We start from the raw sequence: 57,671 nt of genomic DNA on the forward strand, positions 1-57,671 counted from the left end.
CTATAGGCCCGATCAGTGATTGATCGATAACCGGTCATCCTTTGGCGGCTTGCCCTAGCTGTTTTCTGGAGATATATCCATGAGAATTAAAGTGCTTGGTGCGGCCGCCGGGGGTGGCTATCCTCAGTGGAACTGTAATCATCCTAATAGCCAGCGGGCTCGAAGCGAAGATACTGCTTCGACGCCTAGGACTCAGTCTTCGGTAGCGGTCAGTGTGGATGATAAAAATTGGTTTTTGTTCAATGCTTCGCCTGACCTGCGACAGCAAATTAATGATAATGAGATATTGCATCCGCGGGAAGGGCTGCGAGATAGTCCAATACAGGGTATTATTTTGACCAATGCCGATGTGGATCACATTGCCGGCTTATTAAATTTAAGAGAGTCGCAACCATTCACGTTATATGGGACTGGAAAAGTCCTGCAGGTTCTCGAAGCAAATACAGTTTTTAATGTCTTGAATCCTAAATTTGTCGATCGTTGCCCAATAACCCTAGAAGAGCCGATTGAGATGGTCTTAACGGATGGTGGCGTGAGTGGCCTGACGGTTACTCCTTTTTCGGTTCCTGGTAAGGTTGCTCTGTGGCTGGAAGACGAGAAGGAAAAATTGGACCTTGCTGCAGTCGGCGAGGACACCATTGCCTTAGAGGTGAGTTCGCAGGAAGGTGGAAGGTTTTTCTATATCCCAGCCTGTGCAAGGATGACAACAGAGCTATCAGAAAGGATTCAGGGTGCTGACCTTGTTTTTTTTGATGGGACCCTATGGCGTGATGATGAGATGATCCGGGATAATGTAGGCATCAAAACCGGGAAGAGGATGGGCCATATGAGCATTTCTGGGGAAGAAGGTTCTGTTGCGGCCCTGAGGTCGTTAGGAATCAAAAGAAAAGTATTTATACATATTAACACCACCAATCCCGTGTTACTTGACGATAGCTCCGAGAGAGATTTAGTTACTAAGGAGGGGTGGGAGGTGTCATTTGATGGTATGGAGATTAAATTATGACCCTAGCGAAGCCACCAAGTGGAGCCATTCAGGCTACGCAGTGGTATGATATTGAAGTCGAGGATCATAGTGTTTTAAGCACGAGTCAATTTAGAGCTGCGCTAGAGAAGGTGGGTCAGGAGCGCTATCATAGCCTCCACCCTTTCCATGAATTATTACACTCTGGGCAATTGAATCATGGACAGGTGCAAGCATGGGCTTTGAACCGGTATTACTATCAGGCTAGCATTCCTCGAAAGGACTTGACCCTTATGGCCAGGCTGACGTCGCCAGATCTTAGGTGCGCTTGGCGAAGCCGGGTACTGGATCACGATGGCTATGAGGTTGAGGATGGCGGTATCGCTCGCTATCTTCAACTCACGGATGCTCTAGGTCTGGACAGAGAGTATGTAGTATCCACAGTAGGGATTTTGCCGGCAACGCGTTTCGCGGTGGACGCCTATGTGAATTTTGTATCTACTCGATCAGAGCTGGAAATGATTGCATCTTCACTGACCGAGTTGTTTGCTCCAGCTATCCACAAGGCAAGGATATCAGGTCTGAGTAAGCATTATGACTGGGCCGACGAGAATGCGCTGGCCTATTTCAGGAAAAGACTATCCGAGGCCCCAAAAGATGCACAATTTGGTCGTGATTTTGTAATACGGGAGGCGAAAACACGAGCTCTGCAAGAGTCCGTCCTCAACGCTGTAAGGTTTAAGACGGACGTGTTGTGGGCCCAATTGGATGCTTTATTTGGGGCTTATGTGGAGCCTGCCAACATACCCCCTGGGGCATTTATTCCCGCTTAGTGAGTGAAGCTGATGACTGAGAGAACCATTGTCTCGAGCGAGATTATTTTGAAACTACCTCGGCACGCGAAACTCCGTTTTGATAAGGCTCGTGACAAATGGATTATTTTGGCACCGGAGCGCGTATTTGAGCTGGATGAGATTGCTTATGAAGTTATCTCTCGTTGTGATGGCGAGAGAACGGTGACGGATGTAGTAAATGAATTGTGTCTTAAATTTGATCAAGTAGAACGGGAAGTAATCATGAACGATGTGGTTGGGATGCTGCAAAATTTGGCAGATAAAGGCTTTGTCGTTTCATGAGTGAGGGGAAAAATATGGATGGAGTTAATGGAGGGAACAAGTCTGTTGACCGTGTAGTCCCCTATGCTGTTTTGGCAGAGTTATCGCATCGTTGTCCACTTCAGTGTCCGTATTGCTCAAACCCATTGGCGTTAGAAAAAGCCAGCAATGAATTAAGTACCGAAGATTGGACCCGAGTGATAGAACAGGCCGCCGATATGGGGATCCTGCACGTACATTTTTCTGGTGGGGAGCCAACCGTCCGGAAGGATCTGGAGATTTTGGTGGAGAAGGCGGCAGAGGTGGGTCTGTATAGTAACTTAATAACCTCTGCCGTGCTGCTAGATCGGGATCGGCTTGAGGGTCTGCGGGATTTAGGGTTGGATCATGTGCAAATTAGTTTTCAAGGTACGACGCCTGAGATTGCCGACCGAGTGGCTGGTTTCAAGGGGCATGAGAAAAAGCGTGTCGTGGCCCACTGGGTTAGGGAATTAGAAATGCCCCTCACTGTAAATGCCGTAATGCATCGGCAGAACTTGCACCAGTTGCCTGATATGATCGAGATGGCCGTCGACCTAGGGGCGGAACGCCTTGAGGTGGCACAAGTTCAATACTATGGTTGGGCGCTTAAGAATAGAGCGGCTTTTCTTCCGACCAGAAACCAGCTTGATGTGGCAACGGCCGAGGTTGAAGCGGCACGTGTTCGCTTAAAGGGAATACTAGCCATTGATTATGTGGTTCCAGATTACTACGCACGAAGACCTAAGTCCTGTATGGGTGGGTGGGGACGGCAATTCTTAAATATATCTCCAGCAGGTAAGGTCCTTCCTTGCCATGCAGCGGAGTCCATTGATGGGCTAACATTTGATTCTGTTAAGGAGAAAGACCTTGCCTGGATTTGGGAAAAGTCAGAGGCATTTAATTTATATAGAGGAACCAGTTGGATGCCTGAACCATGCCAATCCTGCGAGCGACGGGAGATTGATTGGGGTGGCTGCCGTTGTCAGGCGTTTGCCCTTACTGGGGACGCTGCAAACACAGACCCTGCCTGCCAATTTTCGCCTCATCGCGATGTATTAGAGATGCCCGTACAGGAGGCAGAGAATGAGGCTCCCGAGTTTATTTATCGTCGTATCGGTGGCTGATCCTGAGAGACCTGCTGCTGTTGAGTGTGCTTGTAACCTGGTTCCACTAGCCTTACCCTTCCCCCGGGACGATAAAAATCTGTCCAGGATAAATTAGGGCTGGATCTCTGATTTGGTCTTGGTTTGCCACAAAAATTGTTGTGTAGCGAATTCCCTGGCCATAAAGGCGCCGCGCTATGCGCCATAAACTGTTTCCAGGTTGGACCACTACCAGTCCCTCTCCTTCGCTTGGTTTTTCGAAGGAAGCCATAGAAAAAGGGCTTTCTAAACGGGATATAACGTTGCCTGCAAGGTCAACTTGGTCGATCCGAAGATTATATAAGCCGGCCTCTATTTGATCTTCAGGGGTGAGTTGCCAAGTGCCGTCTGGATTGACTTTTGCTATACCAATTAGTTGATTATTAATGTAGGCACGAATTTCTCTATCGGGCAACCCCTGACCTGAGAAATCAATTTGACCCCTTGCGTCGTAGTTAAGGATGTCTAGTGTCAACGCTCGTTCCGCTGTTAGTCCCTCAGCTATTTTCTTGCCCTGAAGAATTTGGTCGGGGCCTTGTCCATCACGGGCCATCAGAACAGCTACCGGAGTGGCTGCTTCATTTTCTGCACTGTCTTCAGCTAATGTAACTTTTTCAGGAACAATTGCTACTATTACCTTCGTAGAATGAACATCTTCTCCCGATGAGGTTTCGGCTACGAGATCAATTTCTTGCACCCCCTCAGCAAGACTGTCTTCGGGTACGAAGACCCATTCGCCATTTGCGTCAGCAGTCGTCGTGCCAATTATTTTTCCGTTTACCCTGATCTTTACTGTAGCTCCTGGCTCTGCCTGGCCGGCAAGAACGGCTTGGCCATTAGGATTGATAGTTACAACATCGAAGCTGGGTATGGTCGTTTCGTCATTGAGCTCCTCGGCTCGTTCTATCACTGCCACGCTGCTATCTTGTGTCTCGCTCTGGCTCAGTCGCGTGGTAGTTGTTGAGTCTTCTTGATTTCGTTCAGTGGGCGAAATATCAGATTCCACCGGTCTGTTTGGCGGAATTGCTGCTCTTTCTTCCGATGTGGGTTCAATTGGCGTTGGCCGATTATGAAGAAAGAGCCATCCAGCTCCTAACAGCAGCAACAAGCCTACCGCTATTCCCTTTTGGATAGCGGTTATACCTTGGGGGCCTGGCCCCCCGGTACTTTCCGGTAGTTTAGTTTCTGAATCTGACACGGCTACTAATTTATCCTGAGTTGAAGGAAGGTGCAATCGGCGTTGTTGAGCCTTAGTAATAAGGATCTTGAAGTTGACCTAATAGGAATGACAATAAATAGCATAGGATCAGATTCCCTAAACATATAACTAGAAGTACTATCCTATAAGTATTTGTTTTTAGGTAATTATTTCCCAATAATTTGGAGAACAGGTTGTCTGCAAATAGAATCGCAAATGCCGGTAATACCGAGAATCGCCAGGTGGCTTCATATAGTAATATTTGGCTCACAAGTAGTAATATTGGCCCGAAAAAGACGTAAAGTAATATCCAGGTTGGGCGAATTTGTCCCAGCACACCTGAGTAAATCAAAAGTGCTGCTGCGCAAGACCCGATTGCCAGCGATTGTTGGGCAATAGAAAGCGATCCGTTGGTGCCAGCCAATAGTGATACGGTCATGGCGATAAAAACACAGTACCACAAGCCAGATTTTTGCTCGTACGCTAGGTGTGCCAGCTTGGACGTGGCTATGTGCCAGAGTAGAAATACGCCGAGGGTCATTGGTATGAGAGTGATGGGTTCTTTTAGGACTCCTGGCATAGCGAGCAGGCATACACTTACTGTCCCAACTAGTTGGAATAGAGGCTTCGCTGATTTAAGGGGTAGGGAATCGCCGATGATGCCAGCTATTGTAAACGCTATGACTAGGAAAAAGAATTTTTGGTTGCTCGTCCTGGGGGGGAAGGGCGGAAAGTCGAATGTTAATAGGTAACTTCCTAGGATTCCTAATCCTACGACGACCGCGATATTGGCATTTCTCCAAGTTTGGTTGGGTAGTTTTAGGGCGAGAGGTGCCATCAATAATATGCCTAGAAAGGGAAGTGCTACGCTTTGTGCGAGGGGATGATAAAGTGCTGTCAACATGTTTCAGCCATTATAACAATGTTTTGTTGTCAATGAATGCGGTACCTTCCTCTATAGAAATTCAACCCTTGCTGAGACTAACTGTACTATAAAATGTATAGGTTACCATTAGATCATACCCACTAAAAACTTTTGGGAGGACCTTGTTGAAAAGGCTTGGAGTGTTTTGTGGTTCGCGTGACGGCGGCAGGGAATCCTATGGCTCCCTTGCCAGAGAACTAGGAAAGTCTCTGGCGTGCCGTGGGGTGGGCTTGGTCTATGGAGGCGGACGTGTGGGGTTAATGGGGATCTTGGCCAATAGTGTCCTTGAGAACAACGGGGATGTATTGGGGGTTATCCCGAACTTTCTCTGTCGTCCAGAGGTAGTTCATAAGGGGTTGACGAACCTCACCATTGTAAAAGATATGCACGAGCGGAAGAAGTTAATGTATGATTCAGCAGATGCCTTTGCTGTGTTACCGGGGGGCTTGGGAACTTTAGATGAGGCTGTGGAGATAATAAATTGGGCTCATCTTGGCCTTCATCAAAAACCTATTTGTTTGCTGGACGCTGATGGGTATTGGTCATCATTTTGCGAGTTTCTCTCAAACACTAGTAGAGAAGGATTTTCCGATCTGGAGTGCAAAGATCTATACTCAGTTGCGGAGGATCCTGGCCAAATGCTAGATTTGTTGTTATGAGAATTTGTGTTTAGGGATAATCAGGTACCCTATGTTGCTGGTGAGATGTTGGCAATGGCGTCAGGGACATAGGAGAAGCTCCTCTAAAAGCTATAGTGGGAATTTTTCTCGACCTGCCGCGGCGGATTGAGTTTGGTTGTAAGGAGAAGTGTGACACATGCAGAAAATTAAAGTGCTTAATCCAGTCGTTGAAGTGGATGGCGATGAGATGACGCGCGTAATTTGGAAGTTTATTAAGGAGAAGTTAATTCTTCCATATTTAGATATTGATATTAAGTATTTTGATCTTGGTATTGGTGAGAGAGATGCGACAGATGACCAGGTTACTGTAGCTGCGGCAAAGGCAATTAAGGAGCATCGGGTAGGGATTAAATGTGCCACTATTACGCCGGATGAGGTTCGGGTTGAGGAGTTTGGCTTAAAGCGTATGTATCGATCCCCAAATGGTACCATACGAAATATTCTTGGAGGGACGGTATTTAGACAGCCAATACTGTGTTCTAATATTCCTCGTCTTGTTCCCGGTTGGAAGAAACCTATCGTTATCGGTCGTCACGCCTTTGGCGATCAGTATAGGGCAACTGATATCCCTATTCCCGGGCCTGGTAAAGTGGTTATGCGATATGAGCCAGCCGATGGAGGCGAAGTAATGGAGCATGAGGTCTTTGATTTTGAGGGAAAAGGTATTGCTATGGCGATGTACAACCTAGACGAGTCCATCCGAGGGTTTGCCCGTGCCTCTCTGAATTATGGCCTTGAGTTAGGGTGGCCCGTATACATGTCCACGAAAAACACAATTCTTAAGGTGTATGATGGGCGATTCAGAGACATCTTTGAACAAGTCTATGAGGAAGAATTTAAAGACCATTTTGATGAACAAGGTCTCACTTATGAGCATAGGTTGATAGATGATATGGTAGCCGCTGCCCTCAAGTGGGAGGGAGGTTTTGTCTGGGCTTGCAAAAATTATGATGGCGATGTGCAGTCGGATACTGTAGCCCAGGGGTTCGGATCACTGGGACTAATGACTTCTGTGTTAATGACACCAGACGGAAATATTATAGAGGCGGAGGCGGCTCATGGGACTGTAACCCGACATTTTAGAGAACACCAAGCGGGTAGAGAGACTTCTACCAATCCAATTGCGTCTATTTTTGCCTGGACGAGAGGACTCTATCACAGGGGTCGATTTGATGAAACGCCACCAGTTCAGCATTTTGCAAATACACTAGAGGAGGTCTGTGTGCAAACTGTAGAATCAGGCTTAATGACAAAGGATTTAGCCTTACTTGTTGGACCTAGCCAGGAGTGGCTATCTACAAGTCAATTTTTGGATGCCTTAGACGATAGACTTCGGAATAAATTGACTTAGCGAAGATAGTGGAATTTCTGCCAATTCGTTTAGAGAGTTTTTAGCAGATCTTCCAGGGCTTCCAGTGTCTTGCCAGTTGCGTCGACATTGGGCCCCCCCGCCTGAGCTAAATCTCGCCTCCCACCACCCCCTTTACCTCCAAGAATGGCAGCGCCCTTCCGAACAAACTCTACCGCATCGTAACGTCCCGTAAGATCTTCTGTGACACCGATAACTAGCCCAACTTTTCCATCAGTGACAGATAAAAGGACGATTATGCCCGACCCTATTCTTTTCTTCATCTGATCTGCAAGTCCTCGTAGCTCTTTCGGAGGAATTCCGTCAATTTGTTGTGCTAAAAAATCAGTGTCACCGATCCGTTTGGGCTTACTTTCTGAATTGCGTCCAGACCCACTTCCCAGGCCAGCTTGCCTGGCGACGGCTAAGTTTTTCTCTAGTTTTCGTTTTTCGTCGAGTAATGTGTGGACCCGTTCATCAATATCAGCCGTGCCGACACGCAGTGCGTCAGCGGTGCGCCGCAGTAGTGCGTCTTTTTGTTGAAACAGCTCTATAGCCTCTAGCCCCGTAACGGCTTCGATTCTTCGTATGCCGGATCCCACAGCTGTTTCATTAAAAATAAACAGGGATCCAATATCGCCTGTACGTTCAACGTGGGTCCCGCCACAAAGCTCTCTTGAATAATGGTCCTCGTCCTCGTGCCCAATTGTTACTACTCTAACTTCTGCACCGTATTTTTCACCAAATAGGGCCAAGGCACCGCCAGAAATTGCTTGGGCAGGTGTCATCAAAAGTGTCTGAATAGGACTATTTCGCAGAATCTCGGTATTGATCTCTAGTTGTATTTCCTGCAACTCATCGGGGGTAATGGGTTTTGGGTGGCTAAGGTCAAATCTCAATCGTTCAGGACTTACTAGTGAACCCTTTTGAGACACATGATCTCCAAGATGGTTTCTCAGAGCAGTGTGTAAAAGGTGTGTTGCCGAGTGATTCCGTCGAGCAGCATTTCTTTTTTCAGAGTTCACCTGCAGATCGATAATGTTGCCAGGAGCTAAAGTGCCTGTTTTGATAGTCCCTATATGTATTATTAGGTCGTCGGCCTTTCTCACGGTTTTAGTGACATCAATATGGAGTCCGTATTGGTCTGATATGGTTCCTATATCTCCAACCTGTCCACCAGATTCCCCATAGAAAGGTGTTTGATTGACCAAAACCATGGCGGGCGCTCCGGCTTTTGCTGCTTCGACAATATTTTGGTTTGAAATTACGGCAAGTACAGTCGCTTCTGCCGAAGTAGTTGTATAGCCCAGAAATTCAGTGGCTCCATGCGCCTGTTTCAAGTCAAACCACATTTGCTCCGTTGCTTGGTCACCGGATCCTGACCAATTGCTTTTGGCAAGTGCGCGTTGTTGGTCCATTGCCTTATCAAACTCTACGCGATCGACTGTGCGGCCCTGTTGCCGAAGGACATCCTCCGTTAAATCTAAAGGGAAACCATAGGTATCGTAAAGTTGGAAAGCAACTTCGCCCGGAAGTTCTTGGTCGGAACGGAGTTTGCTTGTTGCTTCTTCCAGTAGGCGCATACCTTTTCCTAAAGTCTCTCTGAAACGGGTTTCTTCAAGCTTAAGTGTCTCTGAAATGAGCGACTGGGCCCGAAGAAGTTCTGGAAACGCCTCCGACATTTCTTGAACAAGGGTGGGCACTAATTTCCACATGAGCGGTTCAGGTACGTCCATTAGGTGGGCGTGCCGCATTGCTCTCCGCATTATTCGCCTCAGCACATATCCCCTTCCTTCATTAGACGGCATGACACCATCTGCTATGAGAAAGCTCGCAGCCCGGAGGTGGTCTGCAATTATCCTATGGGATGCAGAAAAGCTGTTCAGGCCCTGTGTTGAGCTTTTTTCCTTCGATTCATTAATCAAGCTCCGAAATAGGTCAGTTTCATAGTTATCGTGGACCCCTTGCAGTATGGCAGCTATTCTTTCCAGCCCCATACCAGTATCGATGGCAGGGTTTGGTAAATTAGTGCGTTTCCCATCGGACTTCTGATCAAATTGCATGAAAACTAGGTTCCAGATTTCTACGAACCTATCGCCATCTTGGTCGGGGCTTCCGGGAGGTCCCCCAGGTATATGATCACCATGATCATAAAAAATTTCCGAGCATGGGCCACATGGGCCAGTGTCTCCCATGGCCCAGAAATTGTCATTGGTATCTATTCGAATAATTCGTTCTGCGGGTAATCCTGAGATTGTTCTCCAGAGATTAAAGGCCTCATCATCTGTATGATAAATGGTAACTAGTAGGCGATCAGCCGGTAGTTCAAATATCCCGTTAACTAATTGCCAGGCGAGTAGGATAGCGTGCTCCTTAAAGTAATCCCCGAAAGAAAAATTACCCAGCATTTCAAAGAATGTATGGTGGCGTGCCGTGTAGCCGACATTATCTAAATCGTTATGCTTACCTCCTGCTCGGACACATTTTTGGCTGGTGGCGGCCCGGGATGTTATCCGCTCCTCGGTCCCTGTGAAGATATTTTTAAATTGAACCATTCCCGCATTAGTGAAGAGAAGTGTTGGATCATTGTGGGGGACTAAGGGGCTAGACGGGAGAATCGTATGGCCGTTTTCTTCAAAGAAATTCAAAAAAGTAGACCGTATATCTTTTGTACTTGGCATAATTTACACCCGCCTCCCGTCCGAATCTTGGTGGTTGGCCAGAGACGAACTTGGTGCCGTGCAGGCCTTTAATATAGCGTTCTATATGTCAACAGAGACTATATTTAACTGTTGAGAGGAGCGGTGTCTAGGCGAGGTGATGGGTGTCAGCTAATTTCAGTCTTAGATTATTTACAATTTACCCTTTGTTGAGGAGAAATGCTCCTCCAACATCCCAGTTATAAATTGATGGGTGAACGAGCTATTTTCCTGTTGTTCTGGCCCACATATATTCAGCCTTTTGATGCTTTAGTTTCGATAGTTTTTTCATCCACTTCTTCGATTGCTGCTCTACTATCTCCTAGGCCCGCACTAATACGGACGTTAGCTTCTATTTCGGCGGATACCTCAGGATGTTCCAATAGGTACTGCTTAGCATTTTCTCGGCCCTGTCCTATCCTCTGGTCTTTATAGGAGTACCATGATCCAGATTTTTCTATAGATCCATTCTTGGCGCCTATGTCTAAGAGTTCACCAACTTTTGAAATACCTTCGCCATACATGATATCAAATTCAACGGTCTTAAATCGTGGAGCTAACTTATTCTTGACAACTTTCACTCTTGTATGATTCCCAACAATTTCGTCTCTATCTTTTATGGCTCCGATTCTTCTTATGTCTAAACGAACAGACGAATAGAATTTAAGGGCATTGCCGCCTGTGGTGGTTTCTGGGTTGCCATACATCACCCCAATTTTCATGCGTATTTGGTTTATAAAAATAAGAGTGCAGCGGGATTTTGCTATTGAACCAGTCAGCTTACGCAGGGCCTGGCTCATTAGACGAGCTTGTAACCCCACATGATGATCACCCATCTCACCTTCTAATTCCGCTTTTGGAACTAGCGCAGCCACACTATCTACGACCAAAACATCTATGGCCCCTGATCTTACTAAAGTATCAGCGATTTCAAGTGCCTGTTCGCCGGCGTCAGGTTGGGATATCAGTAACTCATCTGTATCTACATTGAGCTTCCTGGCATAGACCGGGTCAAGTGCGTGTTCAGCGTCAACAAATGCACATGCCCCTCCTCTTTTCTGTGCTTCGGCTACTACATGGAGTGCCAGGGTAGTTTTCCCAGAGCTTTCTGGACCATAAATTTCAACAATCCGGCCACGAGGTAATCCTCCTATACCTAGTGCTATATCGAGTTCGATTGAGCCAGTCGGAATTACCTCAGTCTCAACCACCTGTTCATCTTGTCCGAGTTTCATGATTGAGCCTTTGCCAAACGCTCGCTCAATCTGGCTCAGGGCGGCATCAATTGCTTTTTCTTTATCCATTTTTTCTGGGTCAACAACGCGTAATGATGGATCAGACATCGGGTTAGTTTCCTTCTTATTTCATAGGCTCTGAGGCAATTCAATGGAAAGAAATGTACTCGTTTTGTTCTAATATGCAAGGTATTATTGTAAATATAAGGAAATAAAAAGAAATTAATGTATGTTCGTGATTTGTCTGCCAAATTTGGTCTATGGTATTAGTGAATGATAGGCTAGGCATGAGGGCGGTCTAAGTCCCCGAAAGAATTTGTAGCATTGTGATTCTTCTATTGTGTTGCTGGAGAATTTCCGGCAATTAGCATGCTTCGGGTTGTTTTTTTTGAGAGCGATAGAAATGGCTACTGAGTGGAAGTACCAAATTCGGTTAAGTTTAACAGATAACGCTGCAAAAGAGATTAGAGAAGCTCCCACGGGTCCAAAATTTTCAGAGTTGAATTTTATCTTGGATAAACACGGAGCAACACTCAAATGCCAATTTGATGCGTTTTCTGAATATGTGTCTGAAGCTGAAAGAGAAGGGCGGGAAAATTATGCTCTATATCAGTGGACTAAAGATACCATCGAGGATGTTGAGAAAAAATCCAAGTATTTAAGGTCTTTTACAGTGTATGTTTTAGAGGAGCAGGTTTACTCAGCTGCTTTAGCTGAGCCTTTAGAACGCGACCTCAAGTCTCTTAAAAGCAGTGAATTCATTTTGGGGATATCAAAATACGATACAAATCCAGCAAAAAATCCACAAATGCCGGCCAAGTATAGAACTTAAGAGAGGGGTAATCTGGAAATGCATCCGGGTATGCGTAGGGCTAAAAAAGCAAAAGAGCACCAAAAGGAAAAGTTATTCTCTTTAGTTTGATAGGCCTGTGGTGCTGTGAGGTGTCATGGTTATGCGCACCAACGAGCCAGTGATAGCTCTCGCCTCAATTTCAATGGTGGCAGCCCGATCTCCGCGAGTAAATGTTAATACGCTGGTTTCTGATTGGACACTGGCTATCGGCTTCCAACCAAACTCTGGCATCTCGACGGTATAGACCGCAAATGCGTCCGCCGGGTTTTTAGAAAGCGTAACTATCAGTCTGCCCGTCCATCCTTCGCCACTTCCAAGAATAAGCGAGTTTTGAACATCAAAATTAGTTCCTACAGGTATGGGGATGTCTGTGAATAGTTGAAAAGCTGTTGTTGGAGTTTTTGAGCCTTTCTCATTCGACGAGTTTTGTGTCAGTAGTCCAGGACCACTTTGGCAGGCGCTTATGAGGATTAAAAGGCATAACCCAAACGTTAGCTTCATCTTCTTAAACCATAAGAGATGGAGCCGCCTATCCTGGTCAGCCATTCGTATTTTAGGCATTATTAAACCCGATTATCGGCCGTATATATATCGCTACTTATAAATTAAAAGAGCCCGGAGGTCCACTTTTCTTCTCAACCGCCTGTTTCCGGAGGGAGAAGTTAGGAAGTAGTGCTATTTCCTGGAATATGGTAGCGGAGAGTGGACTCGAACCACCGACCTCCGGATTATGATTCCGCTGCTCTAACCAACTGAGCTACTCCGCCACTGCCTCGCCTATAAGACCCGTCTTNGGGGGTGTCAAGGCCCGCTCCAAAATAGGGCACTTTCGCTTGACTTGCTCTAAGGGTATTCTTCCATTAAGTCTCCTCAAGGAAGGTCAGATTCAGGGTAACTTAGACTCATGGAGAAAATCGCTGTTCTTGGATTAGGCTATGTTGGGTTGCCTGTTGTAACTGCTTTTGCTGAATTTCACGAAAGTGTGATTGCTTACGATATAAATACCTCCCGTATCGATGAGCTTCGGAAGGGTTTTGATCGCAATGGCGATATAACGCCAGAACTTTTAAGGATGCATAGCAAGATTTTCACGTCTAACTCGGACCGACTATCTGATGCTAGCTTTTATGTGATTGCTGTCCCAACCCCGATAACGGAGGAGCATGAACCTGATTTAGGGCCCGTTACGGCCGCCTGTAAAATTATTGGAAGTTATCTTGCCGAGGGAGATCTAGTTGTATTGGAGTCGACCGTATATCCAGGTGTTACGGAAGAGGTCTGTGGGCCAATATTACAAAATGTTTCAGGCTTAATTGCCGGCAAAGACTTCGCCCTTGGATATTCTCCGGAGAGAATAAATCCTGGGGATAAAGAACATAATTTTTCCAATATAACGAAAGTTGTGGCCAGTACGGACCAGCATTCTCTGGATCGTATGGCAGAGGTGTATGGTCCGGTAATCAAGGCCGGGCTGCATATTGCCCCAGATATTAAGACGGCTGAAGCTGCTAAGGTACTAGAAAATACTCAAAGAGACTTGAATGTGGCTCTAATGAATGAACTTTCGGTTATATGTGACAAATTAGGGATTGCGACAGCCGATGTCTTGGCGGCTGCACAGACCAAGTGGAACTTTATGCCATTTAGTCCAGGTCTCGTGGGTGGCCATTGTATCGGAGTAGATCCATATTATCTTACAGCGCGNGCACAGCAGTTGGGATATGTGCCACAGGTAATTCTTGCGGGAAGGCGGATCAATGATTCGATGGGCGCCCATGTTGCCAGTAAATTAGTGAGTTTACTTGAAGATAGGGGTAGGTGTGTAGATGAATGTCGGATCGGGATTTTTGGATTGTCATTTAAGGAGGATGTTTCCGACCTTCGAAACAGCAGGGTTGTGGATATAGCACGAGCATTAGTTCGTCAGGGTGCCGAGGTTATCGTAAACGATCCCTTTGCCCACCATGAGGAGGTTCGGGAGAAATTCGAGATTGATTTGACAGCTTTATCGAGCGTTGAGAACCTGGACGGACTAATTCTTGCCGTTCCTCACTCTCCATATCGTGCTATGCCAGTGGCCGATTTATGCAAATTTCTTGCACCCAAGGGGGTCTTGATAGATGTCAAGTCAGTNGTAAACAAAGCAGAAATTCCAGAGGGAATTAGCTACTGGGCTCTCTAACTTATTTGCAAATCCAACCTCCTCCTACAAGACGGGTGCCTTTGTAAAAGACGGCTGCCTGACCAGGAGCTACCGCACCCGGCGACCCTTCGAAAATAATTTCGGCACCATTGCGCAGACGGGGCTTAATTTTTGCCGGCACGCCTGGTGAGTTGGATCGAACTTTGACATTTAGGTGCAATTCTCCCTCTTCTCCGGCGGAGGAGTCAAGCCAGTTCACATTTTGCAACAATGTTGAGGTCTTTTCCAGAGAAGATCGTGGCCCAACAACTACATTTTTCTTTCCTGGGTCTAATTTGACTACATAAAGCGGTTCTTTCCAAGGGACTTGGAGGCCTTTTCTTTGACCAACTGTANATCGAATTACTCCTTCATGTGTTCCAATTATTGTTCCATCCTCTAGAATGATATTGCCGGGTTCGCCTGCGTTGGGTTGCAACATTTCCAAGGTACGAACATAGTCTCCATCGGGTACGAAACAGATATCTTGGCTATCGGGTTTCNCAGCTACTGGCAGGCCATGCTTCGANGCTATCAAGCGTGTTTCAGTTTTTGAAAGGTTTCCAAGTGGGAAGTTCAGGTAGCGCAGTTGTTCACACGTGGTGGCAAATAGGAAATAACTTTGGTCTTTGTCTTTGTCGGCAGCAGTATGCAGTTCCACGCCGTTTTTGGATTGGAGTTGACGCACATAGTGTCCCGTCACCAGAGATTCAGCCCCAAGTTCTCTTGCGGTTTTAAGTAAGTCACGAAATTTAATTCGTTCGTTGCAGCGGACGCAAGGTATAGGGGTAATTCCAGCAATGTAGGAATTCTTAAAGTCATCAATTACCTCTGATTTAAATTTCTTCTCATAATCAAGTACGTAATGGGGGATGTCCAGCGTATCTGCAACCTTTCTTGCGTCATAAATATCCTGTCCTGCACAGCAAGTGCGAGTTCGGGGTTCTGTGTGGTTGTGATTATATAATTGTAGGGTAAGTCCTATTACCTCGTAGCCTTCTTGGACCATCAGGGCGGCAGCGACTGAACTATCAACTCCTCCTGACATCGCAACCGCTACTTTGTTTTTTTTATTGTTCATAAAATTTGCATAGAAAATTATTTTGAATGTTCCAGGNTTAGGGGGTCTTTGCGAAGGTCAACAGGGTNATGGATCTCCAAATTTGTTTATAACNGCTGAATCCTTATGGTTCCACGCCATTTCCCAAAATTTTATCTCCATTCTAGTTGCTTGGTTAAAAATAGAACAAAGTGAGTTATAACGCGCGGAGCTGCTGCGATTTCTATAAAGAATGTCGAGTTGATTCGTAGCGTCTTTGGAAGCTTCCTGGTATTCGTTTCCACTATACATTTTTATCCAATTGCTGTAGGGGTTTTCAGTCTTAGATGAGGGTATTGAAGCCAGGTTGCGGCCAATTTCGGCGTATCCTACCACGCATGGCGCAAGAGCCGTCATTAGGTCGAGTAGGTCCCCCCTGTTTCCGCAGTCCAGGACAAACCGAGTATAGGCTGTGGTCGCAAGGTCTTCAGGTATTTTGGTGAGTTTGTCTAAGGGAATTCCCCATCCCTCGCAAAACTCAACATGCAACTGTATTTCAAAATTTATAATAGTGTTCATGGCAGCGGCAGCGGAACGCATCTCTTCCAGGCTTTCTGATTTATAGGCCGCTAATGCATAGGCACGGCCAAACTGAATAAGAAAGAGATAATCTTGTATTAAATAATATTTGAAGCTCTCTTTAGTTAGAGTTCCATATCCTATGTCTTTAACAAATGGATGATTGATATAGTCATTCCAAATTGTTCCCGAACTTTCGCGCAATTGATAGAAAATTGAATTTTCCATTCGTTAACAAATTTCCTCGTGTTTGACCCCGACTAAGGCACGGTGTCGCCTTAAGCACAATCGTGTGTTACACATGAAGTTATCCAAAAAGAGCATTTCGGTGTCCGGAGGGAACGCGAAGAATTAATCCATCTAGATGTTCCGTTATTACAATTTGACATCCTAGGCGCGAAGTGCTGGTTAATTCTGAAGCTAGGTCTAAAATATCTTTTTCATCTTCAGTGGGGGATCTTAAAAGACCAACATAGCTTTGGTCTACTATAACATGGCATGTGGAGCATGCCATTGAACCTTCACACGCGCCTTCCAAATTTATTCCATGATCTTGGGCAACTTCTAGGACAGTTGATCCAATGGGCGCCCGCACTGATAGCACTTTACCATCGGGATTGATAAAAGTTATGTTAGGCATGATTAATTGTCTGTTTTTGTCGACATTGTGAATAAGGCATACTTTGTGGAAAGGTTTTTGAACAAGACTAGATTGTGCTTTCTTATTTAGCCGATAGAGAGGTTATAACTGAAGTAATGCGTTTGACGGAGTAATCAATTTCATCAGCGGTGGTAAAACGGCCTAAACCAAAACGGATTGCACCCTGAGCTGCGTCATCAGGCGCGCCGAGGGCTTTTATAACATAGGATGGTTCGATGGAGTTAGATGTGCATGCGGACCCACTTGAGAATGCAATTTCGGGGATAGCTGACATTATTTGGTCACTGCTTATACCAGGGAAGCTGATATTAAGATTCCCTGGCAATCGTTGTTGCATATGGCCGTGCAGAAGAGTTGTTGGGATGGCCGACGTTATACCTTTGTAAAGGCGCTGTCTTAATTCTAGCATTCTCGCGGGCTCATGGTCCAAATTTTGATTTGCTATGTCACATGCTTCGCCTAGTCCCACACAAAGTGGGGTTGACAAGGTGCCAGATCTGAGACCTCGTTCCTGTCCTCCACCATCGATTAATGGGTTTATTCTGACTCGTGGTCGCCGACGTATGTAAAGTGCACCAATGCCCTTGGGTCCATAGATTTTGTGGCCGGATATACTCAGTAAATCTATATTCATGGACTGTACGTTCAGCCGAATTTTACCAATAGCCTGTGCGGCATCTGTATGAAATAGAGCTCCTCGTGTCTTACAAAGTTCGCCTATGGCAGCAATTTCCTGAAGTACGCCTATTTCATTGTGTGCAGCCATAATGGAAACTATTAAAGTATCCTCATTGAGTGAGGCATTTAGGGTTTCAAAATCCAGAATTCCAGTTTCTTTGACAGGTAAAAAAATAACTTCGTATCCGCTGGCTTCGAGCCGTTTGCAAGTTTCTATTACGCATTTGTGTTCGGTTTGTGCAGTTATAATTCTTTTCCGTTTTTTTCCATAGAAGCTTGCAGCCCCCTTCAGGGCTAAATTATTGGATTCGGTGGCTCCTGACGTAAAAATTACTTCACGGGGATCGGCCGCTATAATGGCTGCAACTTTTACTCGAGCAATTTCCACAGCTTCCATGGCTTCTCGACCATATTGATGTCCATCAGAATGAGGATTTCCAGGCTTGGCATTAAAAAATGGCAGCATGGTTTCTANAACCTGGGGATCAGTAGCAGTTGTGGATTGATTATCTAAGTAGATTGGGAAACTCAATTTTTCTGTTTCTGCTTCTTCAGAGTATGTGATCATGTGTCTTGATGCTCCCCTAGAAAATCGCCCAATAATGCTTTCTCTTGAAGCGCTATCCAGGCTTTTGTCGCACTTTCAATATCCTCATCCGTCGTTGCCCATCCAATGCTAATTCGAATGGCTTCGTTTGCAATAGTAGAAGATAGTCCCATAGCTTTTAGTACATGGCTGGGTGTTACCTTTCCAGAGCTGCAAGCGGACCCAGCGCTGACTGAAATTCCAGCTAAATCCAGTGCTATGACTTGGGTTTCGGCTGGTAGACCGCGCATTCGGATACATGTTGTGTTAATTAGGCGGGGACCGTTACATCCAAAAATTTCGACGTCTGGGAAAGCCTGCCTTAGTTTATTTTCCAAACTTGAACGCATTTTTGAAATCCGGCTAATTTCCTCTGGTTGTGCCTGGATATCGGCTAAGGTTGCTGCAAAACCCGAGATTGAAACGAAGTTCTCGGTTCCGGGCCGGAGAGTATATTCTTGACCACCTCCTACTAGCTGCGGGCCAAGTTTTACTCCATCGGCTATGATTAGAGCGCCAATGCCCTTTGGACCGCCGGTTTTGTGGGCTGAAAGTGATAATAAATCCACTCCTAAGTGGGACATATTGATATCCATCTTTCCAAGGGCTTGCACCGCGTCACAGTGGACAAGGCAGCCGTTATGGTGTGCTATGGAAGTGATTTCATGAAGGGGCTGAATCACGCCCGTCTCGTTATTGGCAAGCATAACTGAAATCAGTGTAGGGCTAGTCCGTAGAGACAACATTTCTTCAAATCGTTTTAGATCAACGATCCCGTCCGAATTCACGGGAATCCGGTTTTTGTCGTCTGCAGCAAACAGTACTGAGTCATGCTCGATGTCCGAAACCATGGTAGTCCCAATGCTGCGTCCATGTAATGCTAAGTTATTGGATTCAGTTCCTCCACTAGTAAATATGACCCTACTATTCTTGGCTCCAATGGTTTCCATCAGGATATCCCGCGCTTCAGTGAGGGTCTTGCTGACCTCCCGCCCATGTTTGTGGACTGATGAAGGGTTTCCTACAAGGTGCATCGCTTCTTGCATGGCTCTCATCACAATGGGCCGCATGGGTGCGCTTGCATTGTAATCTAGATAGCGATTGGTATTTACCTTTCTAGTCATTTGATTTTACAACCCTTAAACTGGGAAAGCACCTTATTGGGAAGCAGTCTGTAAGGCTCTTTGCATCAGGATTCGGGACCGTGAGGGTCTTTGTCTTTGCCGAAATCTGAAGTGCCCGACCTTTTCTCCAATATTTTGATTCGGGAATCTAGCTCCTGCACTTGCTGAAGAATTTTTTCAAGTGCTCGTGCGACTGGATCAGAGGTATTTTCCGGTGTTCCATATGCAAGAAAACCAGCCTGATTCGGCTGCGTTTTTGCTCGAACCGCTTTGGCCGGTACTCCGACCACTGTCGTTCCCGCTGCTACATCGGCAACGACCACGGCATTAGAGCCAATGCGGGCATTTTCTCCAATGGTAATTGGCCCTAAAACTTGTGCTCCTGCACCAACGATTACCCCGTTTTCCAGTGTTGGATGTCGTTTCGTGCCGCGCTCTAATGATGTTCCACCCAGTGTGACACCCTGGTACAGGGTTACGTCATTTCCTATTTCTGTAGTGGCGCCAATGACTACTCCCATCCCGTGGTCAATGAATAGGCGTTGCCCAATAATTGCGGCGGGATGAATTTCTATGCCTGTTAACACCCTGCCCAAGTGTGAAATAAACCTGCCTAGCCACTTAAAGTTGTTTCTCCAAGCCCGATTGCCGGCGCTATAGAAAACCATTGCGTGGAATCCTGGGTAGCAGAAAATTACCTCAAGGGCAGATCGAGCNGCTGGATCATGCTCTAAAATTACCGAAATTTGATTACGCATATTCTTGAAAATCATGATGCTTATTGTGATATGATGCGGGACTGAGGTAGAAAACGGCCTAAGTTTCGCCTCCAGTTCAGGAAGGTATAGTCGTGGATATAGGATTCTTGATTAACCCAGTCAAGAATTTGGTCTGTGTTTTTCCAGTGGGTAGGCCTTTTAGGTGGCCAGAAGTTTGGGATGTTGCAACCGTTGATTGAGGAGAAGGCGCTGTGCCAGAGGTGATATTAAATGGCCCTGACGGAAGATTAGAAGGCCGATACCAACATGGAAAGAGTGAAGATGCCCCTTTGGCTATAGTTCTGCACCCCCACCCAGAACATGGGGGAAATATGAACAATAAAGTTGTTTATCGTGTTTTCCAGACGTTTTCCTCAATGGGCTTTTCTACACTTAGGTTTAATTTCCGGGGGGTTGGACGAAGTCAAGGTGAATATGATTTTGGGCAAGGTGAGCTAAGTGATGCAGCTTCAGCCTTGGACTGGATGCAAAGTTTTAATGGGGATGCCCGTGCCTGTTGGGTGAGTGGCTTTTCCTTTGGGGCGTGGATATCGTTCCAACTTCTTATGAGACGTCCAGAGATAACAGGCTTTGTTAATATTGCTCCACCTGCAAATATCTACGATTTCTCGTTTCTTGCCCCTTGCCCTGTTTCAGGAATGGTGATTCAGGGGACATCCGATGAGATAGTGTCTGAACCGGATGTGGCTAAATTGGCCCAAAAACTATCNAACCAAAGGTTCGTTGATATTGATTATGTCAGGTTACGCGGAGCCGACCATTTTTTTGGTGAGTATTTAGATAAGATTTCAGACCGGACAGAAAAGTATGTTAGAAAGCGTATGAAGGAATTAGGCATTAATTGGTGAGACGAAACGAAAATGCTCAGCTAGACGGCCCGTGTGACTAGTTGTGAGGAGATGGGAACAATACGCCACCTTTCATAGGGAATGGTACTCCGGTCGTCAGTGGGTAGCTTAGCGGCAGGTTTCTGAGGGTTCTAACAGCTAAGAAACCCATTAATTGGGCTTCCAAAGAGTCGCCAGACCAACCCACAACTTCCACAGGGTCAACAGGGGCGGGAAGTAATTTCTGCAAGTAGTCCATCAGGGTCTTGTTTTTCCGGCCACCACCACTTACTAGCCATTTGCGGGGTGGTTTTGGNAGCTGCTTGGCTCCCATGGAAATAGCTTCAGATGTAAAAGCGGTTAGAGTGGCAGCACCATCTTGCAGGTTAAGACCCTCCACTGCGGCCCTGCTGAGTGTTTTGAAATGGTTCCTATCCAGAGACTTTGGTGCCGGTAAGGTAAAAAATGGGTCGTTTAGTAACTTCTCAAGGGTTTTTCTTGATACAGTCCCCGTCTCAGCAAGTGCCCCATGTTTATCCATTTTCATCTCGGTTTGTTCGGTCACCCAGTCGTCTAAGAGTGCGTTTCCTGGCCCTGTATCAAATGCAATCATTGAATGGTGATCAATCCAGGTAAGATTTGCGACGCCTCCTATATTCAGAATTGCTATGGGTTTTCTGAGGTTGCTAGAGAGTGCTCTATGGAATACCGGTGCAAGTGGAGCGCCTTCTCCGCCATGGGCGACGTCATTACTCCTAAAGTCTCCGACCACAGTAGTGTTGAACTCTGATGCCAGAGATCGAGGGTTACCGATTTGAATAGTTTGGCCTAAATTTGGAGCATGCATGATAGTTTGGCCATGAACTCCTATCACGTCGATGTTATCAATCGTTGTCGGATTGGTTTCCAGAAATGTCCTAATAGCACCTATGTATGCTTCAGTGACCATGTTTTCCGCTGACTCCAGGTATTTACTTTTCCCCAAGACAGCAAGAATTTGGTGGCGGGTTTCCTCGTTATACGGTATCGTGACCGATGGTCCCAGTTCTACTATTTTTTCGCCATCGGTGGTAATCTGCGCTATGTCGACACCATCTAGTGAGGTGCCGCTCATTAATCCTAGTGCACAAAGATTTGGGGCATCACTTTTTCCCGTCATTAGTTTCCTGTGTAGTTGATAGAAGGATTTATCCGCTTATGCTACTAAANTTAAGAAATTTTTGTCGGAAAAAGAAGTGTGGATAAGATCAATGGTCAAGCCAAAGTCCGAATTGCTCCAGACCTTCATTGAAAGAGGTTATTTGCATCAATGTACCGATATGCCTGGTTTGGATAAACTTGCTAGAACAGAGGCAATAGTTGGTTACATTGGTTTTGACTGTACAGCCGATAGCTTGCACGTGGGTAGTTTGATACCGATTATGTTGCTTCGCCACTTGCAACGTGCCGGGCACAAGCCAATTGTATTGCTGGGTGGGGGGACCACTAAAATAGGCGATCCTTCAGGGCGCGACCAGACGCGTAAATTGCTTGGTGAGGAAGAAATAACACAAAATATGCGGAGTTTGAGAAAGGTGTTTGAACGTTTTTTAACGTTTGGTGATGGCCCTACAGATGCGCTGATTGTGAACAACGCTGAGTGGCTGGAGGAGCTAAATTATGTGGAGTTTCTGAGAGAATATGGGCGACATTTTTCAATTAACAGAATGCTTGGATTTGACTCGGTCAAGCTAAGATTGGAAAGAGAGCAACCGCTAAGTTTTNTGGAATTTAATTATATGATTTTTCAGGCCTATGATTTTCTGGAATTGTCTAGGCGGCATGGTTGTTTATTGCAATTAGGAGGGTCTGATCAGTGGGGAAATATTGTCAATGGGGTCGAANTAACCAGACGGGTTGATGCCAAGAGCTTGTATGGGGTTACTTCGCCACTGCTTGAGACGGCTTCTGGCCAGAAAATGGGGAAGACAGCAGCAGGGGCTGTCTGGTTGAACGAAGAACGTTTGTCTAGTTACGACTATTGGCAATATTGGCGTAATGTTGAAGATGCGGATGTCGGCAGATTTCTGAGATTATTTACTGATATGCCCTTGAATGAGGTCGCCCGTTTCTCTGCACTAAGGGGAGCAGAAATTAACGATGCTAAAAAGATTCTGGCTGATAGAGCTACGGAGTTGTGCCACGGTCGTCAAGCATCAGAGAGGGCGGCATCAACTGCCTATGCAACTTTTGATTTGGGGGATATTGGGGCGGATCTCCCAACATTTGATATTGAGGCGGCTACCTTGCTAAAAGGCTTGACCTTGTTTGAAGCATATAAGGACGTGACGGGTTTGGCTAATTCGAAAGGAGAGGTTAGGCGATTGGTAGGCCAGGGCGGTGCTAGGATAAACGATGCTCCAATATCTTCGCTTGACTATTTGATCACAGATTCAGATGTGAATAGTCAGGGTTTTATAAAACTTTCCTCGGGGAAAAAACGACACTCCTTGCTGCGGCCGGTATAGGGCGGGAATCTTAATTATAGCGTTATATTTTGTTGTGGTGTTATTCGTTGGATTGTGTGTTATCCGGGGAAAACAAGTCAAATAGATCCCGCAATATTCCAGGGGCCAGTACTGTTAGCGGGTTTACGAAAATTTCTAGGTCATTTATAGGCCCTTTAGCGCTGTAATTAGCAGCAAAAATTCCTTCTTTTTCAGGTCCAGTTAATATATCGCCAATCACCGGCACTGTTCCTACTAGGTTATTTAGAAGATAGGCAGGTATAATTGTTCCCCGGATATCAGCGGAGTTGCTTGCGAGGTCCACCTCGCCATCGACGGTTATCCCCAGAGAAACGCCGCTTGCCCGCGCCTTAAGGAGTTGTAGGCTCGAGTTCTTGTAACGAAACGGCGCGTTAAGCCTTGCAAATGGCAGACCCTTTCCAGTCAGCAACTCGAAGACGTTGGTGGGGAGGGACATGGAGAGCAANTGAGCTATGATGGGGGTATTGGTTACGTGGAAATTTTCTATAATGCACTGGCCCTCGAGCATATTTTTATCGGAACTATTCTCGTAGCGGGCCACTAAATATAGCTGGCCGCCAACTAAATTTGACGTTATCCCTAGGATCTTTAGAAACTCGCCAGCATTTTCCGATGCAATTGTTATTTTTTGTTCGGCACCGGATCCTGAGATTTCGAGGCGAACTTTCTCTTGTTTATTAAAGTATGCTTCTATTCTGGCCCGGCTTAACTCATTGCCTTGAATAGAAACTTCTACCTGAATGTTATGAAGGCTTTCTCCATTTGAAGAATAGAGATTTTCTATCTTTCCAGAAAGATTTAGTGCTCCATCATCTGCTAAGTTTGTTTTTGTCTGGATGTCATCCAGAAGGTTAATCAAGGGTTGTGAAATAGTTAAGTCTTTTGAATCTACTAAGACATCAACTCCTTCTTTTGCAAGAGCATTGTATTGTATATTCGTGTTAGAGAAAGTGGCCGCTTCTCCAGTCGTTAGCCGGTCTACAGATAGATGCCCCTTTCGNAATTTTAGTTTTGGAACTTCTTTTCTTGATTCANACAAACCCAGATCTAGGAATTTTGTACGAAGGTTGATCTCGTAAATGTTGTCATTTTTAAATAATATGTCGGCAGTGATTTTTTCGTTTCTGTAGGATATGTCTTGTAAGGAAATTTTTGCGATATCATTGGTTTCGTTCAGTTCTACTGATACGGCCCCCTTTAAGTCTTTCCCGCCGAAATGGAATGTTATTGGAGAGGAAATTGCCCATGCATCAAGGTTAACGTGACTGGTGATATCAACTGATTCGCCAATCTTCTTATTAAAATTGATGCTTGGAAATGATGCTGCTAACTCTGCCGCATCTATATTTATAAGCGCGGTTTGACGGTCATCTGCAAACGCATTAAGGGTTATTTCTAATGCTGCTTCGCCATCTGCAAAGAGAAACAAGTCCTCTAGCCCGCCGCTAAATTTTTCAGTTAGTGTGGTGCGAATAACGGCGTTTCCTATTGGGCCGGATGATCCGTTATTTGGCGTCGTGGCCCACTCAACTGCTACTGGCATTTCGTTAACAGTAGCTCTAAAGTCTCCAGTTAGTTTGCGCTCATCAATAAAAACTCTTCCAATGCCACCCACAATATTAAGTTGGCGTCCACCAAGGACGTGCTCGTTTGTTTGTAATGCAAGTTGTCGAAAGGTGACCTCCCCTTTTGTGGTTAAGTCCCGGATCGTTAGGTCGCTGATCAAAGGGAAATAAATATGTAGGTTGGTCTTTGACACACCTTGGAGTGTCTGACTTTCTTTAGATCCCAGCCACGAAGTGAGCTTTTCGGAAAACCCAGGAAAAATAACAAGATCAGATAGAGGTCCGCTTGAGCGGAGATCCAAAAATCCAACCTCTTTCCCTGTGTAGACGTCAGAAAATTCTAGTCTGGTTGCGTTAATTTCTTGTTCAAGAATTTTTCCTGATTCAATGTCGATATGGAGATCAACTCCGTCAAACCACCCGTCCGCAAAAAGGTTTTCAGCGGGTGGAAGCCCATTCATATATTCAACCCTGGTGTCGTTTACTTGGAATGTCCCAAATACTTGATTACGTTCTAAATTGCTTTTTGCCAAATCATTAACTGAGAAATCTAGGTATGCAGTGATGTTCTCAATGGTTCCTCCCGAAATATTGTCTAAAACCCAGCTTCGTGTGCTTTTGGCAAGATTCCGAGGCCAAAGTGTCGAAAGTTGGTCAACTGGAATTTCATGCGTATCAAAGGCTGCATTGATGTGGGGGTTGGAGTAAAGGTTGGTTAGGGAAGCACTGCCATCTATTTTGAATCCATTAATCTTCCCTTCGAAGCTCTCAAGGAAGATTGATGGATTCTGATTATTGAAATAACCTAGCATACTTAGGTTTTCTACTTTGTGCTCACCCAAGAACATTGATTGGTCGCTAAAAATAGCTGAGCCATTTGAACAGAATAGCTCAAATCCGATCTTGTTTATGTCGGAAATTGTTTGAAAGCTTGTCACAAAACTTCCAGAAATAGTTGCATTAAGGTCAGTAAAATTTCCAAGATTTTCGGAAACTAATTGGAATTTGTTGGGATTAAAATCAGAAAAGGAAAGCGCAGTTTCCCAAATTCTATCATCTCCCGAGTAATTTGCCTTTAACGCTACGCTGACCTCCCCACCCCCGCCTCCCATATTGAGAGTAGATGCGATAAATATAATCATGTCCTTTTGTGATTGTGCTAAATACCATTTTTCACTAGTTGCTTCCCATATAGATAGATTGGAAGAGTCGAGTACGGCCAAATGGCTATTGGTGACATTTACTTCTTCTATCCGTGGAAGTTCCAACTCAGGGGCGATTCCAGTGATGGTGCGGGATAGGTGTTTTAAGGCAGGTTCCAGATAGTAATTAAAAGGAAATTTAGTATTGGTTTTTGGATCAGGCTTTATGACTGGTCTCACTATTTCAAGATTAAGTCCGGCTACATCTACTTTCGTAAATGTAATATTCCCACGCAATAAGGCAGGGACGCTAAGCCGAGCAGAAAATGCCTCAGCCATAGCCCTCACTTCACCCTCTGTTGTTTTTGCCGAAAGATTGTGGCCGGTGAAGATAACGTATGGAGCCCATCCCTGCCAGGAGGCTTGCAAACTTTCGAAAGTGATTTGGGTGCCAGAGCTCTCTATATTTAAGAGCTGCTCCAGGTGTGGACGTAGAAAGGTTAAGGATACCGGTCCATCTGACATCCGCCACACCAAGAATGTTAGGATGATAACCCCAAGTGCAAGGGTGCCGCCCAATATCTGCAGCACATTTCGAAGAATAGGAATAGCCAATTTGAGTGACTTATATCTATTATTAGAGTTTGAGCTCACGGGTTCCCTGAGTAGAGGCGGTAGATTAGGACTTTTATGAAATTCCACCCTAGTGTTATTTCTCATCCACAGCAATGGCCGGAGCCATCTGATGAGGCTCGCGCAGAGGAAGAATTGCGGCGTTGGAACCGACTTTTCGGACACAATACGGATAATTTAGGCCTGAGGTTCAATTATTTTGAGCGATTATTATTGATGATATTTGGCAATTCGCCATATCTGAGTTCTTGTGTGTTCAGTGAACCAGAATTTGTAAAAACCTTGGTTGGTAGGGATTTTGAGGAGAGTTATGAGGGCGTGTTGCGCGAGACAAGGCTTCTGACTGGCTTAGCCCGCCCGAATGAGGCCTTTTTGTCCTCTCTCTCTCGATCTTTGCGCATCCTTCGCCGTAAACAGTCGCTTTTGGTTGGTATAGCTGAGTTAATTGGTATGTGGGATACGAGGACAGCGGCCACTGCTCAGACAAAATTTGCTGAGGTGGTATTAGAGGTGTGTACCAAAAGTTTACTGACTTTGGCTTCTGCTGAGGAAGGTCTCCCCCTAGGGGATAAGTCGGATATTGCTCAAGGAAGTGGTCTAATTATTTTGGGTCTTGGGAAACTAGGCGGTGGAGAACTGAACTTTTCCAGTGATATAGATTTGATTGTCTTATATGACCCGAATGGGGGAAAGTCTGGCTCGAATGAACGTCTTTCCGCAATATTCTCTCGTCTGACCCAGAGGTTGGTAGAGTTATTGGAAACGCGGACTAGTGAAGGATATGTATTCCGGACAGATTTGAGGCTGCGTCCAGATCCGCTGTCGATGCCCTTGGCCGTCTCGACCGATGCTGCTGAGGTTTATTATGAAAGTGTGGGGCAAAATTGGGAACGCGCAGCGTTTATCAAAGCACGTCCGGTGGCAGGAGATGTCGTGGCCGGCGAATCATTCTTGCGAAAATTAGAGCCGTTTATTTGGCGTAAGACCCTCGATTTTGCGGCGCTAGCTGACATCCATTCAATAAAGAGTCAAATTGATTCCAACTTTAGTGCTGATGACTCAATACGTGGCCATAATCTAAAACTCGGCCGTGGAGGAATCAGGGAAATTGAATTCTTTGTCCAAAGTTTGCAGTTAATTTGGGGAGGAAGAATGCGTGAAGTGCGGCGACATTCGACGGATGATGCGCTGTGTGCGCTTTCAGAGGAGGGGCTGATAACAGAGAGCATTTGCGAAAAAATGACGAACGCATACTGGTTTTTACGCAGAGCGGAGAATCGTCTTCAAATGGTGGACGATAGACAAACGCATGTATTTCCCCATAGCGAAAGTTCTTTTAACAGGTTTTCTGTTTTTATGGGATACGAAAACCCTAACGATTTTGTTGCTTTAACGTCCGAGGTTCTCAATTTTGTATCTACAAATTATAAAGAGTTGTTCAAAACGCAAGTTTGCATGGATAGTTCTGCAGGAATACAGGGGAATTTAGTTTTTACAGGCATAGAGGATGATCCAGAAACTTTAATTACGTTAGAGGGGCTAGGATTTTCTCGTGCTTCGCATCTATCTTACGTTGTTCGAAAGTGGCACCGTGGTGAGCTAAAGGCTACTCGGAATGTGCGTGCACGGGAGATACTCACCCGGATTATGCCCAGCCTCTTGCTGGCGTTAGCCCAGACAAGTGATCCCGATACTGCATTTATAAAATTTGATGAATTCCTGCGAAATTTGCCTGCAGGAATCCAATTATTTTCGTTGTTTCAGGCATCTCCTAAGTTATTACGCGTGGTTGCCGAAATAATGGGAGCGGCACCGCGTTTGTCCGGTTACCTTGCACAACGGGGTTATCTTTTAGACGCGTTGATTGAGGAAGAGGTGAGTGCACCTGTTTTCGAAAAAGAGCAATTGCTGGGTAGTTTGGAAGAAAAAATCGAATTCGCCATAGATTTTCAGGATTTTTTGAATATTACGCGCAGATGGTCGGGGGATATCAAATTCCTAACTAGCGTTCGGCAGCTAAGAGGAGCACTTGATTGTCTGGATGCAGGTCAAATTCTTAGCAACGTTGCGGATCTCTTGATTGAGGCGACCCTGACCGCAGTCAGGCGCGAGTTTGAAAAGACTTATGGCGTTTTGAGAGGTGGAGAGCTGTGTGTTTTAGGATTTGGAAAGTTGGGCGGCGAAATTTTAACAAGAGGGTCAGATCTAGATTTAGTTTTTGTGTATAGAGCTGACAATGAATCGTTATCAAACGGCGATAGAAGGGTATCCCCATCCACTTATTATTCTAGACTATGCCAGAGGCTAATAACCGCTCTTTCGGCGCAGACAGGGCTTGGTCAGTTATACGAGATCGATATACGATTACGACCTATGGGATCGAGCGGTCCGCTGGTCGCAGATTTTTTGCGCCTTGAGCATTATTACAAAAAGGAGGCCTGGGTATGGGAACTCATGGCATTAACAAAGGCTCGTGTTGTGGCAGGTCCCAAAGCATTAACACGGAGAATTGAGGTTCTTATTGGCAATGTCTTGTGTCAGGCTTCTACCCTGCAAAATCTCCAGTTTGACATCTTAGCCATGCGCCAAAAGGTTTGGCGTGAACGACCGCCAGCGGGATTTTGGGATATTAAGTATTCTTTGGGGGGATTATTTGATTTGGACTTTCTGGTCCAATATTTACAACTTCTTAATGGTGGACAGGAATCCTCTGTTTTGGATTCAAATACTTTCAGGTTTTTTGGAAAGCTGTCTAAATCCGGGCGCTTGGATAGATGTATATTAACAGAGCTTTCCGGGGCATTAGAATTCTTCTTGCAAATCCAGTCTCTTAGTAGAATCTGTCTCACAGGGGTATTGGATGAGGATTCGGCACCAAGTGGTTTACGGGAAGTTTTGGTTCGCAATTGCAGAGCTGTTGACTTTAATGCTCTTAAAGACAAACTAAGGGTGCATCAAGTTTCCACACGAGGGCACTTTGTACGGTTAATTGGTGATTATACGGCGGTGTAAAAAATCCATTTTTTAGGAGAATGCTACGATGAAAGAAGTAATAATGGTTGGTGACAAAGCGCCAGAATTTAATCTGCCTTCGTCTAATGGCAAGGATATCAGCCTAAAATCATGTAGAGGAAAGGCTGTGGTGTTATATTTTTATCCTAAGGACGATACGCCAGGTTGCACTAAAGAGGCCATTGCTTTCAGCGAATTGAGCAAGAGCTTTGATAAGAAGAATGCTCTTGTGCTTGGGGTTTCTAAAGATGACATGGCCAGGCATATGAAATTTATAGCTAAGCATTCTTTAAGGGTGGAGTTGTTATCGGATATCGATGGGATTGTCTGTGATGCTTACGGTGTTTGGGTTGAGAAAAGTATGTATGGCAGAAAATACATGGGGATAGAACGTTCAACTTTTCTTATTGACCAGAAAGGCCGTCTCAAGGAAATTTGGCGCAAGGTAAAAGTGCCGGGCCACGCAGAAAAAGTATTAGAAGCTCTGTGTAATATTTGACTTTTATATTGGGGAAGGAAACCCAAGCAGCTCAGGCTAGTTTTTAGGGTCTTCCGATGGTGGCTGAACGTGTAAAAATAATTCCTTGAGCTGCCGCGTGGTAACTTCGCTGGGTGCACTCATCAATAAGTCTTGGGCTTGTTGATTCATTGGAAAGAGTGTCACTTCTCGGATATTGGGTTCATTGGCAATGAGCATCACTATTCGGTCTATTCCTGGGGCGAGGCCGCCGTGAGGTGGTGCACCAAACTGGAATGCTCGCAGCATTCCACCGAATTTTTCTACGACGGCTTGCTCAGAATAGCCGGCGATTTGGAAAGCTTTTATCATGGTGTCAGCTTGATGATTCCTAATTGCCCCAGAGGATAATTCTACTCCATTACAAACAATGTCGTATTGGTATGCAAGAACATCTAATGGATCCTCTGAATCAAGAGCATCCTTGCCTCCCTGCGGCATGGAGAACGGGTTATGGCTAAACTTAATGTTTCCAGATTCGGGATCTCTCTCGTACATTGGGAAGTCAATGGTCCAGCACATCTTAAAGACGTCTTTTTCCAGCAAATCAAGCTCAGTCCCAAGTTTGGTACGGACAGTACCGGCAAAGGCTGCGGCTACATGAGGCTCGTCGCAGACGAAGAAAGCGGTATCCCCGGCTCCAATGTTCATGGTTTTCTTGATTTTTTCTTGGATTTCCCGGGGGATGAATTTTGCGATTGGGCCCTTTCCTGCCCCAGTTTCGTCAAACGTCACGTACCCTAGGCCCGGTGCGCCCTGAGTTTTAGCCCATTCGTTCAGTTTGTCAAAAAAGCTTCTCGGGCGGTTGTTTGTTGCGGGCCCTGGAATTGCCCTAACAACGGCACCTTTCTCAATTTGAGTTCGGAATGCCTTAAAGGTGACATCGGGTATCACAAAGTATTCAGTCACGTCTGATATAATTAGTGGATTTCGAAGATCCGGTTTGTCGGTCCCATATAGGCGTATGGCGTCACGGAAGGGTATCCGTGGGAATGGAGGCTCAGTTACCTTCGACGAGCTGAATTTGGTGAAGATTTCATATAAAACAGGTTCGATAGCGTCAAAAATATCATCTTGTGTGGCAAAGGCCATTTCCATGTCTAGTTGGTAAAATTCTCCTGGGCTTCTATCGGCTCTTGCATCTTCATCTCTGAAGCACGGCGCAATTTGGAAATAGCGGTCAAAGCCAGAAACCATAATTAGTTGTTTGAATTGCTGCGGAGCTTGTGGGAGCGCGTAAAATTTTCCTGGATGTACACGGCTGGGAACCAAATAGTCGCGAGCTCCTTCTGGACTCGAGGAAGTTAAAATTGGGGTTTGAAACTCCATAAACCCCTGTTCAGTCATGAGCTCTCTGATATTGCTAATCACGTTGTTGCGAAGTTGAATATTTTGTTGCATTTGTTTGCGACGCAGGTCGAGGAAACGATATTTAAGTCGTATGTCTTCCCCTGGAACTTGGCCTCCCGAAACTTGCATGGGGAGGGTCGCAGCTGCTGATTCAATCTTTAAGTCGGTGATGGTGATCTCAACTTGGCCCGTTGGCAACTTATTATTTATAGTTTCGGCAGATCGTTCGACTACTGTGCCCGTAACAGTTATTACGCTTTCTACTCTGACACCCTCGGCCAGCTCAAACATATTTGACTCGGTCTCTATAACTGATTGTGTGAGTCCGTACTGATCTCTTAGATCTATGAATAGCAAGTTTCCGTGGTCTCGTTTGCTATTNACCCACCCTGATAGGCGAACTTCTTGGCCTATTTGATCGCGGCGAAGCTCGCCACAGTTATGAGATCTATATGGGTGCATTAATTTGTAAACCGGTGGAAAGGTGCGTGCTGTTGGACTCTAAAGTGGCCCTTTCTATATCAAACTAAGCTTTTTGTCGAAACCCTTTATGAACAGCCGCTAGTGGAGCCGCAAGTGTTGCATTTTAAGCAGGTTCCATTCCGAACGAGTGTGAAGTTACCGCATTCTGAACATGGATCTCCCTCATAGCCTTTAATCNTAGCTTCGCGAGATCGTGAGAGTTGGGCTTCGGCTCCTCCTCCGATGACGGCTGCGCCAACGGACACAGCCCCTTGGGCTGCCCCTGACGAAGCAGGCAATGCCATAGTTGAGNCGTCTTGGTTTTGCGTCTGGGAAGCATCTTCTGCGGCCTGTGGGATCGCGCCGCCCTCTAGAACTCGCAAACGGCCGCGGACATATCCTGGACTAACTAGCGATTGTATATCTGAGGACGGGGCGTGTTCACTATTTTCATGGTGTTCTAGGCCTCCATGGTCTCCTTGTCCAACACTGTCAGGCAACAAATCATCGCTTTCGACATGGGATAAGTCATTTCTGTCAAGATATGAAATGGCGAGTTCTCGAAAAACATAATCCAATATGGATGTAGACATTTTGATGGAGTCATTTCCACTTACCAATCCACTAGGCTCGAACCGAGTAAAAGTAAAGGCGTCTACATATTCTTCCAAAGGAACGCCGTACTGTAGCCCTATGGATATTGCAATTGCAAAATTATTCATTAGACTCCTGAAGGCGGCTCCCTCCTTGTGCATATCTATAAAGATTTCCCCTAGTTCGCCATTTTCGTATTCGCCGGTGCGCAGGTAAACTTTATGGCCTCCTACCATGGCTTTCTGGGTATAACCTTTCCTTCTGTGAGGAAGTTTCTCTCTTGCTTGCCGTTCTTGTTGGAGGGCATGGGCGACTATGCGTTCTGGAACNGTAGCATCCTCCTGTCGCAAGTCTGCGTCTGAATCAATTTTAGAGCTCTGTTCATCTTGGTCATCCACCAAGGCAGACAGCGGTTGGCTTAATTTTGAGCCGTCGCGGTATAGGGCATTAGCCTTCACACCCATTTTCCAGGACATCAGGTATGCTGCGGAGCAATCTTCTACCGTCGATTTATTCGGCATATTAATAGTTTTTGAAATAGCCCCCGAAATAAAGCTTTGGGCGCTAGCAATCATTTTAATGTGGCTCTGCCATGATAGAGCACGAGTGCCCACCCTGCCGCACGGATTAGCGCAATCAAATACTGGCAGGTGATCTGCTTTAAGGTATGGCGCTCCCTCTAGTGTCATTGCTCCACAGCAATAGAGGTTTGCTTCCTCAATTTCATTTTTGCTAAATCCGAGCCAGTCCAGCATGTCGAACTGTGTCGAGTTTAACTGTTGCTCCGATAGGCCCAGTTGCTTAGCACAAAACCCCTCTCCTAAGGTCCATTTGTTGAACACAAAGCGAATGTCAAAGGCGTCTGAAATTACTTCTTCGACTTTTTGAAGCGCTTCCTTGGTAAAGCCTTTTCCAGTGAGAGCATCATGATCGATTGTTGGACATCCATTTAATGTTCCATGGCCAACGGCATAATTGCTAATCTCTTTAATTTCAGTTTCTTCGTAGCCTAGTGAGGCCAATGCTTCCGGCACAATTCGGTTGATAATCTTAAAATATCCGCCACCCGCCAATTTTTTGAATTTAACCAATGCAAAATCGGGTTCTATCCCTGTTGTGTCACAATCCATGACAAGCCCGATAGTGCCAGTCGGAGCTATAACGGTAGCTTGCGCATTGCGGTAGCCGTGGGCTTTCCCCATTTCCACTGCCTCNTCCCAGCTTTTTTGTGCAGCGTCAACAAGGTCAGGAATTGGGCAATTTTCGATGTCAAGCGCCACCGGAAGGATTGTCAGGTCCTCGTATCCTTGGGTGAGACCATGGGCCGCCCGTTGATGATTTCTCATTACTTTAAGCATGGCTTCGGCGTTATCCTGAAAGCCTGGAAAACTTCCAAGCTCCTCGGACATTTCAGCGGATGTTCGGTAAGATGTTCCCGTCATTACAGCGGTGAGTGCTCCAGCAAGCGCCCTTCCCTCAGCGCTGTCATAGGGAAGGCCCGATGCCATCAAGAGTCCCCCCAAGTTGGCATAACCTAGCCCAAGGGTCCGGTATCGGTATGATTTTTTTGCTATTTCCTCAGAAGGAAATTGGGCCATTAGGACGGAAATTTCCAGGACTATCGTCCATAGCCGTACGGCGTGCTGATATTCGTCAATGCGGAAGTCACCATTGGCACTTCTAAAAGCCAGCAAATTTAAGGAGGCAAGGTTGCAGGCGGTGTCGTCCAGGAACATATATTCAGAACAGGGGTTGGAAGCTCGAATTCGCCCAGACTCTGGGCATGTGTGCCACTCATTTATGGTTGTATCAAATTGCACTCCCGGATCTGCTGATTGCCATGCCGCCAGTCCCATTTGATTCCACAGGCTTTTTGCAGGTATGGTGCGGTGAGTTGATTGATCGGTGCGACAGCGGAGAGACCAATCAGAACCCTTTTCGACAGCTGTCATAAAATTATTGCTAACCCGAACGGTATTGTTGGCATTTTGGCCAGAAACGGTTCTATAGGCTTCCGAGTCCCAGTCGGTGTCGTAGGAACAAAACTCAATTTCTACAATTCCTTGACGCGCTAGCTCTATCACTCTCTGGATACTGTTTTCGGGGATGTGGGCGTTTCTTGCTGCCGAGCACGCGCTTTTCAAATGGGGGTTATCCGAAACTTCGAATCGTCCTTTGCCTCCANTTTGGCAGGCAGCCAATACCGCTTTAAGATGTTCTGCCATTGATCTTGAACCGGCAACCAGTGCGGCAACCTTTTGTTCCTCGGCCGCCTTCCAATTGATGAAATCCTCGATATCAGGATGATCAACGTCTACGACGACCATTTTCGCTGCACGTCTGGTAGTGCCACCAGATTTTATTGCACCAGCTGCCCGATCCCCGATTTTGAGAAAACTTAACAAACCAGAAGAATGTCCACCTCCCGATAAGGGCTCGTTTTCGCCGCGAATGTCAGAAAAATTTGACCCCGTGCCTGAACCATATTTGAATAAGCGAGCTTCTCTGACCCATAAATCCATTATGCCTTGCTCGCCTACTAGGTCATCTTTGACCCCCTGGATGAAGCACGCATGTGGTTGCGGGTGCTCGTAAGCTGATCCAGAGGCCTCCAACTCACCATTCGTGTAATTCATGAAAAAATGCCCTTGGGGCGGGCCATCAATTCCATATGNCCAATGGAGCCCTGTATTAAACCATTGCGGACTATTGGGCGCTGCTGCTTGGATGGCCAGCATGTAGCAGAGTTCGTCGTGGAAGGCGAGTGCATCGGATTCTGTATCAAAGAATCCCGCTTTCCAACCCCAGTAGGTCCATGTTCCGGCCATACGATCAAACACTTGGGTTGCGCTTGTCTCGCCACCAAAACGCTCTTCCTCATTAAGCTTATTTAGAGCGGCCTCATCAGCCTCTTTAGGGAGCAGCCAATCTGGGACGCCCTTTTCCTTTTTTGGCCGGGTTATGGTGGGAACCCCGGCTTTCCTAAAATATTTTTGGGCAAGCACGTCAATTGCAACTTGGGACCAGTCTTTAGGGACCTCAATATCGCTCGCACTGAAAACGATAGATCCGTCTGGGTTGCGAATCTCACTGTTAGCGGTTTGGAAGGCTATACTACTGTAGGGGGACTGGTTCTCCTCAGTATAACAACGAAAAACTCTCATTACTCCCCCCGATTCTAGCACCTGTTGCAGTTATTAATCCGGCAACAGCCCTGTTAGACGATATGCGTCCAATTATTGACCCCAATATACGAGATATCGTTATCAATTCACAAGACCATACCATATGTAGGGTGCAGGTGTATGGTGCGTCAACCTAAAATTAGACTTCTTGGGGCCTCCCGTCCTAGCAGGGGTGCCACGTAGGCAATCACACCCGGGCAGGGTGACGAGCCCGTGAGGCCAGTATGCTGGTCACGCCGCTAATGCCAACGCGGCACTATTTTGGTTCGTAATGGTTTGCAACCAAACGATTAAGGAGGCGAACGCCAAACCCTGTCCCACCTTTGGGGACGAGTCTTTTGGTTTTTTTGGACCAAGTCACGCCCGCTATGTCGAGGTGGGCCCAGGGTGTGGTGTCCACAAAACGCTCGATGAATTTAGCCGCTGTTACACTACCAGCACCTCTTCCGGACCCAATGTTTTGAACGTCGGCGATGTCTGAGTCCATGTCTTTATCGTATTCATCGTCCATCGGCATGGGCCACACTTTTTCATCTACCCAATTGCCTGCTTCCAGTAACTGGTTCGTCAGAGCATCACTGTTGCTAAATAACCCGGCCCGTTCATGTCCTAGGGATACAATGATTGCACCTGTGAGGGTCGCCAAATCCACCGTTAGTCTTGGCTTAAAACGTTTTTGTGTATACCAAATGGCGTCGGCCAGTACCAACCGACCTTCTGCATCAGTATTTAACACCTCAATGGTTTGGCCTGACATGGAGGTAACTATATCTCCTGGCCTTTGCGCGTTTCCTGATGGCATATTTTCAACTAGCCCAACAACGCCAACTACATTGACTTTAGCTTTCCGTTGGGCAAGAGCGCGCATTAGCCCAATCACNACGCCCGCGCCTCCCATGTCCCATTTCATGTCTCCCATTCCTGCAGATGGTTTTATAGAAATGCCTCCCGTATCAAATGTTACGCCTTTGCCAACAAATGCCAGGGGGCTCTGCTCAGCATTTTGTTCAGCACCATCCCAACGCATGACCACTAACCTAGGTTCCTGAACACTACCCTGGGCCACGCCAAGTAGCGCACCCATTCCAAGTTGCTTCATTTTCGATGGCCCGAGAATTTCCACTTTTACGCCGTCATCAGATAGAGACTGTGCGCGAGCCGCGAGTTCGGTAGGGAACAAGACGTTGGCAGGTTCTGATACAAGGTCTCGGGTCAAAAATACCCCATTTGCTACAGCCGCAAGGGGTTTGTAGCGTGAACGCATTTTTGACGGCTCATTCCCCATTATGGTCAGTTTTCTAACCACAACTCGGTTGGGAAGTGTCTTTTTTACCTTGTATCGTTCGAACCGGTAACTAGCAAGGGAAGCTCCAAAAGCAATGTGGGCACCACAATCCACTGCGTTAAGGGCTGTCTGGCTACCAACATCAATATTAACCACTGCTTGTTTTATCCCGTGAGAATTAAGCTTAGATAATATCTGACCGCCTACAGATTGGGCCCCCCGCGCATCAAAATCCTTAATCTTGCCTGCTCCGATTAGAATTATCCTTTCGGCTCGGAGCCCTGTGGGGGTTAATAAGGTTAGTGTGGTGCCGTTTCTTCCGGTAAAATTTTCGGATGCCATCGCCCGCTTCAAGGTTCCCCGGGTTTTACGATTAAGCACTTCAACCATTCGATTTGCTGACGTCTCCTCCCAGGCGAGTGCTACGTAAGCCCCTGTTTGAGGATAGGAGGGTTTGGCAAAAGTGATATTCATGTTTTTCGTCCCTTGCTTGATGTTAGTATGTGCGGCGAGAGGGAGTAGATTCCCGAGGTAAATGCAGTATTCTCGCAGGTGGTTGTTCTCATGGCAACCTCGGCATGTGGAGAAAGAACCTTGGCAGGGTGAGTTGAAGGAGATTCGCCCGTGATTTGTGCACGTAGCGGCTCGAAAAAGGGGAAAGGAAAGATGACCCGGTTTTCTCTTTATATAATGAAGCAAATAAGCGGGCCGTTGATATTGCTCACGTTCAGTTTTTCGGGTGTCATATGGTTAACCCAGTCCCTGAGGTTTGTTGATCTAATACTTAATAAAGGTCTGTCTCTTGGTTTGTTTCTTTATATGACCTTGCTTCTCTTGCCATCTCTTTTGGCGATCATTCTTCCAATCTCTCTGTTTGTGGCTGTTCTTTTTACTTATCATCAGTTGATCAGTGACAGGGAAATTGTTGTCCTCAAAGCCGCGAGTGTGTCGCATGCGATGCTTGCGGGCCCTGCTATGATAGTAGCATTTATTGTGATGGGGGTAGTGTACGTGATCAACATGGCGTTGATGCCTGTGGGATTTCATGAATTTAAGAATATTCAATCACAGGCTCGTGATTCATACGCCTCTCTTCTGCTAAGGGAGGGAGTGTTTAATACGCCCGTGAATGGTCTGACTATCTATGTGCGAGAGCGTAAGCCTAACGGCGAANTAATGGGAATACTGGTGCATCAGGAAAACGGGGAGGACACCCCGTCAACTGTAATGGCGGAGAGTGGAGTGCTTTTGGAGACGCCGGATGGTCTGCGCCTTGTTATGTCAAATGGTAATCGACAAGAGGTCAATGTGAGTGATGGGGAGTTATCGCTGCTTTACTTTGACCAATATGCTTTTGAGTTTGCTGAAAATTCCGGGCTCGACTTCTCAAGATTTAAAGAGGCCAAAGAAAGAACGCTTCCAGATTTGCTCTGGCCTAAAGATGTTGTGGAGGAAAGGCATAAGAGGGAGTTTAGAGCAGAGGCTCATCGTCGCTTATTGACGCCTTGGATATCAGCTATATTCGTGTTTATCGCCTTAGGGGCTCTATTTTCGGGGGATTTTGACCGCAGGGGCTCTAACTGGCGCCTTTTTTATGCTGTTATGTTAGGCTTGTTGGTCCAAGCCGCCGCTCTCGGTGNCCCGGGTTTGATGACTAAAACGCCTCATTTGATACCGCTTATGTATTTGGCCACCCTTGTCATGCTAGGTTCGGCGGGTTATGTGGCTGTGGTGGACCCATTACGGAGAGCATTAATCTCTGTTGGGCGCCATAGATATCGAAATAGCAAGGGGNAAAATTAGAGTGAGGCTTTCATCAACCCTTTCAATGTATATTGGGCGTCAACTAATCACAGGCATAGCTATAGCTTTGATCGCATTGTGTGTCCTGATTTTCCTTTTTGACGTTGTTGAGCTTAGTAGACGTTCGGCCAGTAAGCCTCAAGTGTCAATGGGGATTGTTCTGCAACTGGCATTGCTGCATTTGCCGTATATGGTGCAAAGGGTAGTTCCTTATGCTGTTCTAATTGGGGTTATGTTAGTATTGGCTAGATTTGGGAGGACCAGTGAACTGGTAGTTACCAGGGCATCTGGCACTTCAGTGTGGCAGTTTCTATTCCCGGGAATAGGCCTTAGCTTAGTCGGCGGAGTTGTGTTGGTGACGGTATTTAATCCACTTGCGGCTGCTCTCCTTTGGCGTTATGAGCAGTTGGAATCGCGCTATTTGGAGGGACGTGTATCAAACCTTGCTGTCTCAACCTCAGGCCTATGGCTNCGGCAGGCTGATGATTATGGAGAGTCGGTAATTCACGCTCAACGTATAACTGAGCCCGAGCTCACCTTGCATGAAGTTGTTATATTTCGGTATCAGGGCAGAACGGAATTTGTTCAGAGGTTTGATGCTTCCACTGCAGTCCTGAAGGATGGCCACTGGTTGTTGAGGGACGTGATATCCACTGGACCCTACCGCACTGCAGAACGAAAGGATCAATATAGGATCCCCACCGACCTAACAATAAGCCAAATTCAAGAAAATTTTGCTTCGCCGGAAACATTATCCTTTTGGGAGATTCCTAAGTTTATTTCGTTGCTGGAGAGAGCGGGTTTCTCTGCGTTGAAACATCGTGTTCATCTGCATTCGGTNTTGGCTATTCCGTTTTTGCTGACGGGAATGGTTTTAATTGGAGCAGCTTTTACCCTTCGATTGTCATCTCGGGTAAAAGGGGCAGGGCGTTTAATTGCTTTTGGGATAGCCGCCGGCTTGTTGCTCTATACCTTTTCTGATGTTGTGCTGGCCTTAGGTATTTCTTCAAGAATTCCAGCAATCTTTGCTGGATGGGCGCCGGCACTTATGGCGCTTTCCTTAGGTAGTGCACTACTTCTCCATATTGAAGATAGTTAGATGGGTGCCGTTGGGAGTANACTGCAAGTTTTGGTAAGGTGTTTGCCCATTGTACCCATTGTCTTAGTGTTGCCATTCTTGTTCGTGCCATTGGTTCAAGCCGAGGAAAGCGTTCCTGAAATTTTGCAGAAAAATGTTCTGCTTGAAGCCGAATCAATTTCTTATGATGAAGAAATGTTGGAGGTTGTGGCGACTGGTGATGTCTCAATTAGTATGGGAGATAGCACCGTTTTGGCGGATAAAGTTACCTACAATCGCCGCGCAGACAAGGTCTCCGCACAGGGGAACGTTGTATTGCTATCCCCTGATGGCAATGTCACATTTTCCCAAGCTATGGAGTTAACGGGTGACCTCAAAAGTGGGGCTATAGAGGCCATAAAAATCTTATTTGTTGATGGCTCGAGGCTTGCTGCCAATGGGGGCACAATGAGGCGGAACGGAAGAAGTGAGATTAGCAAGGCTGTTTACAGTCCTTGTTCAATTTGTCCAGATTCAGCAACTAGGATGCCTTTATGGCAAATAAAGGCCCTGAATGTTGTGCATGACAGGTCTCTGCGGCGCATTTTTTATAAAGACGCAATTCTTGAGGTGGTTGGCTTTCCCGTAATCTACGTTCCTTTTTTTACTCACCCGGATCCCTCTGTTGAGAGGAAAACCGGCTTTCTCGTCCCATCGGTAATTAGCAATTCTTTGCTTGGGTTGAGTTTTAAGCAGCCGTTTTTCTTTAATATTACGGATAATCAAGACGCAACTGTCGCGCCCATTTTCAGTCGCACAGCTGGACTGGTTTTAACTGGTGAGTACAGAAGACAGTTACAAAAGGGTTCTTTAGAAGTCAGTGGGAGTGCTACCAGAGCTGGGGAGATTGAGGAAATAGAACCTGAAGTGGTGAGGGGAGAGGAAAAAACGAGAGGCCATTTATTCGCCAAGGGGGTGTATTCTCTTGATAATAATTGGTTGGCTGGAATGGATATTAAACGTGCTACCGACCATTATTATCTCAGCGATTTTGGGTTTTCTGCCGGCTATGATTCTGCGGATATGGTTACTCGCTACAGAGGGCAGTCGCACTTAACCAGCCAAGTGTTTTTAGAGCGGACGGCTGGAAGAAACTACACCAATGTTTCGGCTGTAGCTTTTCAGAGACTCACCCCTACCATCGATTCCGAAGCTCTCCCCTATCTCTGGCCAGTTGGGACTTTTAGCTATCGGGGCGAACCTGGTCTATCGGGAGATTATTGGCTTTTCGACGCTAACTTGCGGCTTCTCGGTCGTGAACAGGGCACGCAAAGTAGGAGATTAATTGTTAAGGGTGGTTGGCGAATACCATATACCTCAGCCTATGGTGCCAAATATTCTTTTAATTTGGGTCTGCGAGCGGACGGTTATCATCTTTCTGATCTTCCAGACTCCAGACAGCCAGGGGTTACGACCGATGGGTTTGAAAGTCGATTGTTGCCCGAGGTTTACGTCAACTGGAAGTTACCCTTGGCGAGGCCGTTAGGCTCTGGTCTCCTGATCGTCGAACCAATTAGCCAAATAGTGTGGAGGCCAAATGGAGGGGACAGCAACAAGGTCCCTAATGAGGATAGTCTCGCATTTGAGTTNGATGACCTAAACCTTTTTAGTGTGGACAGGTTTCCAGGTTTGGATCGTTACGAAGGTGGGGCCCGTTTGAATTATGGTTTGCGCTCAGAGATCAATTCCACGTTTTTGCCGGATAGTGAGATGTTGTTGGGTCAAGTAGTAAGAGCCAGAGTAGATGAAACATACAGTGACGGGACCGGCTTAAACCAAAAGCTCTCAGATTTTGTTGGTAGGTTTACTATAGCGCCGAGCCGGCTAATCAGTTTAGTTCACAGATTTCGGCTTGACCGCAGTAACTTGGCAACCCGAAGCTCTTCCTTTCAGGCGACGNTCGGCCCTAGCCGTTTGAACAGCTCGGTTCATTATATGAAATTGAGTGACGACCCGACCGATGGTCTTCCGGTTTCTGTCGAACAAGTCAATCTATCGTTAAACGNCCAATTCCCGGAGAACTGGCGTTGGAGTTTTTCTCACCAAAGGGGCTTAGGCGATGGGGGCGGAGCTCTTTCCACTAGTCTGGGTCTGAGGTATGAGCATGATTGTGTGACACTTGAGGCTTTCGCAAGTCGGCATTATACAAGAGGATTATTGTTAGCGCCCGATACAGTTTTAGGGATTCAAATTTCACTTAAGAACCTCGGTCAGTCGATAGGTCACCAAGTGAATCTTCTAGGGGATAACCCGTGAGGAAGTTTTTTTCGGTACTTTTGGGTGTTTTTTTGTTGGCTCAGCTAGCAGTCGGCAAGGAGCTGGTGGGAATAGTCGCCGTCGTAAATGATAGTGCTATTTCAGTCTTGGATTTAATGGCCCGAACTAAAATGGTGGTCCTGTCTAGTGGGCTCGATGANACACCCGAGTTAAGAGCGCAATTAGCCAAGCCAGTTTTGGAAAATTTGATCGAGGAAAAGCTGCAGGCCCAGGAAGCAGAGCGCCGGGGCATCTCGGTGAGTGACCGGGAACTGGCAGCCGCTTTAACTATTGTGGAGCGCCAAAACGGGATTCGAGAAGGGCAGCTTAATAGTTGGTTGGCTGATATTGGCTTGCCCGCGGTCTTTTTTGAAGATCAGATCAGGGCTCAACTTCTCTGGGCCAAGGTTGTCTCTACTAACCTTCGTCCACTGGTCGATGTAAGCGAGGAGGAGGTAGAACATGAATTAGCCCGATTAGAGGCAAACCGCGGCTTGCCCGAATATCTTGTGTCCCAAATCGATTTTTATGCGGGGCCCTCAAAGCCTCTGGATGATCTGATGGAAGTGGCTGGTAAGCTTCTTGTTGAAATTAATGCAGGGGCGAACTTCGGGTCTATAGCGGAACAATTTAGTGATAACGCATTGGGGAATTTGGGGGGCGATATGGGTTGGGTCAGTCCAACCCAACTGCTTCCAGAATTGAGTGATGCTCTATCTAAGATGAGACCTGGCGAGGTTTCGGCACCGATAGTCAGCGCTGTGGGAGTGCATCTTGTAAGATTAAGAGATCAGCGGCGGGTGATGGAGCCAGATATTCGCGAGATTCGTGTTGATCTTGTCCAAATAGTTCTTCCCGGCATCACAGGTGACTCAATGACTTTCGAGGAGAAGGGCGTTCTGGAACAAATTAGCGATACAGTTCGTGGTTGTGCGGCCATGGAAGCAATGGCAAAAAAGTTAGGCGGTGGTTCAGGAAGTGTTGGTTGGATTTTGTTAAAAGATCTTCCAGAGCAATTTAGGTTGATCCTTTCACAACTGGATATAGGGCAGCCTAGCCAGCCGCTTTTCACTGGAAGTGGTGCTCATGTGATGATGGTGTGTGAAAGGGAGAATCCGGCGGAAGATATCAATTATGAACAGCTAGTTAGAGATCGCCTAGAACGATCGAGGTTGGACACCTTGGCTCGAAGATTACTGAGAGATCTTCGCCGGTCAGCCCTTGTAGATGTCCGCCTCTAAGAGTTTTGGCAGGGAGTTGGGGGACCTGCCTACTGTTAGCCAAGTAATTTTGGATAATGAATTGTCAGCGCGTAAATCGCTGGGTCAACACTTTCTCCTTGATGGACGCGTAATAGCTAGGATAGTCAATTCAGCGGGGATTGAAGCGGGCGTTCAAGTTCTTGAAATTGGGCCAGGCCCTGGTGGTCTGACACGGGCCCTGCTTGCAACTCCCGCCAAAGCTGTTGTTGCCATTGAAAGAGACGATCGAAGTGTGGAGGCGTTGCGTGACCTTGTTCGCGTTGTTGGTTCCCGGTTTCATTTAATAGCGGGCGACGCATTAGCAGTCGACTTGGATAGCCTTTGTGTTCAGCCTTTTCAGATTGTGGCTAATTTGCCCTATAACATTGGAACTAGGCTGGTACTGGACTTCTTGCATATGTCGCATAAACCAAAAAAGATGACGTTGATGCTGCAAAAAGAAGTGGCGCAACGTATGGTTGCCTCACCGGGCGGAAAGCACTATGGCCGCCTATCCATAATTGTTCAGTGGCTTGCCCGGGCTAGGGTGTTATTTGATGTGCCGGCCCGGGCGTTTAAGCCTGAGCCAAAGGTCGTTTCTTCAGTTATAGAGCTCATCCCAAGGCCTTGGCCTTTAGCAGAGGCAGAGCCGGATATATTGGAACTAGTTACCCAAAAGGCTTTTGGCCAGCGTCGGAAAATGATGCGGGTTAGTCTAAAGACATTACACCCTGATATAGTTAATCTTTTGCAAAGGGTTGGGGTTTCGCCAACTAGGCGCCCGCAAGACGTAACAATTCGGGAGTTTTGTTCTATTGCTCGAGAGCTTCATTCTTGGTCCAAATAAAAGCTCGATAGTTGGAGCAAGAATAGTGTTTACGGAGTATCTTTTGTCAGTTTCTCTACAAATTTGCTCAGTCCTGTTCTGCGGTGGCGACGTAGCCGCTCGGCACTGAGGATATTGCTGATTTGGTCAGTGGCAATGTCTAGATCTTCATTGACAATCACATAATCATACTCGGGCCAGTGGGTGATTTCATCTGTCGCTTTTGCCATGCGTTCTGATAACACTCTTTCTGGGTCTTGAGCGCGCGTCCTCAACCGGCGGGCCAATTCACCTGTTGAGGGAGGCAGGACAAATATTTTTACGACGTCACTTCTGGCATGCTCAGTTATTTGTTGTGCTCCCTGCCAGTCAATATCAAATAGAATATCGCTCCCGTTAGACAGTGATTCGTTGACTGTTTGAATGGGGGTTCCATATAAATGTCCAAACACTCGTGCGTGTTCTAAAAACTGTCCTGCGTCTGCCATAGAGCGAAAAACATCCTCATTAACAAAGTGATAATCCTTGCCGTTCGCTTCGTTTTGGCGTGGTGGGCGGGTTGTGACGGAGATAGAAATGCGCANATTCTCATCAATCTCTACTAGTCGTCTGGCTAGCGTGGTCTTCCCGGCGCCGGATGGCGACGAAAGGACTAACATTAGTCCACGTCTTTGAAGCTTGTTTTTATGACCCATATTATAAGGTTTATAATTCTAGCATGCTCCGCAGTCTAGTTCTTGCTTTCGATGTTTTTTCCATAACTTAACGTTTTTATTATGTTCGGCTAGCGTTTCGGCAAAATTGTGACCGCCCTGACCGTCAGCAACAAAATATAGGTCGGGTGTTTCTAATGGGGATAGAGCAGCTAGCAAGGAAGCCTTTCCTGGGTTAGAGATCGGTCCAGGTGGAAGGCCGAGGTGGCGATAAGTATTATAAAGGTTATCCTTATCGCGGAGATCATGGAGCCTTAAGGGCCGACCTAGTGGTTGTTTTCCTTGCGTTATTCCGTAAACCACAGTCGGGTCAGATTGAAGAAGCATCCCGAGCCGTAATCTATTGATAAATACACCAGAAATTCTAGGACGTTCCTGTGGCAGAGAAGTTTCTTTCTCAATAATTGATGCAAGGATAACCGCCTCAAAAGGCGTCTCAAGGGGTAAATTCGGATCACGCTCTATCCATAGCTGCTCGAGTGTATCGTTCATTAAAGTTTCCATATTTTGGAGAAGAGCATTTCTGTCATATCCACGGGAGTAGTGGTACGTGTTTGGTAGCAGGGAGCCTTCGCTAAAGCGCGTGTTAATCGTTCCNCTCAAAGTTGGGGTCTTGGTTACTAGAGCGTACACTTGGGACACAGACAGGCCCTCAGGCACTGTAACTTTGTGGATCACGGTTTTACCTAATATTAGGTCGTCAATTATGGATTCGGGTGTCGCTCCGGGAGCAAGTTGATATTCTCCTGCTTTAAGAAATTTGTCGCCCCTCCTTAGACTGACGGCAACACGGAATAGTGTTGGTTGATGTATTGCGCCAATTGAAACCAACCTATCCGCTATAGCTTGGACCCCTAGACCTGGCGATAGGATAATTGTTTCGTGGGTTCTCAAGGGGCCGGGTTTCTGTAACCAACCATTGAAAAACCAGGCAGTTGAAGTTAAGCAGATTAATCCTGCCGAAAAGATTGCTATCAGCCGAACGGAAAATTTAGCCATCGTGTTACATTTTTATAAGGGATGGGCTGATTCTGTTGGTTAGGCCATTTATTGTTGCTCATGGCTTCGGATTACTAAGCTGGCATTTGTTCCCCCAAATCCAAAGCTGTTTGACAGTGCAACAGAAATCGAAGCTTTTCGTGGTTTTAGGGGGACTAGGTCCAAGCTACATCCGACAGAGGGTTTCTCAAGATTTAATGTCGGGGGGGCGATTCCATCTTTAATGGCAAGAGTTGTAAAAATAGCTTCGACAGCCCCCGCTGCGCCCAATAGGTGCCCAATAGAAGACTTTGTGGAGGACATAAGCAGTTTTTGAGAGTTTTTGCCAAATAGCCTTTTTACGGCTCCATGCTCAATTTCATCGCCGAGAGGTGTCGACGTGCCATGAGCGTTTATATAATCGACGTGTACGGGATCTATTTTAGCGCGACCTAAGGCAGCTTTCATAGAGCGAAACCCGCCGTCCCCATTCTCGGGAGGGGCTGTTACATGATGCGCATCGCCTGACATTCCATAGCCTGCAATTTCCCCGTAGATTGTAGCGCCTCTTCGAATTGCGTGATTGTACTCCTCTAGAACTAACACTCCCGCGCCCTCGCCCATAACGAATCCATCTCGGTCGCGATCCCAGGGTCTTGAAGCTTCCGTTGGTGCGTCATTAAAGTTTGTTGATAGGGCACGGGCAGCACAAAAGCCGGCTAAGCCCAAGCGAGTTACAGGACTTTCTGNGCCCCCGGCTATCATTACGTCTGCATCATTTAGCATGATGATCCGCGCAGCGTCTCCAATGGCGTGGGCCCCTGTGGAGCAAGCTGTAACTACGGAGTGATTGGGGCCCTTAAATCCGAAGCGGATGGATATTTGGCCTGAGGCGAGATTAATGAGGCAAGATGGAATAAAAAACGGGCTCAGTCTGCGAGGCCCTTTTTCTGCTAGTGTTAAAGNACCTTCTTCTATTGTTCTGAGTCCGCCTATTCCCGATCCTACCATTACGCCGGTTCGTTCAAAGTCCACTGTTTTCTGGGGTTTCCAGCCTGAGTCTTCTATCNCTTCTGTCGCTGCTGCCAGAGCAAAGTGGATGAATTCATCCATCCTTCTTTGTTCCTTTGGGTCCAGGTAGTCATCAGGATTGAAGGAGTGGGTTTCATTATTCTTGGGGACCAGGCCGGCTATGGTAGATGGTAAATCCGATGTGTCGAAAGTAGTTATCTGACGGATTCCCGATTGGCCGGCTAAAAGCTTCTCCCAGGAGTACGCTACCCCGCACCCTAATGGGGTGACTAGGCCCATTCCCGTGACAACAACCCTCCTCAAATCAGCCATGCTGCTTTGAAGTTGGTTATTTGATCAATTTTGCGTGTCAATAAAATTGATTGCATCTTTGACGGTTACAATTTTTTCTGCCGCGTCATCTGGTATTTCGCAGCTAAACTCTTCCTCAAATGCCATGACCAGCTCGACAGTATCGAGACTGTCTGCTCCTAAGTCATCTATAAAGCTAGCATTTTCAGTGACCTTTTCTTCTTCTATCCCTAGATGTTCGACAACGATTTTTTTTACCCGGTCCGCTACGTCACTCATAGATAAAATCTCCTTTGCATCTCAGACTGCTCACACTCAAAAATCGAAATTTTGTATCAACTTTNAATNCATATCCCTATTCATAGAGATTCGGTAGGTAGCACACTTATCAGACCTTGGCCANAAGTCGCAAGAGAAGTTCCTTGGGNCCGGTCAAATAATCTACAGCATGGCCATGCCGCCATTGATGTGAAGGGTTTGCCCGGTAATATATGAGGCTTCTTGAGAAGCCAAATATAGGGCGGCTACAGCAATGTCTTCTGGGGCTCCAAGGGAGTTCATGGGTATTTTATTGCGTAACGCCTCTTTTTGCTTATCGCTGAGACCCCGCGTCATTTTTGTATCTATCATGCCGGGAGCAATAGCGTTGACAGTTATGCCGCGGCGGGCTGTTTCAACCGCAAGTGACTTGGTGAGCCCTGTGAGTCCGGCCTTTGAGGCCGCATAATTTGCTTGCCCCGCGTTGCCTGTGAAAGCTACGACTGAGGTTATGTTTATAATTCTTCCCCAGCGCTGTTTTACCATAAATTTAAGTGCTGCCTGGCAGAGCTTAAAGGTGGTAGTGAGATTAAGAGACATTACTTCGGCCCATTCTTCGTCTCTCATTCGGAGGGAGAGATTATCCCTGGTAATTCCAGCNTTATTTACCAGAATGTCCGGTCCTGAGATATCTTCTCCCAGTTGTTCCAGCAGCTTTGCGGCGTTGGAGGGATTGGAGAGGTCCGTGGGTACAACCTTGCATCGTGGACCAAGGTTTCTGGCCACTTTTTGCAACGCATCTTCCCGGGTTCCTGTCAAAATAACAAGACAACCTTGATTGTGAAGTGTCTGAGCAATTGATGCCCCTATATCCCCTGATGCCCCTGTCACAAGCGCAGTTCGATTAGCTAAGTTGAACATGTTTGGTATCTCCAGTTTTATACTTGGATTTTTGGCTAAAGGCTTTTCAATAAGTTTTCTATATCTGAAGGGTTTTCTATGGAGCTGCTTAACAACCCTTTCCTAATTCGTTTATTCATGTTTGTTAAAATTTTGCCCGTTCCAATTTCAAAAAATGCCTCTCCGCCCAGCGCTTGTATCTCTTCGATAATTTCACGCCACCGCACTCGCTGTGTGACCTGTTTAATTAGCAAGGCGCGTATCAGGTTTGGATCATTCGTTACAGTTGCAGAAACATTTGATACTAGTGGTGGGCGAGGAGAGGAGATGACAATTTCATTCAGTGCTATGGACATGGCTTCAGCCGCTGGCTCGAGNAAGCTNCAATGGAAGGGTGCACTAACGTCAAGAGATATTGCTCTCTTAGCCCCGGCCTCTTTTGCCAACTCGATCGCCCGGTCTATGGCCTCAGCCATGCCGCTCAGCACTACTTGGCCGGGAGCATTATCATTCGCCACATCACACACTCCGTGGATAGAAGCAGATGCAGAGACCTCTTCTACTTTGTCTAGTTCTAGGCCAATAATTGCTGCCATTTTACCCTTGCCAACGGGCACGGCTTGCTGCATTGCTGTGCCACGTGTTCGCAAAAGCCGAGCAGTATCTGTCAGGGTCACAGCGCCTCCTGCTGCCAGGGCTGAGTACTCGCCGAGCGAATGTCCAGCCACGTGCGTTGCAAAATCAGAAATTTTTATGCTGCCCTGTACTTCAAGAACTCTGACTATAGCCATGGAGCTAGTCATAAGGGCCGGTTGGGCATTTTCTGTAAGCGTAAGCTCTTCTTCAGGTCCTTCAAACATAAGTCGAGATAAATTTTGGTTGAGGGCATCATTAACTTCTTCAAAAACCAGCCGGGCTTCGGGGAAAGCGTCAAATATTGCTTTTCCCATACCTATCTNTTGGGAACCTTGCCCAGGAAAGATCAGCACGCGCTTCATCTCAGGTCTCCTATTGGGTGGATAAACTAGTCCAGTCAGGGATTGCCTTGTGGCTGGTTTTGTGTCAAGCGCAGACTTCGGAAAAGATGTTTACGTCCTAGAGGCTTGCGCCAAATACGGATTCCTCTATAGTGCGCGCCCACGGACGGCGGAGAAAGAGGTCAGTTGGCCAAATCTGAGACCCGGCCTGATTTACCGTTAACAGTAAGGGGAACTGGAGCATGGCGCTCTATGAGACTGTTTTTATTGCTCGCCAAGATATCCCGGCTCAGGAGGTTGAGGAGCTTGTAGCGAAGTTTAGAAGTATTGTTGCCGATAATGGTGGCATGGTTGGTCGACATGAATATTGGGGCCTCAGGAATTTGGCCTACCGGATCAAGAAAAACCGCAAGGGGCACTATACCATGCTCCATATTGATGCATCTCCCGAAGCGATTGGGGAGATGGAGCGAAACATGCGGATTGATGAGGACATTTTGCGATACCTCACAATTAGGTCTGATGCTCTCGAGGAAGGACCATCGGTGATGATGCAAAGTCGTGCTCCGCGTGATGTGGGGCCCGAAAGGGGGCCTAAGGAACAAAAGGCTGAATCTGTTGACAAACTGGATGGGGCCAACGAGGCTCCGGGTGAAAGTCCTCAGGAGGTCAACAAATCTGGTGCGGTAGAGGCAGATGAGGAGACAGCTCAATGAACGCGGAATACGGGGCGAGTAGGAGCCAGGGGCAACAAAAACGGCCTTTCTTCAGGCGGCAGAAATCCTGCCCTTTGACTGGAAATAATGCTCCCAAGATCGATTATAAGGATGTGAAGTTACTGCAAAGGTTNATTTCTGAACGAGGCAAAATTGTGCCGAGCCGTATAACTGCTGTTTCGGCAAAAAAGCAGCGGGAGTTAGCGCGAGCCATTAAACGGGCACGATTCCTGGCTTTAGTCTCATATGTTGTGAAGTAGTTGGCAGGGTAATTACAAAAAAGGTGTCTTTCAGGATGCCAATCAAACAAGCTTTGTGGCTTGGTGCAGGTGGTTTAGTGACTGCAGCCCTCTACCTGTCAGTGCTAGCAGGGCCGGCTTTTTTTCTGCTGCAGTANCTGACCCAGCTACCATTGTTGTGTGTGGGGTTGGCCTATGGGCTTTTCTCATTAATCGCTGCTTCATTAATTTCTATTCTATTTACGATTGTTGCTGATCCAGGGCTGACAATAGTATTTGTTCTTGGTTATATCGGACCGGTGCTATTCATTGTCCACAGAGTGTCTTTACGTCGGAAGTTGCCGACAGGGGAAGAGGAGTGGTATCCAGCGGGCCGGATTCTGGCGGGTTTAACGACTTATGTGTTGGTAATCTTTGNTTTTGCTCTGGCCTGGTTCTCCGGGCGTGAAGGCGGGTTACCAGGTCTTATTGAAAGGTCTTTATTAGAGGTTTTAGGGGCTATGGGGCATAATCTGCCTCACGTTTCTGAGGCTACATTGAGAGCCTACTTATTTGTTGTGCCGGGGCTTTTGGGAATGTCTTGGTTAATAATGGTGGTGGTCAATGGGGCTCTGGCACAGGGCCTAATGGCGGGGTTTCATGGAATTCGTCGGCCGCGACTGGTTCTTGGAGATGTGACTTTGCCTAATTGGCTGGCTTGTTTGCTGGTCCCGTCGATGGTAATGGTTACCATCGGTAATAGNGGGATAGCTTTTTTTGGCGGCGCAGCGANACTAGTTTTGCTCACTCCGTTTTTGTTCCAGGGATTAGGAGTCGTGCATCTTTGGGTCGGAGGCACAAAAATCCCAGGCCTGCTGCTGACAGGGTTTTATTTAGCTATGCTATTGTTTCAGTGGCCTATTCTGTTAACCATTGGCATCGGATTGGTTGACCAGTGGTTGGATTTTAGAGGACTGCGAACGGGCTCGAGGTAATGTTGTCTGCTACAGGGGTGAAGAGGGTTAGATATGGACGTTATATTGTTAGAACGGATTGAAAGGTTAGGTCAGCTTGGTGATGTTGTTCGGGTTAAGGATGGGTTTGCCCGAAACCATCTGCTTCCCCAGAGGAGAGCTGTTCGGGCAACTAAGGAAGCGAGAGACAGTTTCGAGGCGCAGAGGGNAGCTATAGAGAAGGAAAACTCGTCCCGACGTGAGAACGCTTCGCTAGAGGCAGCGAGGATGAAGGGGGTGGAGGTGATAATAGTTCAGCAGGCAGGGGATAGCGGCCAGCTCTATGGAGCGGTGCGCGCTCGCGATGTTGCGATTGCCCTTACGGCGGCTGGTTTCCCGACTGACCGAAAACAAGTTGTTCTAAAATCAGTTGTTAAATCATTAGGTGTTTATGCAGTTGACGTCTGGCTTCATGCTGAAGAGAAGGTAGAGATTTCGGTGAATGTGGCNCGATCTGAGGAAGAGGCTAAGCTTCAGGCATCAGGGGTCGATGTTNTTGGTGATCAAGTTGAAGCCCAGCCGGAGGTAGAGGCCTTGTTTGAACAGGTTCCAGAAGATCCGGAACTCGGCACTGAGCAAGAACTTGGGTCGGACAGTCTCGCAGAAGATTAAGGCGTTCGGAAAAGGTTTGGCAGATAAGTTCTCTGGGGTTACCATAATTGTTACTTTTTTCAGCCATAAATCGCATTATCGTTAATGGCCGTCTGGATATCGTGGATGTGGCNGGAAAACGGACCATGCTTGGGTCGGNTGCTAGCCCCAATTTCGTGGTCNGCTTGCATAGTCGGGNTGCCGCCTTCCGGATTGCTAACAATCCCGAGCTGGCACTTGGTGAATCTTATATGACTGGTGATCTCACGATTGAACATGGGTCATTGTACGATTTTCTTCTCTTCATGGCTGAAAATTTTGCCGAATCTGGGCCATCCAAATTAATGAAGTTGAGGAAAATATTTAACTTTCTCCTGCGCCCGTTCATGCAAAGAAATATAGCTTGGAGATCGCAAGCGAATGTGGCTCACCATTATGATCTAACGNGAGAGCTTTATGATCTTTTTCTGGATGTAGACAAACAGTATTCGTGCGCATATTTCCGCGAGAACACCGATAGTTTGGAGAGGGCTCAAGAGCAAAAAAAGCGACATATTGCGGGGAAGCTTTGTCTGAGTCCTACCTTAAGGGTATTGGATATAGGGTCCGGGTGGGGCGGCCTGGCGCTATATTTAGCAAGGGAAGCAGGTGTCACAGTGAAAGGGCTTACCCTATCTAAAGAGCAGCTTAAAGTGGCCGTCTCTCGTGCTTCGACAATGGGTATGTCAAGTAAAGTGCAGTTCTCCCTGAAGGATTATAGGGATGAGAGGGGGGAATATGATCGAATTGTTTCGGTCGGTATGTTCGAACATGTAGGCATGCCTTTCTTCAATTCGTACTTCCAGACAATACGGGATCGTTTGGCTCCAGAGGGTGTGGCCCTTGTTCACACTATCGGCCGAACGGAAGGGCCTGGGGTGACCAATCCCTTTATCAGAAAGTATATTTTTCCTGGTGGATATATCCCTGCCATATCAGAAGTGCTCCCAGCAATTGAAAAAGCGGGGTTGCTTGTAACTGATATAGAAGTCCTACGACTGCACTATGCGAAGACCCTGCGGGTTTGGCGCGAGAGATTCTGCGGGAACTGGCATAAGGCGTCAAACCTATATAGCGAAGAATTTTGCCGTATGTGGGAATTTTATTTGGCGGCAAGCGAGGTTGCTTTTCGTGCACAGGGTCTCGTGGTTTGGCAGATACAACTCGCTAAGAACCAAGCTTCAGTTCCGCTTACCCGTGATTATATTACAGACTATGATCGCTGTATCGATAATCACTAAGTGAGTTTAGATAGGGGTAGAGGCGGGACCTTGGCTAGTNGCTCGCTTACCCTGCGGGTATCGTTTGGTGGGTTCTGACTTTAAGCCATATCGGACCCGCTGCAGTTATCCCCGCNTTTCTTTATCATCCACAGGCCTAGAGCCTTCTATAATTGTCTTCTTCGAGTTAGACTTCTGCCATGGACATGGTACGAAACATAATGCCCAAATCAGGTGGTGGCGCTGACGCCCCGAGTGAGACAATTTTGCCCCAGAATATTGATGCCGAGCAGGCTCTCTTAGGGGCCCTGATGATGGATAATGATGTGTACGACAGGGTTTCAGACTTTTTGGAGCCGGAGCATTTTTTCGTTCCGGTGCATGGGAGGTTATTTGAAGCCGCCCGTACTTTAATTGTTCGGGGGCAGGTCGCTTCGGCAGTTACATTGAAAGCTTATTTCGCGTCCGATGAAGCACTTGCCGATATTGGTCGAGATGATTATTTGGAAAGATTGGTTTCAAGTGCTGTGAGCCTTGTTCATTCGGCTGATTACGGGAAGGTCATTGCTGATTTGAGCTTGCGAAGGGAGCTTATTCGGTTGGGAGAGGAAGTGGTAAGCCGAGGTTATGATCCTGCTGTTGATGAAAGTGCCTTAGACCAAATAGAGGTGGCAGAAGGCGAATTGTTTCGAATGGCAGAGTTTGGCAGGAAGGACGGCGGGNTTCAAACTTTTGCAGAATCTCTGGACGGAGCGCTAAAGCTTGCTGAAACCGCATATCGCCAGGATGGGCAACTCGCTGGGATTGCTACTAGCTTTGTTGACTTGGATAATCTGCTTGGGGGATTACACAAGTCAGATCTAATTGTGTTGGCTGGTCGCCCGTCTATGGGAAAGACCGCTCTAGCTACCAATATAGCATTTAACGCCGCTCGGGCTTTGCTGGAGCGGGCTGATAGTAGCGGTGCAGTTGGTTTTTTTTCTCTAGANATGTCGGCAGAGCAGTTGGCGATGAGAATTCTTGCTGACGAGGCCGGGATAAGATCTGACCATATCAGACGAGGCAAAATAAAAGACGATGAGGAATTTGTTCATTTGGTTAGGGCTGGGCAAAAATTGGGAGAGGCTCCATTATTTATAGATGATACCCCGGCTCTGTCTGTATCTCAATTGCGTACTCGGGCGAGACGTCTGAAGCGGACTGAAGGCTTATCGCTAATTATAATTGACTACCTTCAATTGCTACGACCAGCTCGACGTGCTGAGAATAGAGTGCAGGAAATTTCCCAAATTACGCAAGGCTTAAAGGCCTTGGCAAAAGAATTGGATTTGCCTGTTCTTGCTTTGTCACAGTTGAGTAGAGCTGTGGAACTGAGGGAAGATAAGCGACCTCAGTTGGCTGATTTGAGGGAATCCGGGACTATTGAACAGGATAGTGATGTTGTAATGTTTATTTACCGAGAGGAATACTACCTTGAGCGGAGCGAGCCCCAACAAGGCGCTGATGAAACGTCTGACAGATTCAACGAGCGNTATAATCGGTGGCAGGAACGGTTTGAGAATGCAACCGGGCTCGCTGATGTTATTGTTGCCAAACAAAGGCATGGACCCATAGGACGGGTTGGGCTAAAATTTGATCCTGAAACTACGCGGTTCCGCACATATGCAGCTAACACGCATCTTCCAGACCAACTGGGTTGAGACCGGCTTTGGAAGTGCCAACCGGGGAAATAGTTGTAGATCTTGGCGCTATTCGCCGTAATTTTAGGCGGCTAAAACGGGAGCTAATAACAGGCGCAGAGCTGGCTGCCGTAGTTAAAGCGGACGCTTATGGACTAGGGGTGGAAAGAGTTGTCCCTGTTCTGGCAGACGAGGGTTGTTGCGTGTTTTTCGTGACAACCGCCCAAGAGGCCGTAGAGGTGAGGCGTGTATCCAAACATTCTACCATTTACGTGTTGAATGGTATCACGGAATTCCAGGACTGGAAGCTTTATTCTAGGGATTTGAGTATACGGCCGATCTTAAATGATTTAAGTCAGGTGGATCAGTGGCTAGAAAAACGAAGGGCTGGCGAACTGGCTGCAGGCATTCAGCTAGATACCGGGATGACACGATATGGTATAGCGGAACCACAACTCATGCCTCTTAAGGAGCGGCTTGAAGGGAGNGTTAAGCCCTCTCTTTTGATGAGCCATTTGGCCTGTGCTGAAGATGAACTGCACTGGTTAAATGGAGTTCAGATGAAACGGTTCGGGCAGTTTGTGGATATCCTGGGTTTAGANCAAAGACCCAGTTGCGTCCTGAGTTTAGCAAATTCGTCGGGAATTTTTCTGGGTGAGGATTACCATTTTGCATTGGCACGTGCTGGCGCTGCGCTCTACGGAATTAATCCGCAGCCGGAAAAGCCAAATAGGATGGTGGGTGTACTGAACTTGCGGGCAAAGGTTACCCAAGTGCGTTTCGTTGACAGCCCAACAACCGTTGGCTATGGTGCCACACATCAAATCAATGCGCGGACCCGTGTAGCCACAGTGCCGGTTGGTTACGCAGATGGCTTTTTGCGTGCTTTGGGGGGCAGGGCGAGCGCATATATTGGAGATACCCGCGTCCCGGTAATAGGGCGCGTATCCATGGACGCAATAACATTAGATATTTCTCGGGTACCGGAGACCATTGATGTGGAGACGGAACCAGTGGAAATAATTGGCCCACGGAGGCCCGTGGATGTGCTGGCGTCGGAAGCGGGAACCATTGGCTACGAGATTCTCGCCCGCATCAGTCACCGAATAAGGCGTGTATATATTGATGAGNTAGGTGGCGAATGACTGGTGTCGGTGCTGCCGGCCATTTGTTAGTGATTTTTTGGGCGATAAGCCTGGAAAGGCTGTTTATTTGCTCCTAATCCGACTACTCATGGTGTATAGTTGTTGGTATGTTTGAGATTAGTTGTTTGCGAGATTTTTATCGGCCGGTTGGATCCATGGTCCATTTTCTAGTGTAGGTGGGCCTCTGAATGTGGGGTTGTGTTCCCTAAAGTCCTCGGGGGCTTTAGGGGATTTGTGGGTGGGGTAACAATTTTTAGCGTTGTTATTGTTTGTTGGGGAAGTTAAATGAGTGAGCCTTCAGGATTCTCCTGGTTAGTGGCCAACCTCCCCGATTTGCTTGTGGTAACTACGATAGCTCTCTCATCAATTTTCGCTTTTTATCGCGGTTTTGTGCGGGAAGCTTTGGCCATAGCGGGATGGGTTGGCGCAGCGTTTGTAACGCTGCATTTTTTTTCATGGGGCCAAAAATACGCTAGGGATNTGGTAGGAACAGAATGGTTGGCAGATCTGGCGGCGGCGGCCACGATATTTATCGGAACTTTAGCAGTAGTGTGGNTCGGAATTCATTTTGTGGTTTCCCGTGTCCGCCGAAGTCCTCTGAGTAGCCTGGATCGTTCACTAGGTTTTCTCTTTGGTGCTATACGAGGCCTTCTGGTGATATTGGTTTTGTATATTGTAGCGACCCGAGCGGCTTGGCGCGACGAAGATTCAACTCCCGCTTGGGTGCTGGATGCCCACACTTTTGATATGGTTGATAACGGGGCTGGCATGATTGTACGCTTTATTCCTGAGGACATTCTAAATATTCCGGCTATTGGGCTCAGAGAGGTTCAGGATCAAGCGGAGGAACTAAAAGAAACTAGAGAAAAATTAGAGGAAATGAAGCGATTTGCGGAGCCCCCTGTGGCCGCGCCTGAGACGGGAGAAGAGCCTCCGGCCTACAATCAGCAAGAGACTGGCGATATGGATAGACTAATTGATAATTTGCAAAATGATTCCTTGAGGGAAGCAAACTAGTGGCTGCTGGTCCGTTGGAAATAATTACTAATCCTTTTAAGGATGANAAACTTCGTGAGGAGTGCGGCGTCTTTGGGCTATATGGCCACCCCGATGCGGCGGCTCACGTCGCATTAGGACTTCACGCTTTGCAGCATAGGGGTCAAGAGGCTGCNGGGATAGTTAGTTTTGATGGCACACACTTTCATAGTCACCGAAGTTTGGGAAACGTGGGAGATAATTTTTCGGAAGCCAGTGTTATTGGGCGGTTAAGGGGTCGGTCTGCCATAGGGCACGTTCGTTACTCTACAGCCGGAGAGACAGTAATAAGGAATGTTCAGCCTTTGTTTGCTGATCTCGCTGGTGGTGGCTTAGCCATAGCTCACAATGGTAATATTACTAACGCAACTCAATTAAGGCGCCANCTTGAAAAGAGAGGTTCTATATTTCAGTCTACCATGGACACAGAGGTGATTGTTCATTTAATAGCCACTTGTTCACAGCANGATTTCCTGGAAAAATTTGTAGACGCGTTGCATCATCTTGTAGGAGCNTATTCTCTGGTGATCCAAACTGATGAGGGTTTAATAGGGGCTAGGGATCCCTATGGCGTTCGGCCGTTGGTTCTGGGGGAATTGGATGGAGGTTATATAGTCTGTTCAGAAACCTGTGCATTAGATATTATTGGCGCGACATTTGTCAGGGATATTGACCCAGGCGAGGTTGTTGTAATTGATGAAGATGGCTTGCGCAG

Annotated in this window: 48 protein-coding genes and 1 tRNA gene (1 of these 49 running past the window's edge); 26 read left to right on the forward strand and 23 right to left on the reverse strand. The window is 46.8% G+C overall.

Features of this window, described 5'->3' with window-relative positions; translation table 11 throughout:
• The first annotated feature begins 79 nt into the window (after nt 1-79).
• The 4 genes from CMM32_06150 to CMM32_06165 are packed head-to-tail and all read left to right on the forward strand — an operon-like array spanning nt 80 to nt 3,224.
• On the forward strand, nt 80-1,006 hold the full coding sequence (locus CMM32_06150) for a pyrroloquinoline quinone biosynthesis protein PqqB (GenBank protein MBT06482.1): 927 nt from the start codon (nt 80-82) through the stop codon (nt 1,004-1,006).
• Nucleotides 1,003-1,797: a pyrroloquinoline quinone biosynthesis protein C gene (locus tag CMM32_06155; protein MBT06483.1), complete on the forward strand. Its 795-nt coding sequence runs from the start codon at nt 1,003-1,005 to the stop codon at nt 1,795-1,797. The genes CMM32_06150 and CMM32_06155 overlap by 4 nt, the downstream gene beginning before the upstream one ends.
• A 12-nt stretch (nt 1,798-1,809) precedes the next feature.
• Nucleotides 1,810-2,100: a pyrroloquinoline quinone biosynthesis peptide chaperone PqqD gene (gene pqqD, locus CMM32_06160; protein ID MBT06484.1), complete on the forward strand. Its 291-nt coding sequence runs from the start codon at nt 1,810-1,812 to the stop codon at nt 2,098-2,100.
• On the forward strand, nt 2,097-3,224 hold the full coding sequence (locus CMM32_06165) for a pyrroloquinoline quinone biosynthesis protein PqqE (GenBank protein ID MBT06485.1): 1,128 nt from the start codon (nt 2,097-2,099) through the stop codon (nt 3,222-3,224). The genes pqqD and CMM32_06165 overlap by 4 nt, the downstream gene beginning before the upstream one ends.
• A gap of 52 nt (nt 3,225-3,276) precedes the next feature.
• Here CMM32_06165 and CMM32_06170 read toward each other — a convergent pair whose 3' ends face one another.
• Both CMM32_06170 and CMM32_06175 read right to left on the reverse strand, forming a co-directional pair.
• Nucleotides 3,277-4,440 (reverse strand): hypothetical protein, encoded by a 1,164-nt coding sequence (locus CMM32_06170; protein MBT06486.1) that lies wholly within the window; start codon nt 4,438-4,440, stop codon nt 3,277-3,279.
• A gap of 52 nt (nt 4,441-4,492) precedes the next feature.
• A complete protein-coding gene (locus CMM32_06175) occupies nt 4,493-5,344 on the reverse strand; it encodes a hypothetical protein (GenBank protein ID MBT06487.1) in 852 nt (283 codons plus the stop codon).
• A gap of 146 nt (nt 5,345-5,490) precedes the next feature.
• Between CMM32_06175 and CMM32_06180 the strand changes: the two genes are divergently transcribed.
• Both CMM32_06180 and CMM32_06185 read left to right on the forward strand, forming a co-directional pair.
• On the forward strand, nt 5,491-6,024 hold the full coding sequence (locus CMM32_06180) for a TIGR00730 family Rossman fold protein (protein MBT06488.1): 534 nt from the start codon (nt 5,491-5,493) through the stop codon (nt 6,022-6,024).
• 157 nt (nt 6,025-6,181) lie between these two features.
• Nucleotides 6,182-7,396 carry an isocitrate dehydrogenase (NADP(+)) gene (locus tag CMM32_06185; protein MBT06489.1) on the forward strand — a complete coding sequence of 405 codons (1,215 nt, stop codon included), beginning with the start codon at nt 6,182-6,184 and terminating at the stop codon, nt 7,394-7,396.
• Between the two features lie 29 nt (nt 7,397-7,425).
• Here the strand turns inward: CMM32_06185 and CMM32_06190 are convergent, their stop codons facing one another.
• On the reverse strand, nt 7,426-10,074 hold the full coding sequence (locus CMM32_06190) for an alanine--tRNA ligase (GenBank protein MBT06490.1): 2,649 nt from the start codon (nt 10,072-10,074) through the stop codon (nt 7,426-7,428).
• A 272-nt stretch (nt 10,075-10,346) separates the two neighbouring features.
• The gene (gene recA / locus CMM32_06195) at nt 10,347-11,435 is read right to left on the reverse strand and encodes a recombinase RecA (GenBank protein ID MBT06491.1); all 1,089 of its coding nucleotides are present in this window, start codon (nt 11,433-11,435) and stop codon (nt 10,347-10,349) included.
• A 295-nt stretch (nt 11,436-11,730) separates the two neighbouring features.
• Here recA and CMM32_06200 point away from each other — a divergent pair, with 295 nt between their 5' ends.
• Nucleotides 11,731-12,159, forward strand: a complete 429-nt coding sequence (locus CMM32_06200; GenBank protein ID MBT06492.1) for a hypothetical protein — start codon at nt 11,731-11,733, stop codon at nt 12,157-12,159.
• An 81-nt stretch (nt 12,160-12,240) separates the two neighbouring features.
• On the opposite strand, the gene CMM32_06205 is transcribed toward CMM32_06200, so the two are convergent.
• Nucleotides 12,241-12,741, reverse strand: coding sequence for a hypothetical protein (locus tag CMM32_06205; GenBank protein MBT06493.1), 501 nt, complete (start codon nt 12,739-12,741; stop codon nt 12,241-12,243).
• Nucleotides 12,742-12,870: 129 nt separating this feature from the next.
• Nucleotides 12,871-12,947 (reverse strand) — tRNA-Met (locus CMM32_06210).
• A 137-nt stretch (nt 12,948-13,084) separates the two neighbouring features.
• On the opposite strand from CMM32_06210, the gene CMM32_06215 reads away from it, so the two are divergent.
• Nucleotides 13,085-14,362 carry a UDP-N-acetyl-D-galactosamine dehydrogenase gene (locus CMM32_06215; protein MBT06494.1) on the forward strand — a complete coding sequence of 426 codons (1,278 nt, stop codon included), beginning with the start codon at nt 13,085-13,087 and terminating at the stop codon, nt 14,360-14,362.
• A 1-nt stretch (nt 14,363) separates the two neighbouring features.
• On the opposite strand, the gene CMM32_06220 is transcribed toward CMM32_06215, so the two are convergent.
• The 6 genes from CMM32_06220 to cysE form a co-directional block, all read right to left on the reverse strand.
• Nucleotides 14,364-15,443 carry a tRNA 2-thiouridine(34) synthase MnmA gene (locus CMM32_06220; GenBank protein MBT06495.1) on the reverse strand — a complete coding sequence of 360 codons (1,080 nt, stop codon included), beginning with the start codon at nt 15,441-15,443 and terminating at the stop codon, nt 14,364-14,366.
• 57 nt (nt 15,444-15,500) lie between these two features.
• Nucleotides 15,501-16,208 carry a thiaminase II gene (gene tenA / locus CMM32_06225; protein MBT06496.1) on the reverse strand — a complete coding sequence of 236 codons (708 nt, stop codon included), beginning with the start codon at nt 16,206-16,208 and terminating at the stop codon, nt 15,501-15,503.
• 79 nt (nt 16,209-16,287) lie between these two features.
• Nucleotides 16,288-16,620, reverse strand: coding sequence for a 2Fe-2S ferredoxin (locus CMM32_06230; GenBank protein MBT06497.1), 333 nt, complete (start codon nt 16,618-16,620; stop codon nt 16,288-16,290).
• 82 nt (nt 16,621-16,702) lie between these two features.
• Nucleotides 16,703-17,887: an IscS subfamily cysteine desulfurase gene (locus tag CMM32_06235; protein MBT06498.1), complete on the reverse strand. Its 1,185-nt coding sequence runs from the start codon at nt 17,885-17,887 to the stop codon at nt 16,703-16,705.
• On the reverse strand, nt 17,884-19,029 hold the full coding sequence (locus CMM32_06240; protein MBT06499.1) for a cysteine desulfurase: 1,146 nt from the start codon (nt 19,027-19,029) through the stop codon (nt 17,884-17,886). Before CMM32_06240 ends, CMM32_06235 begins: the two co-directional genes overlap by 4 nt.
• A 65-nt stretch (nt 19,030-19,094) precedes the next feature.
• Nucleotides 19,095-19,802, reverse strand: a complete 708-nt coding sequence (gene cysE / locus CMM32_06245) for a serine O-acetyltransferase (GenBank protein ID MBT06500.1) — start codon at nt 19,800-19,802, stop codon at nt 19,095-19,097.
• 197 nt (nt 19,803-19,999) lie between these two features.
• Between cysE and CMM32_06250 the strand changes: the two genes are divergently transcribed.
• On the forward strand, nt 20,000-20,656 hold the full coding sequence (locus CMM32_06250; protein ID MBT06501.1) for an alpha/beta hydrolase: 657 nt from the start codon (nt 20,000-20,002) through the stop codon (nt 20,654-20,656).
• Between the two features lie 37 nt (nt 20,657-20,693).
• Here CMM32_06250 and CMM32_06255 read toward each other — a convergent pair whose 3' ends face one another.
• Nucleotides 20,694-21,794 carry an anhydro-N-acetylmuramic acid kinase gene (locus CMM32_06255; GenBank protein ID MBT06502.1) on the reverse strand — a complete coding sequence of 367 codons (1,101 nt, stop codon included), beginning with the start codon at nt 21,792-21,794 and terminating at the stop codon, nt 20,694-20,696.
• A 91-nt stretch (nt 21,795-21,885) separates the two neighbouring features.
• Here CMM32_06255 and CMM32_06260 point away from each other — a divergent pair, with 91 nt between their 5' ends.
• Complete coding sequence (locus tag CMM32_06260) at nt 21,886-23,142, forward strand: tyrosine--tRNA ligase (protein ID MBT06503.1); 1,257 nt, start codon at nt 21,886-21,888, stop codon at nt 23,140-23,142.
• A gap of 40 nt (nt 23,143-23,182) precedes the next feature.
• Here CMM32_06260 and CMM32_06265 read toward each other — a convergent pair whose 3' ends face one another.
• Nucleotides 23,183-26,590 carry a hypothetical protein gene (locus CMM32_06265; GenBank protein MBT06504.1) on the reverse strand — a complete coding sequence of 1,136 codons (3,408 nt, stop codon included), beginning with the start codon at nt 26,588-26,590 and terminating at the stop codon, nt 23,183-23,185.
• Here CMM32_06265 and CMM32_06270 point away from each other — a divergent pair.
• Nucleotides 26,561-29,515, forward strand: a complete 2,955-nt coding sequence (locus tag CMM32_06270) for a bifunctional [glutamate--ammonia ligase]-adenylyl-L-tyrosine phosphorylase/[glutamate--ammonia-ligase] adenylyltransferase (protein ID MBT06505.1) — start codon at nt 26,561-26,563, stop codon at nt 29,513-29,515. The genes CMM32_06265 and CMM32_06270 overlap by 30 nt on opposite strands.
• 28 nt (nt 29,516-29,543) lie before the next feature.
• Complete coding sequence (locus CMM32_06275) at nt 29,544-30,014, forward strand: thioredoxin-dependent thiol peroxidase (GenBank protein MBT06506.1); 471 nt, start codon at nt 29,544-29,546, stop codon at nt 30,012-30,014.
• A 36-nt stretch (nt 30,015-30,050) separates the two neighbouring features.
• On the opposite strand, the gene CMM32_06280 is transcribed toward CMM32_06275, so the two are convergent.
• The 3 genes from CMM32_06280 to CMM32_06290 form a co-directional block, all read right to left on the reverse strand.
• Nucleotides 30,051-31,844: an aspartate--tRNA ligase gene (locus CMM32_06280; GenBank protein MBT06507.1), complete on the reverse strand. Its 1,794-nt coding sequence runs from the start codon at nt 31,842-31,844 to the stop codon at nt 30,051-30,053.
• A gap of 86 nt (nt 31,845-31,930) precedes the next feature.
• Complete coding sequence (locus tag CMM32_06285) at nt 31,931-35,602, reverse strand: ribonucleoside-diphosphate reductase, adenosylcobalamin-dependent (protein MBT06508.1); 3,672 nt, start codon at nt 35,600-35,602, stop codon at nt 31,931-31,933.
• A gap of 277 nt (nt 35,603-35,879) precedes the next feature.
• Nucleotides 35,880-37,382, reverse strand: a complete 1,503-nt coding sequence (locus tag CMM32_06290) for a leucyl aminopeptidase (GenBank protein MBT06509.1) — start codon at nt 37,380-37,382, stop codon at nt 35,880-35,882.
• Nucleotides 37,383-37,574: 192 nt separating this feature from the next.
• Here CMM32_06290 and CMM32_06295 point away from each other — a divergent pair, with 192 nt between their 5' ends.
• The 5 genes from CMM32_06295 to CMM32_06315 all read left to right on the forward strand — a co-directional run bounded on the left by CMM32_06295 (nt 37,575) and on the right by CMM32_06315 (nt 44,172).
• Complete coding sequence (locus tag CMM32_06295; GenBank protein ID MBT06510.1) at nt 37,575-38,711, forward strand: LPS export ABC transporter permease LptF; 1,137 nt, start codon at nt 37,575-37,577, stop codon at nt 38,709-38,711.
• On the forward strand, nt 38,671-39,810 hold the full coding sequence (gene lptG, locus CMM32_06300) for an LPS export ABC transporter permease LptG (protein ID MBT06511.1): 1,140 nt from the start codon (nt 38,671-38,673) through the stop codon (nt 39,808-39,810). The genes CMM32_06295 and lptG overlap by 41 nt, the downstream gene beginning before the upstream one ends.
• Complete coding sequence (locus CMM32_06305) at nt 39,811-42,084, forward strand: hypothetical protein (protein ID MBT06512.1); 2,274 nt, start codon at nt 39,811-39,813, stop codon at nt 42,082-42,084.
• Nucleotides 42,081-43,325, forward strand: coding sequence for a hypothetical protein (locus CMM32_06310; protein ID MBT06513.1), 1,245 nt, complete (start codon nt 42,081-42,083; stop codon nt 43,323-43,325). Before CMM32_06305 ends, CMM32_06310 begins: the two co-directional genes overlap by 4 nt.
• On the forward strand, nt 43,312-44,172 hold the full coding sequence (locus CMM32_06315) for a 16S rRNA (adenine(1518)-N(6)/adenine(1519)-N(6))-dimethyltransferase (protein ID MBT06514.1): 861 nt from the start codon (nt 43,312-43,314) through the stop codon (nt 44,170-44,172). Before CMM32_06310 ends, CMM32_06315 begins: the two co-directional genes overlap by 14 nt.
• 29 nt (nt 44,173-44,201) lie before the next feature.
• On the opposite strand, the gene CMM32_06320 is transcribed toward CMM32_06315, so the two are convergent.
• From CMM32_06320 to fabD, 6 genes are all read right to left on the reverse strand, one after another.
• Nucleotides 44,202-44,846, reverse strand: coding sequence for a guanylate kinase (locus CMM32_06320; protein MBT06515.1), 645 nt, complete (start codon nt 44,844-44,846; stop codon nt 44,202-44,204).
• An 18-nt stretch (nt 44,847-44,864) separates the two neighbouring features.
• The gene (locus CMM32_06325; protein ID MBT06516.1) at nt 44,865-45,863 is read right to left on the reverse strand and encodes an aminodeoxychorismate lyase; all 999 of its coding nucleotides are present in this window, start codon (nt 45,861-45,863) and stop codon (nt 44,865-44,867) included.
• Nucleotides 45,864-45,911: 48 nt separating this feature from the next.
• Nucleotides 45,912-47,177, reverse strand: coding sequence for a beta-ketoacyl-[acyl-carrier-protein] synthase II (gene fabF, locus CMM32_06330; GenBank protein MBT06517.1), 1,266 nt, complete (start codon nt 47,175-47,177; stop codon nt 45,912-45,914).
• 33 nt (nt 47,178-47,210) lie between these two features.
• Complete coding sequence (locus CMM32_06335; GenBank protein MBT06518.1) at nt 47,211-47,444, reverse strand: acyl carrier protein; 234 nt, start codon at nt 47,442-47,444, stop codon at nt 47,211-47,213.
• A 162-nt stretch (nt 47,445-47,606) separates the two neighbouring features.
• Nucleotides 47,607-48,344 (reverse strand): 3-oxoacyl-[acyl-carrier-protein] reductase, encoded by a 738-nt coding sequence (gene fabG / locus CMM32_06340; protein MBT06519.1) that lies wholly within the window; start codon nt 48,342-48,344, stop codon nt 47,607-47,609.
• A gap of 35 nt (nt 48,345-48,379) precedes the next feature.
• Nucleotides 48,380-49,321, reverse strand: coding sequence for a [acyl-carrier-protein] S-malonyltransferase (gene fabD, locus CMM32_06345; protein MBT06520.1), 942 nt, complete (start codon nt 49,319-49,321; stop codon nt 48,380-48,382).
• Nucleotides 49,322-49,542: 221 nt separating this feature from the next.
• On the opposite strand from fabD, the gene CMM32_06350 reads away from it, so the two are divergent.
• From CMM32_06350 to CMM32_06390, 9 genes are all read left to right on the forward strand, one after another.
• Nucleotides 49,543-50,016: a 30S ribosomal protein S6 gene (locus CMM32_06350; GenBank protein ID MBT06521.1), complete on the forward strand. Its 474-nt coding sequence runs from the start codon at nt 49,543-49,545 to the stop codon at nt 50,014-50,016.
• Nucleotides 50,013-50,276, forward strand: a complete 264-nt coding sequence (gene rpsR, locus CMM32_06355; GenBank protein MBT06522.1) for a 30S ribosomal protein S18 — start codon at nt 50,013-50,015, stop codon at nt 50,274-50,276. The genes CMM32_06350 and rpsR overlap by 4 nt, the downstream gene beginning before the upstream one ends.
• Before the next feature lie 35 nt (nt 50,277-50,311).
• Nucleotides 50,312-51,229, forward strand: a complete 918-nt coding sequence (locus CMM32_06360) for a hypothetical protein (GenBank protein ID MBT06523.1) — start codon at nt 50,312-50,314, stop codon at nt 51,227-51,229.
• A 33-nt stretch (nt 51,230-51,262) separates the two neighbouring features.
• Nucleotides 51,263-51,859 carry a 50S ribosomal protein L9 gene (locus tag CMM32_06365; protein MBT06524.1) on the forward strand — a complete coding sequence of 199 codons (597 nt, stop codon included), beginning with the start codon at nt 51,263-51,265 and terminating at the stop codon, nt 51,857-51,859.
• Between the two features lie 125 nt (nt 51,860-51,984).
• On the forward strand, nt 51,985-53,118 hold the full coding sequence (locus tag CMM32_06370; GenBank protein ID MBT06525.1) for an SAM-dependent methyltransferase: 1,134 nt from the start codon (nt 51,985-51,987) through the stop codon (nt 53,116-53,118).
• Nucleotides 53,119-53,297: 179 nt separating this feature from the next.
• Nucleotides 53,298-54,797 carry a replicative DNA helicase gene (locus tag CMM32_06375; GenBank protein ID MBT06526.1) on the forward strand — a complete coding sequence of 500 codons (1,500 nt, stop codon included), beginning with the start codon at nt 53,298-53,300 and terminating at the stop codon, nt 54,795-54,797.
• Complete coding sequence (alr, locus tag CMM32_06380; GenBank protein MBT06527.1) at nt 54,794-55,921, forward strand: alanine racemase; 1,128 nt, start codon at nt 54,794-54,796, stop codon at nt 55,919-55,921. The genes CMM32_06375 and alr overlap by 4 nt, the downstream gene beginning before the upstream one ends.
• Before the next feature lie 285 nt (nt 55,922-56,206).
• Complete coding sequence (locus CMM32_06385; GenBank protein MBT06528.1) at nt 56,207-56,938, forward strand: hypothetical protein; 732 nt, start codon at nt 56,207-56,209, stop codon at nt 56,936-56,938.
• A gap of 14 nt (nt 56,939-56,952) precedes the next feature.
• Nucleotides 56,953-57,671, forward strand: partial view of an amidophosphoribosyltransferase gene (locus CMM32_06390; GenBank protein MBT06529.1) — the 5' end (the start) only. The gene runs 748 nt beyond the window's last position; the window shows 719 of its 1,467 coding nt (coding positions 1-719); the start codon lies at nt 56,953-56,955; its stop codon lies beyond the right edge, outside the window.

The organism is Rhodospirillaceae bacterium (assembly GCA_002728255.1).
In the GTDB taxonomy this organism is placed as follows: Bacteria; Pseudomonadota; Alphaproteobacteria; order UBA7887; family UBA7887.

Coding starts and splice junctions, on each gene's coding strand:
- CMM32_06150 (MBT06482.1), top strand. CDS start 80: ATGAGAATTAAAGTGCTTGGTGCGGCCGCCGGGGGTGGCTATCCTCAG.
- CMM32_06155 (MBT06483.1), top strand. CDS start 1,003: ATGACCCTAGCGAAGCCACCAAGTGGAGCCATTCAGGCTACGCAGTGG.
- pqqD (MBT06484.1), top strand. CDS start 1,810: ATGACTGAGAGAACCATTGTCTCGAGCGAGATTATTTTGAAACTACCT.
- CMM32_06165 (MBT06485.1), top strand. CDS start 2,097: ATGAGTGAGGGGAAAAATATGGATGGAGTTAATGGAGGGAACAAGTCT.
- CMM32_06175 (MBT06487.1), bottom strand. CDS start 5,344: ATGTTGACAGCACTTTATCATCCCCTCGCACAAAGCGTAGCACTTCCC.
- CMM32_06185 (MBT06489.1), top strand. CDS start 6,182: ATGCAGAAAATTAAAGTGCTTAATCCAGTCGTTGAAGTGGATGGCGAT.
- CMM32_06190 (MBT06490.1), bottom strand. CDS start 10,074: ATGCCAAGTACAAAAGATATACGGTCTACTTTTTTGAATTTCTTTGAA.
- recA (MBT06491.1), bottom strand. CDS start 11,435: ATGTCTGATCCATCATTACGCGTTGTTGACCCAGAAAAAATGGATAAA.
- CMM32_06200 (MBT06492.1), top strand. CDS start 11,731: ATGGCTACTGAGTGGAAGTACCAAATTCGGTTAAGTTTAACAGATAAC.
- CMM32_06205 (MBT06493.1), bottom strand. CDS start 12,741: ATGCCTAAAATACGAATGGCTGACCAGGATAGGCGGCTCCATCTCTTA.
- CMM32_06230 (MBT06497.1), bottom strand. CDS start 16,620: ATGCCTAACATAACTTTTATCAATCCCGATGGTAAAGTGCTATCAGTG.
- CMM32_06240 (MBT06499.1), bottom strand. CDS start 19,029: ATGACTAGAAAGGTAAATACCAATCGCTATCTAGATTACAATGCAAGC.
- CMM32_06270 (MBT06505.1), top strand. CDS start 26,561: ATGAAATTCCACCCTAGTGTTATTTCTCATCCACAGCAATGGCCGGAG.
- CMM32_06275 (MBT06506.1), top strand. CDS start 29,544: ATGAAAGAAGTAATAATGGTTGGTGACAAAGCGCCAGAATTTAATCTG.
- CMM32_06315 (MBT06514.1), top strand. CDS start 43,312: ATGTCCGCCTCTAAGAGTTTTGGCAGGGAGTTGGGGGACCTGCCTACT.
- CMM32_06335 (MBT06518.1), bottom strand. CDS start 47,444: ATGAGTGACGTAGCGGACCGGGTAAAAAAAATCGTTGTCGAACATCTA.
- CMM32_06350 (MBT06521.1), top strand. CDS start 49,543: ATGGCGCTCTATGAGACTGTTTTTATTGCTCGCCAAGATATCCCGGCT.